The 57,671-nt window shown below is 53.6% G+C and carries 51 protein-coding genes, 4 tRNA genes and 1 rRNA gene (1 of these 56 running past the window's edge); 27 read left to right on the top strand and 29 right to left on the bottom strand.

From position 1 onward, the window contains the following. From rpoC to INT19_RS15800, 14 genes are all read right to left on the bottom strand, one after another. On the bottom strand, positions 1–1,717 hold the beginning of the coding sequence (gene rpoC, locus INT19_RS15865) for a DNA-directed RNA polymerase subunit beta' (RefSeq protein ID WP_095604371.1). 2,498 nt of this gene lie to the left of the window's left edge; the window shows 1,717 of its 4,215 coding nt (coding positions 1–1,717); the start codon lies at positions 1,715–1,717; the stop codon falls past the left edge of the window. A 10-nt stretch (positions 1,718–1,727) separates the two neighbouring features. Beyond that, positions 1,728–5,804 carry a DNA-directed RNA polymerase subunit beta gene (rpoB, locus tag INT19_RS15860; RefSeq protein WP_089040013.1) on the bottom strand — a complete coding sequence of 1,359 codons (4,077 nt, stop codon included), beginning with the start codon at positions 5,802–5,804 and terminating at the stop codon, positions 1,728–1,730. A 351-nt stretch (positions 5,805–6,155) separates the two neighbouring features. Then, on the bottom strand, positions 6,156–6,527 hold the full coding sequence (gene rplL, locus INT19_RS15855; protein ID WP_038480362.1) for a 50S ribosomal protein L7/L12: 372 nt from the start codon (positions 6,525–6,527) through the stop codon (positions 6,156–6,158). A 112-nt stretch (positions 6,528–6,639) separates the two neighbouring features. Further along, positions 6,640–7,143, bottom strand: a complete 504-nt coding sequence (gene rplJ, locus INT19_RS15850) for a 50S ribosomal protein L10 (RefSeq protein WP_009723910.1) — start codon at positions 7,141–7,143, stop codon at positions 6,640–6,642. A gap of 298 nt (positions 7,144–7,441) precedes the next feature. Then, entirely contained in the window at positions 7,442–8,134 is a 693-nt protein-coding gene (gene rplA, locus INT19_RS15845; RefSeq protein ID WP_030074217.1) for a 50S ribosomal protein L1, read from the bottom strand. A gap of 2 nt (positions 8,135–8,136) precedes the next feature. Further along, positions 8,137–8,568, bottom strand: coding sequence for a 50S ribosomal protein L11 (gene rplK / locus INT19_RS15840; RefSeq protein WP_009098963.1), 432 nt, complete (start codon positions 8,566–8,568; stop codon positions 8,137–8,139). A gap of 123 nt (positions 8,569–8,691) precedes the next feature. Continuing rightward, entirely contained in the window at positions 8,692–9,225 is a 534-nt protein-coding gene (gene nusG, locus INT19_RS15835; protein ID WP_089040014.1) for a transcription termination/antitermination protein NusG, read from the bottom strand. An 8-nt stretch (positions 9,226–9,233) separates the two neighbouring features. Further along, on the bottom strand, positions 9,234–9,617 hold the full coding sequence (gene secE, locus INT19_RS15830; RefSeq protein WP_125744928.1) for a preprotein translocase subunit SecE: 384 nt from the start codon (positions 9,615–9,617) through the stop codon (positions 9,234–9,236). Between the two features lie 73 nt (positions 9,618–9,690). Next, positions 9,691–9,766, bottom strand: a tRNA-Trp gene (locus INT19_RS15825). A gap of 141 nt (positions 9,767–9,907) precedes the next feature. Next, positions 9,908–9,982, bottom strand: a tRNA-Thr gene (locus INT19_RS15820). 14 nt (positions 9,983–9,996) lie between these two features. After that, positions 9,997–10,070 (bottom strand) — tRNA-Gly (locus INT19_RS15815). A gap of 105 nt (positions 10,071–10,175) precedes the next feature. Next, positions 10,176–10,259, bottom strand: a tRNA-Tyr gene (locus tag INT19_RS15810). A gap of 138 nt (positions 10,260–10,397) precedes the next feature. Beyond that, positions 10,398–11,237, bottom strand: a complete 840-nt coding sequence (locus INT19_RS15805) for a type III pantothenate kinase (protein ID WP_089040016.1) — start codon at positions 11,235–11,237, stop codon at positions 10,398–10,400. Then, complete coding sequence (locus tag INT19_RS15800; RefSeq protein ID WP_120385937.1) at positions 11,234–12,217, bottom strand: biotin--[acetyl-CoA-carboxylase] ligase; 984 nt, start codon at positions 12,215–12,217, stop codon at positions 11,234–11,236. The genes INT19_RS15805 and INT19_RS15800 overlap by 4 nt, the downstream gene beginning before the upstream one ends. Before the next feature lie 163 nt (positions 12,218–12,380). Here INT19_RS15800 and typA point away from each other — a divergent pair, with 163 nt between their 5' ends. The 6 genes from typA (at position 12,381) to INT19_RS15770 (ending at position 19,930) form a co-directional block, all read left to right on the top strand. Further along, positions 12,381–14,207, top strand: a complete 1,827-nt coding sequence (gene typA, locus INT19_RS15795; RefSeq protein ID WP_193061467.1) for a translational GTPase TypA — start codon at positions 12,381–12,383, stop codon at positions 14,205–14,207. A gap of 306 nt (positions 14,208–14,513) precedes the next feature. Next, positions 14,514–15,947, top strand: a complete 1,434-nt coding sequence (locus INT19_RS15790) for a sodium-dependent transporter (RefSeq protein WP_193061466.1) — start codon at positions 14,514–14,516, stop codon at positions 15,945–15,947. A gap of 52 nt (positions 15,948–15,999) precedes the next feature. After that, positions 16,000–16,770 (top strand): ABC transporter ATP-binding protein, encoded by a 771-nt coding sequence (locus tag INT19_RS15785; RefSeq protein WP_083000439.1) that lies wholly within the window; start codon positions 16,000–16,002, stop codon positions 16,768–16,770. Between the two features lie 85 nt (positions 16,771–16,855). After that, positions 16,856–17,584, top strand: a complete 729-nt coding sequence (locus INT19_RS15780) for an ABC transporter ATP-binding protein (RefSeq protein ID WP_193061465.1) — start codon at positions 16,856–16,858, stop codon at positions 17,582–17,584. Between the two features lie 16 nt (positions 17,585–17,600). Beyond that, complete coding sequence (locus INT19_RS15775) at positions 17,601–18,605, top strand: branched-chain amino acid ABC transporter permease (protein ID WP_120385940.1); 1,005 nt, start codon at positions 17,601–17,603, stop codon at positions 18,603–18,605. Continuing rightward, positions 18,605–19,930 (top strand): ABC transporter permease subunit, encoded by a 1,326-nt coding sequence (locus tag INT19_RS15770; RefSeq protein WP_193061464.1) that lies wholly within the window; start codon positions 18,605–18,607, stop codon positions 19,928–19,930. The genes INT19_RS15775 and INT19_RS15770 overlap by 1 nt, the downstream gene beginning before the upstream one ends. Positions 19,931–20,038: 108 nt before the next feature. Here the strand turns inward: INT19_RS15770 and INT19_RS15765 are convergent, their stop codons facing one another. After that, positions 20,039–21,247: an ABC transporter substrate-binding protein gene (locus tag INT19_RS15765; RefSeq protein ID WP_089040022.1), complete on the bottom strand. Its 1,209-nt coding sequence runs from the start codon at positions 21,245–21,247 to the stop codon at positions 20,039–20,041. 97 nt (positions 21,248–21,344) lie between these two features. Then, complete coding sequence (locus INT19_RS15760) at positions 21,345–21,590, bottom strand: hypothetical protein (protein WP_089040023.1); 246 nt, start codon at positions 21,588–21,590, stop codon at positions 21,345–21,347. Between the two features lie 66 nt (positions 21,591–21,656). Here INT19_RS15760 and INT19_RS15755 point away from each other — a divergent pair, with 66 nt between their 5' ends. Continuing rightward, on the top strand, positions 21,657–22,460 hold the full coding sequence (locus INT19_RS15755; protein WP_193061463.1) for a TlpA family protein disulfide reductase: 804 nt from the start codon (positions 21,657–21,659) through the stop codon (positions 22,458–22,460). 114 nt (positions 22,461–22,574) lie between these two features. Further along, the gene (gene rapA, locus INT19_RS15750; RefSeq protein WP_193061462.1) at positions 22,575–25,520 is read left to right on the top strand and encodes an RNA polymerase-associated protein RapA; all 2,946 of its coding nucleotides are present in this window, start codon (positions 22,575–22,577) and stop codon (positions 25,518–25,520) included. Positions 25,521–25,530: 10 nt separating this feature from the next. Here rapA and INT19_RS15745 read toward each other — a convergent pair whose 3' ends face one another. Further along, a complete protein-coding gene (locus tag INT19_RS15745; protein WP_193061461.1) occupies positions 25,531–26,433 on the bottom strand; it encodes a TIGR01777 family oxidoreductase in 903 nt (300 codons plus the stop codon). Between INT19_RS15745 and INT19_RS15740 the strand changes: the two genes are divergently transcribed. The 10 genes from INT19_RS15740 (at position 26,432) to INT19_RS15695 (ending at position 35,283) form a co-directional block, all read left to right on the top strand. Next, the gene (locus INT19_RS15740) at positions 26,432–26,809 is read left to right on the top strand and encodes a hypothetical protein (RefSeq protein WP_193061460.1); all 378 of its coding nucleotides are present in this window, start codon (positions 26,432–26,434) and stop codon (positions 26,807–26,809) included. The two genes, INT19_RS15745 and INT19_RS15740, sit on opposite strands and share 2 nt — an antisense overlap. 232 nt (positions 26,810–27,041) lie before the next feature. Then, entirely contained in the window at positions 27,042–27,407 is a 366-nt protein-coding gene (locus INT19_RS15735) for a hypothetical protein (RefSeq protein WP_193061459.1), read from the top strand. A 221-nt stretch (positions 27,408–27,628) separates the two neighbouring features. After that, positions 27,629–28,549, top strand: a complete 921-nt coding sequence (locus INT19_RS15730) for a MerR family transcriptional regulator (RefSeq protein ID WP_193061458.1) — start codon at positions 27,629–27,631, stop codon at positions 28,547–28,549. Between the two features lie 43 nt (positions 28,550–28,592). After that, complete coding sequence (phrB, locus tag INT19_RS15725) at positions 28,593–30,005, top strand: deoxyribodipyrimidine photo-lyase (RefSeq protein WP_193061457.1); 1,413 nt, start codon at positions 28,593–28,595, stop codon at positions 30,003–30,005. 105 nt (positions 30,006–30,110) lie between these two features. Further along, positions 30,111–30,542, top strand: coding sequence for a nuclear transport factor 2 family protein (locus INT19_RS15720; RefSeq protein WP_193061456.1), 432 nt, complete (start codon positions 30,111–30,113; stop codon positions 30,540–30,542). Positions 30,543–30,600: 58 nt separating this feature from the next. Then, positions 30,601–31,386 carry an SDR family NAD(P)-dependent oxidoreductase gene (locus tag INT19_RS15715; protein ID WP_193061455.1) on the top strand — a complete coding sequence of 262 codons (786 nt, stop codon included), beginning with the start codon at positions 30,601–30,603 and terminating at the stop codon, positions 31,384–31,386. After that, complete coding sequence (locus tag INT19_RS15710) at positions 31,383–32,738, top strand: NAD(P)/FAD-dependent oxidoreductase (RefSeq protein WP_193061454.1); 1,356 nt, start codon at positions 31,383–31,385, stop codon at positions 32,736–32,738. Before INT19_RS15715 ends, INT19_RS15710 begins: the two co-directional genes overlap by 4 nt. Then, complete coding sequence (locus INT19_RS15705; RefSeq protein ID WP_193061453.1) at positions 32,735–33,499, top strand: DUF1365 domain-containing protein; 765 nt, start codon at positions 32,735–32,737, stop codon at positions 33,497–33,499. The genes INT19_RS15710 and INT19_RS15705 overlap by 4 nt, the downstream gene beginning before the upstream one ends. Further along, positions 33,496–34,764, top strand: a complete 1,269-nt coding sequence (locus tag INT19_RS15700) for a class I SAM-dependent methyltransferase (protein ID WP_193061452.1) — start codon at positions 33,496–33,498, stop codon at positions 34,762–34,764. Before INT19_RS15705 ends, INT19_RS15700 begins: the two co-directional genes overlap by 4 nt. Then, the gene (locus INT19_RS15695; protein WP_193061451.1) at positions 34,765–35,283 is read left to right on the top strand and encodes a DUF2878 family protein; all 519 of its coding nucleotides are present in this window, start codon (positions 34,765–34,767) and stop codon (positions 35,281–35,283) included. It begins immediately after the preceding gene. A 28-nt stretch (positions 35,284–35,311) separates the two neighbouring features. Here INT19_RS15695 and INT19_RS15690 read toward each other — a convergent pair whose 3' ends face one another. Further along, positions 35,312–37,153 (bottom strand): putative bifunctional diguanylate cyclase/phosphodiesterase, encoded by a 1,842-nt coding sequence (locus INT19_RS15690; protein WP_193061450.1) that lies wholly within the window; start codon positions 37,151–37,153, stop codon positions 35,312–35,314. A gap of 276 nt (positions 37,154–37,429) precedes the next feature. Between INT19_RS15690 and fabA the strand changes: the two genes are divergently transcribed. Continuing rightward, positions 37,430–37,945 (top strand): 3-hydroxyacyl-[acyl-carrier-protein] dehydratase FabA, encoded by a 516-nt coding sequence (fabA, locus tag INT19_RS15685; RefSeq protein ID WP_038480285.1) that lies wholly within the window; start codon positions 37,430–37,432, stop codon positions 37,943–37,945. Positions 37,946–37,957: 12 nt separating this feature from the next. Beyond that, positions 37,958–39,175, top strand: coding sequence for a beta-ketoacyl-ACP synthase I (fabB, locus tag INT19_RS15680; RefSeq protein WP_193061449.1), 1,218 nt, complete (start codon positions 37,958–37,960; stop codon positions 39,173–39,175). A gap of 88 nt (positions 39,176–39,263) precedes the next feature. Here fabB and INT19_RS15675 read toward each other — a convergent pair whose 3' ends face one another. The 4 genes from INT19_RS15675 to INT19_RS15660 all read right to left on the bottom strand — a co-directional run bounded on the left by INT19_RS15675 (position 39,264) and on the right by INT19_RS15660 (position 43,151). Next, positions 39,264–39,998 (bottom strand): lysophospholipid acyltransferase family protein, encoded by a 735-nt coding sequence (locus INT19_RS15675; RefSeq protein WP_193061448.1) that lies wholly within the window; start codon positions 39,996–39,998, stop codon positions 39,264–39,266. Beyond that, positions 39,995–40,885 (bottom strand): sugar nucleotide-binding protein, encoded by an 891-nt coding sequence (locus INT19_RS15670; protein WP_125744877.1) that lies wholly within the window; start codon positions 40,883–40,885, stop codon positions 39,995–39,997. The genes INT19_RS15675 and INT19_RS15670 overlap by 4 nt, the downstream gene beginning before the upstream one ends. 57 nt (positions 40,886–40,942) lie before the next feature. Further along, complete coding sequence (gene ssb / locus INT19_RS15665; protein WP_125744875.1) at positions 40,943–41,602, bottom strand: single-stranded DNA-binding protein; 660 nt, start codon at positions 41,600–41,602, stop codon at positions 40,943–40,945. 169 nt (positions 41,603–41,771) lie between these two features. Continuing rightward, positions 41,772–43,151, bottom strand: coding sequence for an MFS transporter (locus tag INT19_RS15660; RefSeq protein ID WP_193061481.1), 1,380 nt, complete (start codon positions 43,149–43,151; stop codon positions 41,772–41,774). Between the two features lie 171 nt (positions 43,152–43,322). Here INT19_RS15660 and uvrA point away from each other — a divergent pair, with 171 nt between their 5' ends. Continuing rightward, positions 43,323–46,172 (top strand): excinuclease ABC subunit UvrA, encoded by a 2,850-nt coding sequence (gene uvrA, locus INT19_RS15655; RefSeq protein ID WP_193061447.1) that lies wholly within the window; start codon positions 43,323–43,325, stop codon positions 46,170–46,172. Positions 46,173–46,345: 173 nt separating this feature from the next. Further along, complete coding sequence (locus INT19_RS15650) at positions 46,346–47,086, top strand: Crp/Fnr family transcriptional regulator (protein ID WP_193061446.1); 741 nt, start codon at positions 46,346–46,348, stop codon at positions 47,084–47,086. A 127-nt stretch (positions 47,087–47,213) separates the two neighbouring features. Here the strand turns inward: INT19_RS15650 and INT19_RS15645 are convergent, their stop codons facing one another. After that, a complete protein-coding gene (locus INT19_RS15645; protein ID WP_193061445.1) occupies positions 47,214–48,011 on the bottom strand; it encodes a ribonucleoside-diphosphate reductase in 798 nt (265 codons plus the stop codon). Positions 48,012–48,070: 59 nt separating this feature from the next. Beyond that, positions 48,071–50,182 carry an adenosylcobalamin-dependent ribonucleoside-diphosphate reductase gene (locus INT19_RS15640; protein ID WP_120385953.1) on the bottom strand — a complete coding sequence of 704 codons (2,112 nt, stop codon included), beginning with the start codon at positions 50,180–50,182 and terminating at the stop codon, positions 48,071–48,073. A gap of 208 nt (positions 50,183–50,390) precedes the next feature. On the opposite strand from INT19_RS15640, the gene INT19_RS15635 reads away from it, so the two are divergent. After that, positions 50,391–50,948, top strand: coding sequence for a hypothetical protein (locus INT19_RS15635; RefSeq protein ID WP_193061444.1), 558 nt, complete (start codon positions 50,391–50,393; stop codon positions 50,946–50,948). A gap of 9 nt (positions 50,949–50,957) precedes the next feature. Here the strand turns inward: INT19_RS15635 and INT19_RS15630 are convergent, their stop codons facing one another. From INT19_RS15630 to flgB, 4 genes are read right to left on the bottom strand one after another with little or no spacing between them, the layout of a single operon-like run. Then, on the bottom strand, positions 50,958–52,997 hold the full coding sequence (locus INT19_RS15630; RefSeq protein WP_193061443.1) for a sensor domain-containing diguanylate cyclase: 2,040 nt from the start codon (positions 52,995–52,997) through the stop codon (positions 50,958–50,960). A gap of 23 nt (positions 52,998–53,020) precedes the next feature. Continuing rightward, positions 53,021–53,815: a flagellar hook capping FlgD N-terminal domain-containing protein gene (locus tag INT19_RS15625; RefSeq protein WP_193061442.1), complete on the bottom strand. Its 795-nt coding sequence runs from the start codon at positions 53,813–53,815 to the stop codon at positions 53,021–53,023. Between the two features lie 2 nt (positions 53,816–53,817). Next, positions 53,818–54,228 carry a flagellar basal body rod protein FlgC gene (gene flgC, locus INT19_RS15620; RefSeq protein WP_038480124.1) on the bottom strand — a complete coding sequence of 137 codons (411 nt, stop codon included), beginning with the start codon at positions 54,226–54,228 and terminating at the stop codon, positions 53,818–53,820. A 24-nt stretch (positions 54,229–54,252) separates the two neighbouring features. Then, positions 54,253–54,684: a flagellar basal body rod protein FlgB gene (gene flgB, locus INT19_RS15615; protein ID WP_193061441.1), complete on the bottom strand. Its 432-nt coding sequence runs from the start codon at positions 54,682–54,684 to the stop codon at positions 54,253–54,255. A gap of 194 nt (positions 54,685–54,878) precedes the next feature. Here flgB and flgA point away from each other — a divergent pair, with 194 nt between their 5' ends. The 4 genes from flgA (at position 54,879) to INT19_RS15595 (ending at position 57,229) form a co-directional block, all read left to right on the top strand. Next, positions 54,879–55,595 carry a flagellar basal body P-ring formation chaperone FlgA gene (flgA, locus tag INT19_RS15610; RefSeq protein WP_193061440.1) on the top strand — a complete coding sequence of 239 codons (717 nt, stop codon included), beginning with the start codon at positions 54,879–54,881 and terminating at the stop codon, positions 55,593–55,595. Positions 55,596–55,680: 85 nt separating this feature from the next. Next, on the top strand, positions 55,681–55,947 hold the full coding sequence (gene flgM, locus INT19_RS15605; protein WP_038480118.1) for a flagellar biosynthesis anti-sigma factor FlgM: 267 nt from the start codon (positions 55,681–55,683) through the stop codon (positions 55,945–55,947). Positions 55,948–55,957: 10 nt separating this feature from the next. Next, positions 55,958–56,407, top strand: coding sequence for a flagella synthesis protein FlgN (locus INT19_RS15600; RefSeq protein WP_193061439.1), 450 nt, complete (start codon positions 55,958–55,960; stop codon positions 56,405–56,407). Positions 56,408–56,485: 78 nt separating this feature from the next. Next, positions 56,486–57,229 carry an SDR family NAD(P)-dependent oxidoreductase gene (locus tag INT19_RS15595; RefSeq protein WP_193061438.1) on the top strand — a complete coding sequence of 248 codons (744 nt, stop codon included), beginning with the start codon at positions 56,486–56,488 and terminating at the stop codon, positions 57,227–57,229. 151 nt (positions 57,230–57,380) lie between these two features. Here INT19_RS15595 and rrf read toward each other — a convergent pair. Further along, positions 57,381–57,496, bottom strand: a 5S ribosomal RNA gene (gene rrf, locus INT19_RS15590). Between the last annotated feature and the right edge of the window lie 175 nt (positions 57,497–57,671).

The following is a 57,671-nucleotide window of genomic DNA, read 5'->3' as shown; positions in this document are numbered from 1 at the left end:
TGTCGTAGATGCGGCGATGGAAACTACGCTCGCCGGTCTCTTCTTCGACATCGACTTCGTCCAGACGCACTTTCACGCGAGCGTGCAGCGATACCGACTGCGTGCCGAACGCGCGCTCCACCTCATTAAGGTCAGAGAACACCATGCCTTCGCCTTTGGCGTTGATCTTTTCGCGGGTCATGTAATACAGACCCAGAACAACGTCTTGCGACGGCACGATAATCGGCTCGCCGTTGGCGGGCGACAGCACGTTATTGGTGGCCATCATCAGCGCACGCGCTTCAAGCTGGGCTTCCAGGGTCAGCGGTACGTGTACCGCCATCTGGTCACCGTCAAAGTCGGCGTTGTAGGCGGCACATACCAGCGGGTGCAGCTGGATCGCTTTACCTTCGATCAACAGCGGCTCAAACGCTTGGATACCAAGACGGTGGAGCGTCGGTGCGCGGTTAAGCAGTACCGGGTGCTCACGGATAACATCGGCAAGGATGTCCCACACCTCGGGCAATTCGCGTTCAACCATCTTCTTGGCAGCTTTGATCGTTGAGGCATAGCCCAGCGACTGCAGCTTGGAGTAGATAAACGGCTTGAACAGCTCAAGCGCCATTTTCTTGGGCAGACCACACTGGTGCAGACGCAGCGTCGGACCAACAGTGATTACCGAACGGCCGGAGTAATCGACGCGCTTACCTAGCAAGTTCTGACGGAAACGACCCTGCTTACCTTTGATCATATCGGCAAGGGATTTCAGCGGACGCTTGTTAGAACCCGTAATGGCACGACCACGACGGCCGTTATCCAACAACGCATCAACCGCTTCTTGCAGCATGCGCTTCTCGTTACGCACGATAATATCCGGCGCATTGAGGTCAAGCAGACGCTTCAGACGGTTGTTACGGTTGATAACGCGACGATAAAGGTCGTTCAGGTCTGAGGTCGCGAAGCGGCCGCCGTCCAGCGGTACCAACGGACGAAGATCCGGCGGCAACACGGGCAGCACTTCCATGACCATCCACGCCGGCGCGTTGCCGGAGTGGTAGAACGCTTCAAGTAGCTTCAAGCGCTTTGAAAGCTTCTTAATCTTAGTTTCAGAGTTAGTCTGCGGAATCTCTTCACGCAGGTGATTAATCTCTTCTTCCAGATCAATATCTTTCAGCAGTTCTTGGACAGCTTCGGCACCCATGCGGGCGTCGAAGTCATCACCGAACTCTTCTAGCGCTTCAAAGTACTGCTCATCGTTGAGTAACTGACCACGCTCCAGCGTGGTCATACCGGGATCGATGACGACAAAGCTTTCGAAGTACAGCACGCGCTCGATATCACGCAGGGTCATATCGAGGAACATGCCGATACGCGACGGCAGTGACTTCAAGAACCAAATGTGAGCCACTGGCGATGCCAGTTCGATGTGGCCCATGCGCTCACGGCGCACGGCAGCCTTGGTGACTTCAACGCCACACTTCTCACAAATGATGCCGCGGTGCTTCATGCGCTTATACTTACCGCACAAACACTCGTAGTCTTTGACTGGGCCGAAAATCTTGGCGCAGAACAGACCATCCCGTTCCGGTTTAAAGGTACGGTAGTTGATGGTCTCGGGCTTCTTCACCTCGCCAAACGACCAGGAGCGAATCATGTCCGGCGACGCCAGGGTAATCTTGATCGCGTCAAACTCTTCGGACTGAGATTGCGATTTGAGTACTTTCACCAAATCTTTCATGGGACGGCTCCTAGCTCTCTAACTCGATATCGATGCCCAGCGAGCGGATTTCCTTCACGAGTACGTTGAAGGATTCCGGCATGCCTGCCTGCATGGTGTGGTCGCCATCCACGATGTTTTTATACATCTTGGTGCGGCCTTCGACGTCGTCCGACTTGACGGTGAGCATCTCTTGCAGCGTATACGCGGCACCGTAAGCTTCCAGCGCCCACACTTCCATCTCACCAAAGCGCTGACCACCGAACTGCGCCTTACCACCCAGCGGCTGCTGAGTCACTAGCGAGTAAGAACCGGTAGAGCGCGCGTGCATCTTGTCGTCTACCAAGTGGTTCAGCTTGAGCATATACATGTAGCCAACGGTCACCGAGCGGTCAAACGCATCGCCAGTACGGCCATCGTACAGCGTCATCTGGCCAGACTCAGGAATGTCAGCAAGCTTCAGCAGGTGTTTGATCTCGTGCTCTTTAGCACCATCGAACACCGGCGTTGCCATAGGCACACCGCCTTTGAGGTTTTTCGCTAGCGCAATGATTTCTTCATCGCTTAACGAATCGATATCCTCAACACGGGTTCCCGGCGTGTTATATATCTGGCCCAGGAAGTCGCGAATTTCAGCAACTTGCTGACCACGGGCATCACGTAACATCGCGTCGATTTTGACACCCAAACCACGGGCAGCCATACCCAAGTGCGTTTCCAGGATCTGACCAACGTTCATCCGCGACGGTACACCCAGCGGGTTCAACACCACATCAACCGGCTCGCCCTTCTCATCGAACGGCATATCTTCGATGGGCATGATCGCCGAGATAACACCTTTGTTACCGTGACGGCCTGCCATCTTGTCGCCAGGCTGAATGCGACGCTTAACCGCCATGTAAACCTTGACGATTTTAAGCACACCCGGTGCGAGGTCATCGCCCTGGGTCAGCTTGCGCTTCTTATCTTCAAAGCGCTCGTCCATCTCTTTACGACGGTTTTCGAGCTGCTCATCGGCCTGGGCCAACAGTTCGTTGTAAGCCTCATCCTGCATGCGCAGCTTGAACCACTGCTGACGCGGTAGCTCGTCGAGGTAAGCCTCATCAAGCACATCGCCTTTCTTCAGGTTCGGGCCGCCATTAACAGCCTGGCCTTCCAACGTACGCTGCAGACGCTCAAAAGTAGCGTCTTCAGCAATACGATAGGTTTCCTGAAGATCTTTACGCACTTCGTCCAGCTGCATCTGTTCGATAGCAAGTGCACGAGAGTCTTTTTCAACGCCGTCACGGGTAAATACCTGGACGTCGATGACAGTACCCTTCATGCCGGTCGGCGCACGCAGCGAGGTATCTTTAACGTCAGATGCTTTCTCACCGAAGATAGCGCGTAGCAGCTTCTCTTCCGGCGTCAGCTGGGTTTCACCTTTCGGTGTTACCTTACCGACCAGAATATCGCCGGGGCCAACTTCAGCACCGATGTAAACAACACCTGCTTCGTCCAATTTACCCAGCGCGGACTCACCAACGTTGGGAATATCGGCGGTGATCTCTTCCGGCCCTAACTTGGTATCGCGAGATACACAGGTCAGTTCCTGAATATGAATCGTGGTAAAGCGGTCTTCTTGAACCACCCGCTCAGACAGCAGGATAGAGTCCTCGAAGTTGTAACCATTCCAGGGCATGAACGCGATGCGCATGTTCTGGCCTAGCGCCAAATCACCCATATCAACAGACGGGCCGTCGGCAAGGATATCGCCACGGGCCACACTGTCGCCAGGCCGCACAATGGGGCGCTGGTTCATACAGGTGTTCTGGTTTGAACGGGTGTACTTGGTCAGGTTGTAGATATCAACACCGGCTTCACCGCCGATAATCTCATCTTCATGCACCCGTACCACGACACGACGTGCGTCAACGGAGTCGATCACACCACCACGACGTGCCACGGCACAAACACCGGAGTCGCGCGCAACGAAACGCTCCATGCCAGTACCTACTAGCGGCTTGTCAGCGCGCAAGGTGGGTACCGCCTGACGCTGCATGTTCGCACCCATCAAGGCACGGTTAGCATCATCGTGCTCCAGGAACGGAATCAGTGCGGCCGCGACCGAAACAACCTGGCGCGGAGACACGTCCATCAAGGTGACCTGCTCAGGACGCATAAACGTGGTTTCACCACGATGACGCACCTGAACCAAGTCGTCACTCAGCCTGTTGGACTCATCCACAGCGGCAGACGCCTGGGCAATAACGAAATCACCCTCTTCGATCGCCGACAGGTGAACGATATCGTCCGTCACTTGACAGGAGTTGACCTTGCGGTACGGCGTTTCGAGGAAGCCGTAGCTGTTGGTGTGACTGTACGTCGCCAACGAGTTGATCAGACCGATGTTCGGGCCTTCCGGCGTTTCGATCGGACACAAGCGACCGTAGTGCGTAGCGTGTACGTCGCGCACTTCGAAACCGGCGCGCTCACGGGTCAAACCACCTGGGCCGAGTGCAGACACACGACGCTTGTGAGTAACCTCAGAAAGCGGGTTGTTCTGATCCATAAACTGGGACAGCTGGCTAGAACCGAAGAACTCTTTCACCGCTGCCGCTACCGGCTTAGCGTTGATCAGATCTTGCGGCATCAGGCCTTCGCTTTCCGCCATGGAAAGACGCTCTTTCACTGCACGCTCTACGCGAACCAAGCCAACGCGGAACTGGTTTTCAGCCATTTCGCCAACACAGCGAATACGGCGGTTACCCAGGTGATCGATATCGTCAACGTCGCCAAAGCCGTTACGGATATTGATCAGCTCGCGCAGAACATCAAGGATGTCTTTGCGATCCAGTACACCAGAGCCCGTGTCGGTATCACGACGCAGGCGGCGGTTGAACTTCATACGACCGACGCCTGACAGGTCGTAGCGATCTTCGCTGAAGAACAAGTTATTAAACAGCGTCTCAGCAGCTTCTTTGGTGGGCGGCTCACCAGGGCGCATCATGCGATAAATTTCGACCAACGCTTCAAGCGCGGAGCCGGTGGCATCCAGCTTAAGCGTATCGGAAATAAACGAACCACAGTCCAGGTCGTTGGTGTAGAGCGTTTCGATGTGGGTGATGCCACCCTGCGCCATACGCTCAAGCACTTCTGGCGTAATTTCGGTATTACACGGACAGATCAGCTCGCCAGTTTTAGTATCGATCTGATCTTTGGCCAACGTTTTACCAAACAGGTACTCCATCGGTATTTCCAGACGCTCCAGGCCGGCTTTTTCAAGCTGACGGATGTGCTTCTGGGTAATACGGCGCCCTTCTTCAACAATGACATTACCTTCGCCATCTTTAATGTCGAAAGTCGCGGTTTCACCGCGCAGGCGTGACGGTACCAGCTCTACGAAGAAGCCAGTTTTTTCAATGCTAAACTTGCTGGTCTCGAAAAACTCTTCAAGGATCTCTTCAGTGCTCATTCCCAGGGCACGCATCAACACCGACGCTGGTAGTTTCCGGCGACGGTCAATACGTACAAAGACGTTGTCTTTAGGATCGAACTCGAAGTCCAGCCAGGAACCACGATAAGGAATCACTCGGGCAGAATAGAGCAGTTTACCAGAGGAGTGACTCTTGCCTTTATCGTGATCGAAGAACACACCGGGCGAACGGTGGAGCTGAGAAACGATAACCCGCTCAGTACCATTGATGACAAAGGTACCATTCTCGGTCATCAGGGGGATTTCCCCCATGTAGACTTCCTGCTCTTTAATATCCTTGATTGCCTTGTTCGAGGAGTCGCGATCATAGATGATCAAGCGAACCTTGACACGCAGCGGGGCGGAATAGGTCACGCCACGCAGCTGACACTCCTTTACATCGAACGCCGGCGTGCCGAAACGGTAGCTGACATACTCCAGCGCCGCATTCCCAGAGAAGCTTTCAATCGGAAACACGGACTTAAACGCCGCGTGCAGACCAATCTCGTGGCGCTCGTCGGGCGAACGATCCTGCTGGAGAAAGTCGTAGTAGGAATCAAGCTGGATGGCCAGCAAGTAAGGCACATCCATCACTTGGGGCAGTTTGCCGAAATCCTTGCGGATGCGTTTTTTCTCAGTATATGAGTAAGCCATCTGTATTCCCCAGCTTGTTCACCATGGGTGACCGATGCGTGGTCATCTGCCCCGCGGGCGTTTCAGACGCAGACAGCAAGCTCCTAAATCGGTAGCTCGCCGTCAAAAATCTTGATAGATAACAGTGTTACAGTAGTGCTGCTAGCGCTTCGTTATCACTCGCGCTTCACAACTTACGCTTCACAACTTACGCTTCACAACAACGGTCTTACTGTTTTGCTGCTTCTTACCGCAGCCTTCCTGCTGTAATGCTGCCGAGCAACATGATACAACAGAAAAAGGCCGGCAGCGGGATAAGCCCGCCGCCAGCCGTGGAAGCTTACGCAGCGCGTAAAGCCGTCAGCACAAGAATTACTTGAGCTCGACGCTTGCGCCCGCTTCTTCCAGCTTGGTTTTAGCTGCTTCAGCGTCTTCTTTAGACATTGCTTCTTTGATGGTAGCCGGCGCGCCATCAACTGCACCTTTGGCTTCTTTCAGGCCAAGACCAGTGATTTCACGAACTGCTTTGATGACGTTAACTTTCTTGTCACCAGCAGAGGTCAGTACCAGATCAAATTCAGTCTGTTCTTCAGCAGCTGCTTCGCCGCCGCCAGCCGGACCAGCCATTACGGCTGCTGCAGCAGAAACGCCGAATTTCTCTTCCATTGCTTCGATCAGCTCGACAACTTCCATTACGGACATGTCGGCTACAGCATTGATGATATCGTCTTTGGTCAGTGCCATTGTCTCATTCCTAACTTTGCGGGAGCCTCGGTCTACCGAGTGCTCAGGATTCATTGCATGGTTCAAGCAGCGCCCTGCTTATGCAGCGCAGACTGCTTGCAAAAAGGCCTGCTTATGCAGCTTCTTCTTGCTTCTGGTCGCGCAGAGCGGCCAGAGTACGAACCAGCTTGCCAGCGGAGGCTTCTTTCATTACCGACATCAACTTGGCAATTGCTTCGTCGTAAGTCGGTAGGGTTGCCAGACGATCGATGTCAGCAGCCGGAATCAGCTCACCTTCGTAGGCCAGCGCCTTCACTTCGAAGTTCTGATCTTGCTTCGCGAACTCTTTGAACAAACGAGCGGCAGCGCCCGGGTGCTCAGTAGAGAAAGCCAGCAGAGTAGGACCAACAAAGCTCTCGTTCAGGCACTCCCACTGAGTACCTTCGAGGGCGCGGCGTGCCAGAGTGTTGCGAACAACACGCAGCTGGACGCCATTCTCACGCGCTTGCTTACGCAGGTCGGTCATTTTACCGACTGTAACGCCGCGAGAATCGGCAACTACGACGGAGAGTGCGCCCTTGGCCGCTTCACTGACCTCGGCAACAATCGCTTTCTTGCCTTCAAGTGCTAGTGGCACAGTGATCACTCCTTCGTGCCGGAACCCACAACAGGCTCCGGTGGTTACCATCTCTTCCAGACGATAAATAAATAACGCTGGAAGCCTTGGGGGATGGTGCTCACCAGAAAGCGGTTTGGCTAAAAACCTCAACCAACTGGCGGCCACACCATCTGCGCAGGCGCTTTAAGGGCGATTAAGCCGCACCTCTAAAAGATGCGGCACCTGCGGTCTTTGACGATGCCCTGCCTGGCTTACGCATTAACAGGGGACCGCAAAGTTCTTGCTCGGTTCTTACAAAAATCTTACGACTACCTGCTTATACCAACGCAGAGTGGTCGATAGTCAAGCCTGGGCCCATGGTAGTGGACAGGGTGACTTTCTTAAAGTAGATACCTTTAGAAGAGCTCGGCTTGAGCCTCTTAAGGTCAGCAACCAGCGCTTCCAGGTTACCCAGAACAGCGGATGCTTCAAAATCAGCTTTACCCAACGTTGTGTGGATAATGCCATTTTTGTCGGTACGGAAACGCACCTGGCCTGCCTTAGCATTTTTAACCGCAGTGGCAACGTCAGGTGTAACGGTACCAACTTTCGGGTTAGGCATCAGGCCGCGCGGACCAAGAATCTGACCCAGCTGACCGACAACACGCATAGCATCGGGAGAGGCAATCACGACGTCAAAATCCATCACGCCTTTTTTGACTTGCTCAGCCAAATCTTCCATACCTACGATGTCAGCGCCTGCTTCTTTAGCAGCATCGGCGTTAGCACCCTGGGTGAAGACCGCTACGCGTACGTCTTTGCCAGTACCGTTAGGCATGACAGTAGCGCCACGTACAACTTGGTCAGATTTACGCGGATCAACACCAAGATTGATCGCCACATCCAAGGACTCTTTGAATTTAACGGTGGACAGCTCAGCGAGCAGCGCAACCGCTTCTTCAAGAGAGTAAGCTTTGTTCGGGTCTACTTTCTCGCGAATAACTTTCGCGCGCTTAGTTAGTTTAGCCATGATCAGAGACCCTCCACGTTTAGGCCCATGCTACGAGCGCTGCCAGCGATGGTGCGCACCGCGGCATCGAGATCAGAAGCCGTCATATCGGGCTCTTTGGTCTTAGCGATCTCTTCGAGCTGTTCACGCGTAACGGTACCAACTTTCTTCTTGTTCGGCTCACCAGAACCAGACTTGATGCCCGCTGCTTTTTTCAGCAGTACGGCAGCAGGCGGCGTCTTGGTGACGAACGTGAAGCTACGGTCAGAGTAAACGGTGATCACGACAGGCGTCGGCAGACCTGGCTCAATTTCTTGAGTAGCCGCGTTGAACGCCTTACAGAATTCCATGATGTTCACGCCGTGCTGACCCAGCGCGGGGCCGACGGGCGGACTAGGATTGGCTTTACCTGCAGCAACCTGCAGCTTGATATAAGCCTGTACTTTCTTGGCCATGCTAAATACTCCAGTTGGGTGATAGCGCCTTACGGCTCCCCGGTACACATAAAGCAGCGCTTAGCTGCTTCACATAATGCAAGGATGGCGTGCAATGCACACCATCCCGCTACTTAATTAAACTCACTCTTTCTCTACCTGAGAGAACTCAAGTTCCACAGGCGTTGCCCGCCCGAAGATCAGCACGCTGACCTGCAAACGGCTCTTGTCATAGTTCACTTCTTCAACGACGCCGTTAAAGTCAGCAAACGGACCATCAATAACGCGAACCGACTGACCCGGCTCAAACATGGTTTTGGGCCGCGGCTTATCAGTACCGTCTTTCACGCGACGCAAAATAGCATCGGCTTCACGCGAAGTAATAGGTGCAGGCTTCTCTTTCGTGCCACCAATAAACCCCATTACACGCGGAGTTTCATTGACGAGATGCCAGGTTTCATCGGCCATTTCCATCTCGACCAGCACGTAGCCTGGATAGAATTTGCGCTCACTCTTACGGCGCTTTCCGTCACGCACTTCAACGACTTCTTCCGTCGGCACGAGAATTTCGCCAAAGCGATCTTCCATGCCATACATTTTCACGCGCTCGATAAGCGAACGCATGACATGCTTTTCAAAGCCGGAATAAGCGTGGACGACATACCAACGTTTGGACATGAAAGCTCCTAACCAATGACGCCGGACATCGCCCAGCCAAGAAGAGTATCAATCAACCACAGCATCAAACCCACCACCACAACAGCCGCCAGCACAATGGCTGTGGTCTGAATGGTTTCGGGGCGAGTCGGCCATACAACGCGCTGTATCTCTTTCTTGGCGCTGACGGCAAGCTCTACTAAATCGCGACCTTTAGCAGTGGTCAGCGCGATCAAACCCGCAATCACACACAACACCACCACACCTAATACGCGGTAGAGCAGGCCAATATCAGCGAAATAGGTATTACCAACAACTGCAACAACAAGCAGCGCCACAACCGCCGCCCACTTGAGCCCGTCATGGCGCGACTGTTGCACCTCTTCGCCATGTTTTACGGAACTAGGCTTCATAAAAACGAGACTCCCAAGGGTGCAGCGAGCGACAAAGGAATTCTAGAAAAAGACATACCAACCTGGGGAAGGCTGGCAGGCCAGGAGGGAATCGAACCCCCAACCTGCGGTTTTGGAGACCGCTGCTCTGCCAATTGAGCTACTGGCCTGTATCGTCATGTGCGCAAACAAATGCCTACGCAACAGCGGGCGCCATAATAGCGGATAACTTTCCGCCTGACAACCCTCAACACTTATCAAACTGACAAGTGAAAACAAAAAAAGCGAGCTTGGCTCGCTTTTATGCAATATGGAGCTCATGGACGGAATTGAACCGTCGACCTCACCCTTACCAAGGGTGTGCTCTACCCCTGAGCTACATGAGCTAAATACATCAAACTGGAGCGGGCGGCGGGAATCGAACCCGCACCATCAGCTTGGAAGGCTGAGGTTCTACCATTGAACTACGCCCGCCGAACTTGCCTATGGAATGACAACCCGTTGCACGAGATACAGTAGCTAAGCCCGCTTACCGGCCTTTCATTCCCAAGCAACGACTCAGTCACTGCTCGATAAAACTGGTGGAGAGGGAAGGATTCGAACCTTCGAAGCTTTCGCGGCAGATTTACAGTCTGCTCCCTTTGGCCACTCGGGAACCTCTCCAGCTGTGGCGGCACATTATGCCAGCCTCCAAAGCCATGTCAAGCTTACAAACTCTTTATTTATCAAAGCTTGTGAACTTACCAACACTTGCGCACTAATATTTAAAGTGGCTTATGCCTTGGAACGCGCTGCATTCTGTCAAAGCAGCATTGAGAATGCAAGACCTGCGCGAATTTTTTCTAACGAAACAGGCTCAGGCACCCCTGGTGCGCCTGACATTTTTCCAGCACGCTCCGCAAAGGTCAGCGGAAAGCAGGCTTCCAGCCCACCGTAGACCATATCCGGCCATACCGCATGGGGCACTTGAACACCACGGGAAACCACTCTGGCATCACCACCCGTCAACAGCACTGGCAATGCAATCCCCTGCTGATCGCAGACTTCACTGTAAATTCTATTAATCGCACTGACCGCCGCCATATAGATACCGTGATTGACAGCATCTACCGTGCGCCTCCCCGGCTCCAATAACGCATCAGCTTCACTTTCTGGATCAATGGCTACGTTGCGGGTGCCTAATTTAAGGCTCTCTTTCATTAATCGTAACCCGGGGACGATAAATCCGCCGAGATGGACACCACCCGGCAATACAAAATCAATGGTGATCGCACTACCACAATCGACTGCACAGCAACCGCCCGCCAATTGGTAGCCTGCCAGCGCCCCCATCCAACGATCGACGCCCAGTCGCCCAGGCTCTTCATACCCGTTGACAACACCCAGTGCTTCAGGAGTTGAGCGTGCAACATACACTTGGCGCACTTGGCGACGCAGCAAGGCAACGGTCTCCTCCAGCACGGCAGCTCTAGCGACACTGGAAATGCGCACCGCCTCGACGACATCAAGATTCGGAATATCTGACCCAGGCCGCCACTCCTCCCGTGTCCACACAGCACCTCGTGAACGTATTTCACTACTTTCGGCATCTTTTAAACGCCATTTCGATAGCGTATTGCCGATATCCAAATCCAAAATCATAGGCGCCTGCGTACACTGATCTCACCGCCGGACAGGCGTCGCGAGTGATCATTTTCGGTAACCCAAAGATTACCACTCTCATCTACCTCTCTAGCCACTGCATCACTTGAGCGCTCACCCTGAATAATACGGATCGGCAACCCTGCATAGGCATGGCGACTATTCCATTCATCTCGCCAAGGGGCAAACCCTTCGCTTTCGAAACCTGCCAGCATATCCAATAGCTCAGACACCATATCCGCGGCTAACTGATTGCGCGAAATACCCGCTTTTGCATCAAACAGCGCTGCCACAGGCTGATCAATAGCGGCACGCAAGCTATCGGGTAGCGATAGATTCATACCAATGCCAATGACCACTTCACATGGGCCCGCTGCATCCCCAGTGACTTCAATCAAAATACCGGCCAGCTTGCCAAGCTCACTACCTTTCTCTGCCAGCAGTATATCGTTAGGCCATTTTAATTTTGGTGAAACCCCATACTGCTCCAGCACTTGCGCAACCACCACGCCAACCGCAAGACTCAACCCCTCCAGCGCATTAACTCCTGATTCAAAACGCCAGCCAAGCGAGAGCATCAAGCTTTGCCCCCAAGGCGTAGACCATACGCGCCCGCGACGGCCACGACCTGCGGTTTGTAGCTCAGCGAAGCATACCTCACCGTGCCCGGCCCCCTGCGCAAAGCGTTCGCGCACATATTCATTGCTCGATGGCAACTGGTCTTCAATGAATAGTCTGGTTAAGAGGTGGCGAGCACTAGCGGGCAAACGCTCTACAATTTTTGCCCCATCAAGCGGCTCTAGCGGATAGGCAAGTCGATACCCTCGACCTTTCACAGCCACCAATTCAACGCCCAGTGCGTCTAACTTTTTTAGTTGTTTCCATACGGCGGCTCGAGAAACGCCCAGCGCTTCACCTAATTGTTCACCGGAATGAACCTCGCCATCGCTCAACAAACGCATCAGGTTACCGATGGTCATGTGCTTGCCCCAACTGGGAAAACGCCTATCTTAACGGAAGCACCGCTGGAGCGAAAACTGCCATGTTTAGGTTATTGACTTGCACCTTTATTTAAGACAGCACTGGTAGTGGACCGCGCCCAGACCCTATAATGCCGCCCTATTTTTCTAGCAGGATCGCGTCGTGATCGAGAATCTTCGCAACATTGCCATCATCGCCCACGTTGACCACGGTAAAACTACCTTGGTAGACAAGCTGTTAAGCCAGTCCGGAACGCTCGACCGCAAGGCCGAAGGCCAAGAGCGCATCATGGACTCCAATGACCAGGAAAAAGAGCGCGGTATTACCATCCTGGCCAAAAACACTGCTATTCAGTGGCAAGATGGCAATGGTAAGGATTACCACATCAACATCGTGGACACCCCTGGACACGCCGACTTTGGTGGCGAAGTTGAGCGGGTTATGTCCATGGTGGACTCGGTACTGCTTCTGGTAGACGCGGTTGACGGCCCTATGCCGCAGACTCGCTTCGTTACCCAGAAAGCATTTGCCCAGGGTCTGAAGCCGATCGTCGTCGTCAATAAAATTGACCGCCCTGGCGCACGCCCGGACTGGGTTATCGACCAGATCTTTGATCTGTTTGACAACCTAGGGGCTTCTGATGACCAGCTCGACTTCCCGATTATCTACTGCTCGGCGCTAAACGGCATTGCTGGCATGGACCCTGAAGAGCTGGCCGACAACATGGATCCCATGTTCCAGGCGATTGTCGATATCGTTGAGCCGCCCGCGGTTGAAATCGATGGTCCATTCCAGATGCAAATCTCCGCACTGGATTACAACAGCTACGTTGGCGTTATCGGCCTTGGCCGCATCAAGCGTGGCTCGGTGAAGCCTAACCAGCAAATCTCGGTCATCAGCGTTGATGGCTCTACCCGTAAGGGTAAGATCGGCCAGGTCATGACTCATATGGGTCTTGAGCGCGTCCAGACAACGGAAGCGACAGCAGGTGATATCGTCTGCGTTACTGGCATTGAAGATCTATCAATTTCTGACACGCTGTGCGATCCGAGCGCCGTTGAAGCGCTGCCGCCGCTGTCTGTTGACGAGCCGACCGTTTCGATGACGTTCCAGGTCAATGACTCACCGTTCGCCGGAAAAGAAGGTAAGTTCGTCACCAGCCGTAATATTAAAGATCGCCTGGAACAAGAGCTTATCCACAACGTGGCGCTACGCGTTGAGCAGGGCGAAACCCCTGAGAAGTTCAAGGTTTCTGGCCGTGGTGAGCTTCACTTATCAGTGTTGATTGAAACCATGCGTCGCGAAGGCTTCGAGCTGGCGGTTGGCCGCCCAGAAGTCATCATTAAAGAGATCGACGGCGTTAAGCAAGAGCCCTACGAAGAAGTCATCATCGACTGTGAAGAGCAGCATCAAGGCTCGATCATGGAAGAGCTTGGCTACCGCAAGGGTGAAATGACCAATATGAACCCCGATGGTAAGGGCCGTGTGCGTCTCGACTTCATCATCCCGGCGCGCGGTTTGATTGGTTTCCGTGGTCAATTCTTAACCTTGACCTCCGGCACCGGCATCCTGACCAGCCGCTTTGATCACTACGGCCCGCTAAAGCCCGATGCTTCCATCGAGCGTCGCAATGGCGTACTGGTCTCAATGGTTGGCGGCAAAGCCCTTGCTTATGCACTCTACGCCCTGCAAGAGCGCGGCAAGCTGATTATCGATCACGCCACTGAAGTATACGAAGGTATGCTGATTGGTATTAATAATCGTGCCAATGACATGGTCGTTAACCCGACCAAAGGTAAGAAACTCGATAACATGCGCTCAACGGGTAACGATGAAAACATCGTGTTGACGCCGCCGATCAAGTTTACTCTTGAGCAGGCTATCGAATTCTTGGATTCCGATGAACTGGTTGAAGTTACTCCCAGCCATATTCGTCTACGCAAGAAGCACCTGACCGAAAACGAGCGCAAGCGTGCTAGCAAGAAGTAAGCTCTCACCAGTCCATGCTCGATAGTAAGTACCCCAAAGCCCGCCATGTGCGGGCTTCTTTTTTAGCTTCGGCTAACGATCACCCCTCGCTCATTTCCCGTCTCCGTATTACCCCACACGCCCCGCCCCCTGCGCCAAGTGGCTTCGTAAACGCAGCCTTAACGCTAGTAGGCTGGTAAGCGTAAGCGTTCTATCGCACAGTAACGCTACTATCAGTGCGTCCCTAGGCCGCTGGCAATCTACAATTCATACAAGTGTTTGGATAGTTACCCTCATCCTTCCACTACCACACGGACACTCCTCCACATGAGCGGTCATAACGTCTGGACTCACAAAGGCACGTTTTTGCTGGCGGCGGTAGGTTCAGCCGTCGGCTTGGGCAATCTCTGGCGCTTCCCCTATCTCACCGGTGAAAATGGTGGCGGCGCGTTTATTTTAATTTATGCACTGACCATCTTTGCTGTCGGCATCCCCATTTTAATTGCCGAAACAATGCTTGGCCGTACCAGTCGTCAAAGCCCTATTATGGGGATGCGCCATTTAACTAAAACACACAAGACCTCCCGTGCCTGGGAATCGATTGGCTGGCTGGGCGCTGCTTCCGCTTTTTTAATTTTAAGCTTTTATTCCGTCATCGCTGGCTGGGCACTGCACTACACGTGGCTGATGCTAACCGGCTCACTCGTGGGTGCCGATGCAGCAACGATTAGCGCTGGCTTTGATGCGTTGCTGGCGTCTCCGGGTCTGATGACGCTTTATCACACGCTGTTTATCGCCTTCTCGGCATTAATTGTCGGCATGGGGATTCATAAAGGGATAGAGTCAGGGCTGCGCATCATGATGCCAGCGCTGTTTGTTATTCTCATCGTGGTGCTTATCTACGGCGTCATCAATGGTGACGTGAGAGCGGCAGCCAGCTTTCTGTTTACGTTCAATATTGCCGATCTCAGCTTAGAAGGCTGGTTACAAGCGATGGGGCAATCCTTCTTCACCCTGAGCCTTGGAATGGGGGCCATCATGGCCTACGGCGCTTATATGTCCAGCGAAGCCTCTCTAACCCGTACCGCTATCGCCGTGGCATTTGTAGATACTGCAGTTGCCATGGTGGCAGGGCTAGCAATTTTCTCGCTGGTATTTGGTGCGGAACTCGAAACCGGCCAAGGCCCGGGACTGATGTTTGTCACTCTGCCGCTAGCATTTGCTGACATGCCGTTTGGTGCTCTGGTGGGCGGGGTCTTTTTTATTCTGGTGCTAGGAGCCGCGATTAGCTCGTCTATTTCATTGATAGAGCCGGTCGCTGCCTTCCTGGTTGAGCGTTTTGATATGACGCGCCCTCAGGCAGTCACCATCATGGTCGTCGCGGCTTGGGCGATGGGCTTACTGACAGTGGTGAGCTTCAATATATGGGCCGAAGGGACGCTTTTCCACGCTCTATTTGGACGCAGCGCTTTTGAATTCATTGAGCTGTTGACCAATATCTTTATGCCGCTGGGCGGGCTAATGATCGCTCTATTCGCGGGCTGGGCACTGACTCAAAACGAAGTCATGAAAGAGCTTGGCACCAACATCACTTGGTTTAAAACCTGGCGCTTCCTGGTGCGCTTTGTTGGCCCTGCTGCGGTGTCGTTTGTATTTTTACGCACTATTCCACAGGTGGAAGGCTACGTTGTCCCAACCCTCGGCGCACTGCTCATTGTGGGTATATTTGCCTTGAGTCAGCGACTGCGTAAGTCTGCTTAATATAATTCTAATAACGCGGGTGGACAAAGGTCGCCTGCGGCGCGAGGACACGATGACTCCCCTTATTGAGGTACAACACGTCAACAAAGCCTTCGGCGGGCTGCACGTTATCAATGACTGCTCAATCCGGGTTGAAAAGGGTTCGATTACCGGCATGATCGGCCCCAATGGGGCAGGTAAGTCGACGCTTTTCAATTTAATTGCGGGCGCACTTACGCCAGATAGTGGCCGCATTCTGCTGGACGGTGAAGACATTACGTCGCTAAGCGCTGATCAACGTTTCCACAAAGGGTTACTGCGCACCTTCCAAATCGCCCATGAGTTCAGCCAAATGAGCGCGCTGGAAAACTTGATGATGGTGCCACCCAACCAAGCAGGGGAACGTCTATTCAACACCTGGTTCAAGCCTGCTCTGGTCCGCAGCCAGGAGGCAGAGGTACGCCGCCGCGCACTGGAAGTCATTGAGTTTGTTGGCTTGCATCATGTACGTAACGAGCTTGCGGGCAACTTATCGGGTGGTCAGAAAAAACTGCTAGAGCTTGGCCGCACGATGATGACCGATGCCAAAGTCGTGCTGTTAGACGAAATTGCCGCCGGTGTAAACCGCACGCTACTCGGCGACTTAATGGGCAACATCGAACGTTTAAATCGCGAAATGGGCTATACCTTTCTGGTGATTGAGCACGATATGGATATGATTTCGCGGCTCTGCGATCCAGTGATTGTACTGGCACAAGGCAGCGTTATGGTTGAGGGTTCAATTGAAGAAATACAAAACAATCCGGCCGTTATAGAAGCCTATTTCGGTACTGATGCCGCTTGATAGCGCTGAGTTTGTCACCTAAACAATAGCCACAACAACATGGTCGCCATTGTTCACCGCAGTGCGGCCCAGCTGAGACGCGTTTATGTCATCCACACCGTCATCCCCACAGCCACTGCTCGAGGCACGCGATGTGCACGGCGGCTATGGCAGTATGAATATCCTTAACGGGGTCAATATGACCCTGTATGCCGATGAAGTCGGTGTCATTGTTGGCCCTAACGGGGCTGGCAAATCCACTATGCTAAAAGCAGTATTTGGGCTGCTGAACGTTAATCAAGGCGAGATTTTGCTTAACGGGCAGCCGATCCATAACCTGCCGCCGAATCAGTTGGTTGAGCGTGGCATGGGGTTTGTCCCCCAGGAGAAAAACGTTTTCCCCAGCCTGACGGTGAAAGAAAACCTGGAAATGGGCGCCTATCTAAAACCGCAAAACGTAAGGCGCATGCTGGAGCAGGTTTACGACTTCTTCCCCCCTCTCGTTGAGAAGCGCCACCAGCCTGCAGGAGAGCTTTCCGGTGGCCAGCGCCAAATGGTCGCCATGGGTCGTGCGCTAATGGCTGAACCTAGTCTGCTGCTGCTGGATGAGCCAACCGCTGGCTTGTCGCCCCTTTACATGAATGAAATTTTTGACCGGGTTAAAAAAATTAACGCTGCCGGCGTGGGCATTTTGATGGTGGAACAGAACGCTAAACAGGCCTTAGCCATTGCCGATAAAGGCTTTGTGCTGGCGGCGGGACAAAACCGCTTTACAGACACGGGGGCTGCGTTACTGGCTGACCCTGACGTCGCCAAAAGCTTTTTGGGCGGCTAGCCCGGGGGAGAAACGCGTGAACGAACTGGTCTTTTTTATCAATAACGTGGTGATTGCAGGTAGCGTCACTGGCTCTATTTATGCCATTGGCGCCATTGGCGTCACGCTCATTTTTAGCATTATGCGCTTTGCCCACTTTGCCCATGCCGACATCATGACGTTTGGTGCCTTCATGGTGCTGCTCCTGACGACCGCCTTCCCAGCGGTGGGCGCCAGTATTGGGGTGCCGACGGCGCTCATCATGCTGCCGCTAGCGATGCTGCTTACTGCAGCGCTGGCAGTAGGCATTGATAAAGCGTTTTATAAGCCGCTACGCGCCCATGGCGTCAAGCCTATCGTGATGGTGATTGGCTCGCTGGGCGTGACACTTATGCTCCAAGGGCTTATCCGGCTATTCTCAGGCACCGGCGGTCAGAGCTTATACGTCGACGACCGCAAAGAAATCTTCCGTCTCGCGCTGCCTTTCGAGGGAGTTAGAGCTCCCATCGTGATTACCGAACCACAGATTTATCTGTTTGTGATTACGCTAGTGGCCGTGGTCGCCCTACACCTATTCCTCAATCGCTCGCGACTTGGCAAAGCCATGCGCGCCATGTCAGACAACCCCGAGCTTGCCCAGGCATCTGGCATTAATACCAACACCATCGTAGCCGTCACTTGGGTGATTGCTGGCGCACTGGCGGCAATTGCGGGCACCCTGTTGTCATTAGACGTCACGTTTAAACCTGACCTAAGTTTCTTCCTGCTACTGCCTATTTTCGCGGCGGCCATTGTCGGCGGCGTAGGCCACCCCTACGGGGCCATTGCAGGAGGATTTGTCGTCGGCTTTGCAGAAACCCTGGCAGTATTTAATTGGAATGTTCTCCTGCGTCCTTTCCGCGACAGTCTACCTACCTGGCTAGAGCTCCCCTCCAACCTCGCCTTTGTAGGCACTGAGTACAAAATTGTGGTGCCGTTCTTTATTTTGGTGGCCATCTTAGTGTGGCGTCCTACCGGCCTGTTTAAAGGCAAGGTGATCTAATGAGCCATTCCACAAAAAACCGTAATCCTGCTTACACGCCCAAAGATGCCACTCCTGAACGGCGCTTTCCGTTGCGCGAACTGGTGCTGTTTGGCGCTCTATTAGCTGCCGTGCTAGCGGTCTACGCGATAATGGGAGCGGCCTACAGCACGCGTATGCTGGTAGAGGCTGCTTGTTACGCCATTCTTGCCCTGGGCCTAACGATTCAATGGGGCTATGCCGGGCAGTTTAATGCTGGCGTCATGGGCTTCGTCGCGCTCGGCGGCTTCTGCGCCATGCTATTTAGCGTCCCGGTGAATGACGCATTCTGGGGTACCGAACTGCCGGGAGAACTCGGCCAAGTTCTGCTGTATGGCATTGCGGCAACCTTGATCGTCGTCGGAGTGACAAAGCTTGACCGATTCGGCGTGCCGAAAAAGCTACGCACCGTGCTCGCCATCGTGATCGGGATCGTACTCTATTTGATTGTCATCAGCCTGCTGCGCGAAGTGACCAGCCAAATACAGTCTCAAGCGGGCTTTATTGGCGGATTTGGCTTGCCGGCCTGGGTGGGCTGGATTGTAGGTGGCGCGCTGGCTGGCGGCGTTGGCTACTTTATTGGCCACGTTTGCCTTGGCCTACGCAGTGACTACCTCGCCATTGCCACCCTGGGTATCGCGGAAATCATCAAAGCTTTTTTGAAAAATTCCGACTGGCTGACGCGTGGCACGGCCACGGTATCACCTCTTCCTTGGCCGACCCCCGGCCCGGCGGAACTCGGCTTTACGCTTTCCCGAGCGATTTATCTCTCAGTGACAGCTGTCGTGATCGCAGTGATTTTCTTTTTACTCCATAGGGCTTACCACGCCCCCTGGGGAAGAATGATTCGTGCGATTCGCGATAACGAAGTCTCGTCAGCGGCCATGGGTAAAAATATCAATAAGCGGCGCTTGGAGATTTTCGTATTAGGCTGCATTTTGATGGGCCTTGGCGGCGGCATGCTGGGCACCTTTAACAGCCTGTTTGATCCTCAAGGCTACTTGCCTCTCAACCACACCTTCCTGGTGCTGGTCATGGTTATTTTAGGTGGCCCAGGTAATAACCTTGGCACCATTTTTGGGGCGGTCGCGGTTTATATCATTTGGATTATGTCAGAGCCGTTGGCGCTATTTTTAATGCAACTAGCGGTCACGCTGGGGGAAAACGCCTTCGGCTGGGAAGCGCCTAGCAATATGGATAGCCGGGCACTGCAAGCGCGGGTTCTAGTAATCGGTATGCTGATTACCCTGGTACTACGCTTTGCTCCGAAAGGTCTGTTGCCAGAGAAAATTAAAACCCTCGGTTAACGTCCTCACAGTGCTAAAAACTCACAGTGTTAAAAACTTACAGTGCTAAAAAAACGCCCCAGGCTCGCCTGGGGCGTTTCGGTTATTGCTTAAAGAACGTCATTTTGACTAGAGGTCAACCAAGCCCTTGCCGGTGAACGAGCCGTCTTCTACCACCATTTCCACAACAACCCCAGGCACGTCGCCGTTTTCATCAAATTCATGAGAGCCAGAGGCGCCTTCGTAGTTGATCTCGGTACCCGCTGCGATCAGCTCAAGCGCTTTTTCCCACTCACCCGGCAGTATCACTTCGCCTGGCGCACTGGAAACACTGCGTAGCGCTTCAGAAAGCCCTTCACGCTCGGCACTGCCATTTTGCTCAATAGCCAACGCTACTAGGAAAGCCGCGTCATAAGCCTGGGCAGCAAACACGGCACTAGGATCAATATCTGCCGCAGTTGCCGCTTCATTAAAGATGTCCGTGCCGGGGAGATCAGGGCTACCAGGCCGTGTGGCGATCATGCCGTCTAGCACGTCTGCGCCAATCGCTTCTATTAAGCTATCCCCCACCATGCCATCGGCGCCCACATACTGGGTGAACATGCCGCTTTCGTAGGCTTGGCGCAGTACCGTCTGGCCGGAGGTATCGGCATAGGCCAGCACGACCAGCGTGTCTGCGCCACTCGAAGACAGCGAGCCAAGCTCAGAGCGATAGTCGGCACGGTTATCTTCATGTGCGAGGTTTTCGGCTATTTCGCCACCGCCCGCTTCAAAGGCGCCACTGAAGGCATCCGATAAGCCACGGCCATAGTCGTTGTTAACGTAGGTCACCGCGACAAAGTCGATACCTTTATCAAGCAGTAGCTTAGCAAGCATTTCGCCCTGGAAGGCATCCGATGGCACGGTACGGAAAACTAAGTCGTTGTCGTCTAACTCAGAGACAGCGGGGGCCGTTGACGCAGGTGAGACCATCAACACACCACCGGGAACCGCGGCGTTATTAGCAGCGGCAACCGTCGCCCCAGTACATAAAGCGCCGACAATCGCGGTGACTTGCTCAGAGTTCACCATACGATCTGCGGCGTTAGACGCAGCCGATGCATCCGAGCAGGTGGTATCCCCGGAAGGCATTTCCAATGTTTGCCCACCCAAGATACCGCCCTGCTCATTTATCTGCGCAACGGCAAGCTGAGCACCTGCAAAAATGGGTGGCGTCAGGCTTTCAATTCCCCCGGTAAAGCCGCCCAAGAAGCCAACTTTGACCTCCGCCTGGGCCATGCCCGCTAAAGCGAGTGATGAGGCCGCAACGGCGGTGGCTAATGTGCGCTTATTAATCATATTATTGGTCGCTCCCAGTATATTAAGTGCCCCGACTGTCCAGCGCGGGACTTCTCTTAATCTGGAACCGTAACGCCAAAAACACAAGCAACGCTTTCTAACGCTCCTCCTCTTCATCCGCATTTTGGCGACGCTCAGCCATCTGTTTTTGGTAACGCTTATTTTGGTACAGTCGCACCAGCGCAATCGTAAGCGCCGACGCGACCATGACAGCCAGCACACCCCCTTGCCAGGGGCGCGCAGCATCGCCCATTACGGTTTCCAGCGTAATAATCAGCATTAAACCCAGCGCCTGCGACCCAATGGCCAGCGCCCGCAGTATGTCGAAAGCGGGTTGCGGCATAGACATCTCCGTAATGTTTAACGTGCGTGGTATGGTTCACCAGTGTACCTGCTTAACGGAAAAATCATGAATGCGATTGCCATTGGACCACTGCTGATCTCCACCCCTAGGCTATATGCCCTCGGCTGCGCCCTACTGCTGTTATTGGCTAGCCGCTATCTGTTGGGATTAACGTCTTCTCAGCATGGGCGCTGGTTCAACGGGCTACTGGTGGTATGGCTACTGGCGGCTCGAATTGTTTTTGTCGTGCTCAACTGGGAAAGCTACAGCGCAGAACCGCTCGAGGCGCTCAAGCTATGGCAACCCGGTTACAACGCGCTGGGTGGCCTAATCGCGGGGTTAATTTGGACAGCCTGGACACTGCGCAAGCGGCTGCTGTCGCTTATCGGCGGCCTTGCCCTGTTGGTTGGCACGACAAGCCTGTGGCTGGTCTTGGTAACGCTTGCCCCCTTAGGCAATGAATTTGCTATTGATGCGTTGCCGGAGGTGACGTTGGACGATGTGGACGGCAACGCAGTGCATCTCCCTTCGCTGGCTGAGAGCGGTGACCTTATTATCGTTAATCTATGGGCGACCTGGTGCCCACCCTGCCTGCGGGAGATGCCGCTGCTTGAAGAGGCAGCCAAGCGTGACGATGTCAGTGTGGTAATCGCGAACCAAGGCGAGGACTTACTGCCCGTCGTGCGCTATTTAGACGAGCAAGGACTGGATTTTCGCTACGCGCTGCGTGACCCAAGCCAAACGCTAATGGCGCAATTTCAAGCGCCAGGCCTACCCACCACGGTACTTTTTGATCGCCAGGGCAACACGCAGGATGTCCACGTTGGCGAGTTAACCCGAGCCCAGCTGGAACGCTGGTTAAAAGATTGACCACGATAGACCTTAATCCCCCCGCCGCTTTGCGTTAGAATCCCCCGCCCTGTTGCCACCGGAAACCTGCCCCGGTGGCGTACAACCTGTTTCTGTAGACTTCCTCGAGGCATCATGAGCGATTTTTCTCCCGGCCAGCGTTGGATTAGCGACGGCGAGGCTGAGCTTGGACTCGGCACCGTGCTTAACTGCGACGCCCGTAGCGTTACCATTTTGTTCAGTGCCAGCCAGGAAACCCGTACGTACAACACTCGCCAAGCCCCCTTAACTCGCGTCATGTTCGGCGGTGGCGACCGCGTGATTTCTGCTGATGGCTGGCAGATGATCGTAGACGATAGCAAAGAGACCCACGGCTTAATCACCTATATTGGCGAAGATAGCGATGGCAACCCTCGAGAACTATCTGAGGCAAAGCTCGCCGACACTATGCAGTTTGATCAGGCACGCGACCGACTGCTAACTGGCCAGGTTGATCGCAATGATTGGTTCGATCTGCGCTTTCGCACGCTGCACCATTATCAGCGCATCGAGCAGCACAGCGCCCTGGGCTTTGCTGGGCCGCGTATCGACCTGATTCCCCACCAGCTTTATATCGCTGACGAAGTGGCAGGCCGCCATGCGCCACGTGTCCTGCTTGCGGATGAGGTTGGGCTGGGTAAAACGATTGAGGCTGGGCTGGTTCTACACCGCCTACTGCTGGCTGGCCGAGTAGAACGCGCATTAATTTTGGTGCCTGACAGCCTTACTCACCAATGGCTTGTAGAGCTTTTACGCCGTTTCTCACTCAAGGTAAGTTTGCTAGATGAGCAGCAAAGTCTCGCCCACGGTAGCGCCAACCCATTTGAAAGCGCCCAAATAGTACTGGCCAGTCAAGGTTGGCTATTCGCCAACACGCATCGTCAAGAACAGGCCCTGGCGAGCCACTTTGACCTGCTGATCGTCGATGAAGCCCATCACCTCGACTGGAGCCCTGATGGCAGTGGCCCAGGCTATCAGTGCGTTGAGCAGCTCGCTGCTGATATCCCTGGCTTATTACTGCTGACGGCTACGCCAGAACAGATGGGGGTTGAGAGCCATTTCGCTCGCCTGCGCTTGTTAGATGCCGAGCGTTACCACGACATCGAACGCTTTAAAGACGAAGAGCATCATTACATCGCTGTCGCTCAAGCCATTGATGCCTTGGATGAGCTTCCCAATACCGTCGAGGCACGTGAACGGGTCAATAATGTAGCAGACGACCGCGACAGCCAGGCGCTGCTAGCAACGTTATGCAACCTTGAAGCAAGTACCGAACAGCAGAATGCTGCTCGCGCTCAGTTACGCGATGCTCTGCTTGATCGTCACGGTACCGGGCGCGTCATGTTCCGCAACAGCCGCCGTCATGTGGGAGGATTCCCAGAACGTCGCCTGCACCTAGCTCAGTTGGAACTCCCATCGGCCTATCGGCGCGTGCTGCGTCGCTTGGAGCGCGATGATGACTACCTGGACGAGTTGCTGATTGAAACGGGCATGGATCATCCGGACGTGTTGATCTATCCAGACACTATGTATCGCGAGCTTAGCAACGACCCGCTTAACACTGAATCCTGGTGGCATATCGACCCACGGGTAAACTGGCTGCTGGAAAAGCTTAGCGACGATAGCGACAGCGGCTTTGCCAACGACAAAGTACTGATTATTGCTCACCACAGAGAAACCGCTGAAGGACTTGCCGAGGGACTGCGCGTGCTAGGTGGCTATCACGCACCGGTGTTCCACGAAGGGCTATCGCTGGTCGAACGTGACCGGGCCGCAGCGGCATTTGCCGATGAAGAAGACGGTTGCCAAGTGCTGGTGTGTTCTGAAATCGGTTCGGAAGGCCGCAACTTTCAGTTCTGCCGCCACTTAGTGATGTTTGATATGCCCCAGCATCCCGACCAGCTGGAGCAGCGTATCGGCCGCCTCGACCGGATAGGGCAGCGCCACACCATTGAGCTCCATGCTCCCACCTTCACTGGCAGCCCAGGTGAGCGTCTGCTGCGCTGGTATCACGAAGGCATGGATGCTTTTAGCGCGCCTCACGGCATTGGCAGCGACCTCTTTGATGCGTTTGGCGATGCCCTGGCCGATGCGTTACTCGATGATGAAATGCTCAATGAGATCATCGAAGAAACCCGTGAAATGTTCACCGCCAAGTTGGCTGAACGGGACGCAGGTCGTAACCGACTGCTAGAGCTAAATGCCTGCCGCCCTGCCCGTGCTCAGCAGGTAATTGATGCGGTGCGTGAGTTGGATGAAGACCCAGCGTTGCCGCGTTTTGTAGAGCGCGCCCTGGATATTTTTGGTGTAGACAGTCAAGAGATTGGCAATGGCTTGCTTTATTTGCAGCCTAGCCAACACATGCTGGATGGGCTCCCCGGGCTAGTGAAAGGTGAAGAGGGCTTCTCGGCTACTTACAGCCGTTCGTTAGCGCTTGCACGAGACGATATTCAGCGACTCTCTTGGGAACACCCGCTGCTACGCGAAATGATGGAGCGCATCTTAGATGGCACGATGGGAAACACCGCGTTGGCGCTATTACGCCATCCCGCCATTCCCAGCGGCCGTTTAATGGCTGAACTGGTGTTCCGCACCCATTGCCCTGCACCTAAGTCGCTACATCTCAACCGCTTCCTACCGCCTACGGCAGTGCGCGTCCTACTTGATGAGTCAGGCGCAAACTTAACCCGCAAGATCTCCTTCACTGGCCTTGGCAAGAATCTACAGAAAGTGAACAAATCACTGGCACGAGATTTGATCAAAAGCCGCCATGACCAGCTGCGTGCGCTCCTCATTCAGGGGGAAGGTGAAGCCGAACGTGAACTGCCCAGCATCGTAGAAAGCGCTGAAACACGTATGCGAGCTCAGTTAGATGCCGAACTAGCCCGCTTGACTGCCCTGGCAGAGCATAATCCAGCTGTTCGTAGTGAAGAACTTGAGGCGCTGAAGCAAGAGCGCCAAGCGCTCAGCGACGCAATAGAAAACACCCGCTTACGGCTTGATTCCGTACGAGTGATAATCACCGTCGATCCCAACGCCTAACGCGGAAAGACTAAAGAATCGCCGCTAACGCCTTATCGAGTGTCGGGTACTGAAAGGTAAACCCAGCCTCGGTCAGGCGTGCAGGGCGCATATCGGCCCCGGTCAGCAACAGCTGCGACATTTCTCCGAAGCCCGCTTTTAGTACAAAAGCGGGCACGGGGAAAATCGCCGGCCGGTGAAGCTGCTTAGCTAACGTTTTTGTGAACTCAGCATTTGTCACCGGGTGCGGTGCACTGCCATTAAATGCGCCTGAAAGCGTTGATTCGTTCATCAAAAACATAATCGCTGCCACAAGATCATCACGATGAATCCAGGGCATAAACTGTGCGCCACTGCCAAAACGCCCCCCAAGTCCGAGCTTAAAGGGTGGCAGCATCTTCTGCAGCGTACCGCCTCCCGCTTCAAGCACTAAACCAATCCGCAGTATCGCTAAGCGAACGCCCATCGCCTCAATCGGTTTTGCCGCCGCTTCCCATTGCGCACAAAGCTGATGAGCAAACTCATCGCTTGGCGACGTTGTTTCATCCACCACTTTGTCGCCTTGATCGCCGTAATAGCCCATCGCAGAGCCGCTAATCATCGCGCTGGGTAACGCTTGCCCGTTGGCTTTGAGCTGTTCACAAAGCGTCATCAGTTGCTGCGTACTGTCGATACGAGAGCGAATTAGTGTCTCTTTTTGGCTGTTACTCCAGCGCTTTGCAGCAATCGACTCACCGGCAAGGTTCACCAACACCGCCGGAGGGGTGTCCATAAATGCCTGAGCGCTATCACGAATATCGCAGGCTTTTGGCAACCTACCACGCACCTGATACGGGGCCCGGGAAACCACCTGCACATCATGCCCCTGGGTGAGGAGTTGCTGGCAGAGCCGCTGACCAACAAAGCCGCTACCTCCGGTGATTAATACCCGCATGGTGTCACTCCTATGGTTTGTTGAGGTGGCGTTGTTTGATAAAGCGCGTAACCCCGGCAGTCGTATGTCAAGTAAACGACGTCCCTCAACGGCACTGAAGCTAGGTGTTCAAGCGTTCACTGTACGCAATCAACGATTCGCCAATAAAGTAGCCGAGTGGCAGGCCGCTGGTTGTGTCGCTAGTTGGCCCACATCTCGTTATCAGGCTAGTGCATCCGGCTGGCAAACACACAATGACGCTCAGCTACGCTATACCGGCACGCCCTGTATGAGCGTAATCACCCGCCATCTAGCCGATACGCTTAACGCCTTACCGAATGCCTCCATGACGCTTGAAACCCACATTACAACGCTTGATAAGATGGCTGCGGGCTGACAGCTCCAGGATACTCGCGGATCAATTCACGGGCCTTTTGACGTGGTGGTTATCAGTGCCCCGCCGCTTCAGGCCAAGGCATTATTAGCAGAGTGGGAACCGAACACTGGCAACTGCCTGTGAGGCCAAACCCCAGTAGGGATGCTGAACAGGTTGAGTTATTTTCGAGGAGCCATTACCCCCCATAGCGAAGGTAGCATCAGCGTGGCACACCGTTCACACACAGCATCCGGTGCTTCGTCTAGCGTCACGCAATCACACCAAGCCTGGCCGTGAACATCAGCCGGAAAGCATTAGCTTGCTTGCTCAGCTGGATTGGAGCGATGCACATATTGAGAGTGACAGCGACAGTGTCGCCCAACAGTTGCTAGCAGCATTTGTATCGCTACTGCCCGATGATATAGAGCTACCGAATGTCATTGAACTCGGGGCACACCGCTGGCGCTATGCTCAGCCAGCACAGGCAGGTCATCAGCCATACTTATACAGTACAAGTGGCCTAGCACTCTGTGGTGATAGCTTTAAAGGTAGTCGTGTCGAGGATGCTTGGTTATCAGGTGATGAACTGGGCCAGGCCCTATTAGGCCGGCCTGTCTGAAATTAGAAACTAAACTTAACTTTTCCGCACCTACAGGAAAGGTTGTACCCAGAAGCCACAAGTTGTACAAAGGTGGCTATAATAGCGTTTAGCTATCTATACGATTAATAACGACCCGATTATGTGGCCAAACCGCCAGTCAGGCGCTGAAGCATCGCCACGACAATTATTGACAGATCCCTGCACGCTTATTTGCAGGCAACCAAGAGGCAATGGCGCCCATGAGCATCAAGGCGACCCACCCACCCGATACCCCGCTTTATCCGATTAGGGAAGTTTCCCGCCTGACGGGTGTGAACTCGGTCACTCTTCGTGCCTGGGAGCGTCGCTACGGTTTAATTCGTCCACAACGCACCCCCAAGGGCCATCGTCTATACGCGCAAGACGATATCACTCGCATTGAGCGTATTTTACAATGGCTAAACCGCGGCGTTCCGGTTAGCCAAGTGGTTGATTTACTTGATCAACCTGAAACGGTAGAAACACCATCGCCGAATACTGGCGACTGGGCCAGCCAACGACAGTTGTTGCAGTCCACCATAGAAGCGGTTGACCTTCCCAAGCTGGAAGCGCTGTACCACCAGAGTCTGGCGCTATATCCCTTAAGCGTCGCGATTAATGAGCTCTGGCAGCCCGTTATTCTTACCCTTGAAGCCAAATGGGCCAGCCAGCCCGATGACCTTGTGCGCCGCACCTTTGAAGCCTTTCTGCGTAGCCAGGTAGGCATTCGCCTGCACTATGCCAATCAGGCAACGCGCGGCCCGTTAATCCTGCTAAGTGCGATGCCTGATGACCCCGGCCCGCTATGGGTTTTAATGTGTGCGCTCATGGCCAGCGAACAGGGCTACCGCGTACAACTGTTTGACCGCTCATTAGCGCTGGAGGACCTTCCTCAAGCCGTATCCCGATTGCACTCATCGATGGTACTGCTTTCCAGTGGCCAGCGAGAAAGCGACGACTACATTGGTCGCGCACTTCCCCAGGCCACAGAAGCGTTAAATGTTCCTATTGGGGTGTGTGGGGAAGTGGCGCGATTAAGAGAAAATGAGCTGCGTGACGGTCCGGTGCAGATGTTAGGCGACGACCTGCCGCAAGCCATTTCACGACTTCGCCCCTTGTTGCGCGAATCGGGAATTCTCTGAGGTATCGGATGCTAGTTAACGTTACCGATGATAAGGATATCGCATGAATCTGCAGCTCGTTTGGCTGCGTAGCGACTTACGCATTCACGATAACTCCGCGCTTGCCGCTGCGGCTGCCAACGGCCCCGTGGTGGCCGTTTTCTTACGCAGCGTGGCTCAATGGCAAACACATGGCCACGGGGCGACTAAGCTCGACTTCTGGGCACGCAGTGTTGCGGCGATCAAAGCGTCGCTTAACGGGCTTAATATTCCACTTTTGCATCGTGATATTGATCACTATGACGAAGCGGCTCAGGTGTTGCTTGATATCGCCCACGAGCACCAGATTACTCAACTCCACTTTAACTATGAGTATGCGCTGAACGAGCAACATCGCGATCAATCGGTGCTTGATGCTTTTAAACAAGCAGGGATCACCGCTCAGGGTCACCATGACGCCGTCGCCTTCGCCCCTGGCAGTTTATTGACCGGAAAAGGCGATTATTACGGCGTATTTACACCGTTTTCGAAAGCTTGGCACAAGCAGGTGACTGCACAGCAGCTTGCCTTACGTGATACCCCAGGCGTGCAATCTCCGCTAGAGATCAATAGCGACCCACTGCCCGCGCTTCCATCGCTGGATAATGACCCCGTTGATAAACGCCTCTGGCCTGCTGGAGAAGAGGCGGCTAGTGACAATCTCGAACGTTTTTTACGCTTTCGTGGACGGCACTATAAGCAGCAGCGAGACTTTCCAAACGTTCGCGGCACCAGCGAACTTTCGCCCTATCTAGCGCTGGGTATGATCTCCTATCGCCAATGCCTTCAAGCCGTGATGAGCGAAAATGGTGGCCACTTGGCCGATGGAGATGAGGGGCTGACCAGCTGGGTGAATGAGCTTATTTGGCGTGAATTTTATCAGCACGTCGCGGTAGGCTTTCCCCAGGTTTGCCGTCACCAACCTTTTCAAGAGCACACCAAGCAGCTCCGCTGGCGTGACGACGATAAAGGCTTTCAAGCGTGGTGTGAGGGCCGTACCGGCTATCCGATTGTCGATGCGGCCATGCGCCAGCTAGTGACTACGGGCTGGATGCACAACCGCCTGCGCATGATCACCGCGATGTTTTTAAGTAAGCACTTACTGATTGACTGGCGGCGCGGTGAGGCATTTTTTATGCGCCATTTAATCGACGGTGAGTTTTGCGCCAATAACGGCGGCTGGCAGTGGGCGGCATCAACAGGCACGGATGCAGCGCCCTATTTTCGTATTTTTAACCCCACTACCCAGTCAACGCGCTTTGATCCAGAGGGTGAATTTATTACCCATTGGCTGCCCGAGTTAAAACCACTGCCTAAAAAAGCTCGCCATGCGCCGCCCCAGGACATGCTGAACCCAACGGATTACCCAGCCCCCATCGTTGACCATAAAGCAGCGCGCCAGCGTGCCCTGGATGCCTTTAAAGCGCTCTCGAAATAACTCCTCTCTTTTGCATCGCCTGCGCTGCGGTGATGCAAATCGATCGACTGCTTTCTCCTCGCTTCATCGTTTGCTGATTTTTCTTAACCACCACAGGACTGCGTGATGCCTAACGACCAAGCTTTGGCGAATTTCTGCGCCTTTTTTAATAAACTAGACAATACCTGTACAGAAAAACTATACGAGGTATATACTGAGGAAGTTATCTTCAATGATCCGCTACATCACATTGAAGGGCGATCGGCGCTAAAGCGCTATTTCGCCACCATGTACGAAAACGTTGAACGTTGCCAATTTACTTATCACACGCAACAACAGGTGGCTAATCAAGCATTTGTAACCTGGACAATGGAGTTCATTCACCCCCGATTAGCCCAGGGCAAACCGATCCGTGTCGCGGGATGCAGTGCCCTAACATTTGCAGAGGATGGTCGGGTTTCAAAGCACCGCGACTATTTCGATGCAGGCGCCATGTTGTATGAACACTTACCAGTCATGGGACGTGTCATACGTTGGTTAAAACGGCGCATTAGCTGATATATGCCGTTTATTTGCATACAGGTTGCATGCTAACAGGCCATTACAGGAGAGCATGATGAGCACATGGAAAACGCCCCAACGCATTTGGCTCACTGGTGCCACGTCAGGCATTGGTGAAGCGCTTGCCACAAAGCTCATCGCCCAAGGTCACCATGTTGTGCTGAGTGCTCGAAACCAAGAGGCGCTCGATGATTTATGTGCTGGTCATCCCAATGCTTATTCGCTCCCCGTTGATATCAGCGACCACCAAGCGGTGATTGCGGCGGGTGAACAGATCAGCACATGGCTGGGCGCACTGGATATTGCCTTATTCAATGCAGGCACCTGCGAATATCTAGACGCGCAGCATTTTGATATGGCGCTGATTGAGCGGGTTTTCACCCCAAACCTGTTTGGCACCCTGTATGGCGTGGAGGCAGCCCTGCCGTTATTAAGAGCTGCCCGCAAAGAGGGTAAACCTGCTCGCCTAGCCGCCACCTCTAGTGCATCTGCCTATTTACCGCTGCCCAGAGCCGAAGCCTATGGCGCCTCAAAAGCGGCTGTCAGTTACTTTTTGGAGTCATTACGTCTCGACCTCGATCAAGAAGGCATTGATGTCAGCGTCATTCACCCAGGTTTTGTTAAAACCCCGTTGACCGATCGCAATGATTTTCCAATGCCCATGCAAGTCACCGCGGAACAAGCGGCCGATGCCATCATTGCCGGTCTTGTCAAAGGAAGGCTGGATATTCACTTTCCGCGTCGCTTCACCTATCTGGTGAAATGTTTAGGAATTTTACCGCCTGCGCTGCGTCGTCATATCGGCCTACGTATGACAAGGCGCCAAGAGGTACAGCAATGAGCAACATGGCTTCACAGCGTATCGCCATTATCGGCAGCGGTATTAGCGGCATGGCAGCGGGTTGGTACTTATCCTCCCAACATGAAGTCACTCTGTTTGAAGCAGACGGGCGTCTTGGTGGGCACACGGCCACGATGGACGTGGAGGTCGGGGGGCAGTCCTACGCTATCGACACGGGCTTTATTGTTTTCAATGATTGGACCTACCCGCATTTCCAACGCTTACTAGAAACACTCGAAGTGCCTAGCCAAGCCACCGAAATGAGTTTTTCGGTGCATGAAACTGATGTTGATTTTGAATATAACGGCCATACGCTAGGCTCGCTGTTTGCCCAGCGGCGCAACTTACTTAGCCCCGCTTTTTATCGTCTATTACGCGACATCTTGCGCTTTAACAAACAAGCAACGGCTGACTTAGAGGCCAAGCGCCTTCCTAGCAACACAACGCTAGGCGAATACCTTGACCAACATGGCTACGGTGACGCTTTTCAGCGACGTTATCTGCTGCCCATGGGGGCCGCTATTTGGTCTGCGAGTATTGGCGATCTACGCGCCTTTCCGCTGACGTTCTTCGTGCGTTTTTTTCGCAATCACGGCTTGCTGTCGGTTAACCACCGCCCTCAATGGCACACCTTAGTTGGCGGCTCGAAACGCTATATTCCCAGCATGACAGCGCCATACGCAGCGCGCATTCATCTGAATACGCCTGTCACGCGCATTGAGCGAAATGCCACCGGCGTAATGATCACCACGGCACAAGGCACACAACGCTTTGATCATGTGGTGCTGGCTTGCCACGCCGATCAGGCACTAGCGATGCTCGGCGACCCGACACCCGCTGAACAAGACATTCTTGCCGCCATGCCTTATCAAGATAACGAGGTCGTGCTGCATACCGACACATCGCTGCTGCCCCGGCGGCAGCGCGCCTGGGCTAGCTGGAACTACCGTTTAGATGGTCGAGGAGCAGACGAGCGGGTGTCTGTTACCTACAACATGAATATTCTGCAGCGATTGAAAGAGGCCGAGACTACTTTTTGCGTCACGCTTAACGATTCCAATAGCATTGACCCTGCGAAAGTGCTCGGACGTTATACCTATGCCCACCCACAGTTCACACTGGCAGGACAGGCAGCGCAAATGCGCCATGACGAGATATCCTCGGTTGCTCGGCGCACTCACTTCTGCGGCGCTTACTGGCGCAATGGCTTTCACGAAGATGGGGTATGGAGCGCGCTGCGGGTTGCCCAAGCACTAGGTTGTGATGAAGCCGCTGCGCCGCCAACAACGCCCACAGCACTCCCGGCTCATGACCTGATGCCCACTAACAGCGTTGGGGAGGGGCTCGGATGATTACCGTGCCTCGCTCGCGTATTTACCGCGGCACCTTGCGCCATCGTCGCTTCACTCCTAAGGAGCACGCTTTCAGTTACCGCGTTTGGATGGCGTGGCTCGACTTGGATGAGTTGCCGAGCCTATTTGACAATGTGCCTTGCTTTAGCGCCCGAAGGCCGGCACTAGCACGCTTTCGTCGCGAAGATTATCTCGGCCCTACTGATAAGCCATTGCGTACAGCGGTACGCGAAGAGCTAATTCGTCAGCTGGGTAGTGCCCCCAATGGCAAGATTTACGTACTGACCCAATTGCGCACCTTTGGCACGGTCTTCAATCCTGTTTCGATGTACTACGCCTATGACCATCTTGGCAGGCTGGCGGCTGTCGTTGGTGAAGTCACTAATATGCCCTGGAAAGAGCGTACCTGCTATGCCTGTCGGATCGATCCAACTCGTCATAGCCATCATGCAAGCTTTGATAAAGCCATGCATGTGTCGCCGTTTAACCCCATGGAAATGACCTACCGCTGGAAGCTCAACGCACCCGGCGATCAGCTCTATCTACACATGGAAAACTGGCAAAGCGGGCAGCGCCATTTCGACGCCACGCTTACCTTAGAGGCTGCGCCAGCGACACGCGGCGTTCTATTAGCAACCCTTGCACGCCAGCCTTGGATGAGCCTGAAAACCGTGGCGGGAATTCATTTTGAAGCGTTTCGCCTCTGGCTGAAGCGCATCCCCGTTTATAACCACCCTAAGCGCAAGGAAACTTCAAAATGACGACCCTGCGTTCTACGCCCCCTGACATACAACCGGTTAACCAGGATCGTTTGACTCGCTGGTTGAAGCCTCGCCTGATGGCTCAATTAGATGCCTTCCAGGGTGGCCGTATCACCTTAATTGAAGGCAATCAGTGTCACCACCTGGGTCAAGAAGGGCCGCTTCAAGTGACCGTTGTGATTCGTCACTCCCGCGCCTGGAAAAGGCTCGCGTTTGGCGGCACAGTGGGCGCAGCTGAATCCTATATGGATGGCGACTGGGATGCTGATGACTTAGTGGCCTTGGTGCGTTTGTTTGCGGCCAATCTGGATCACGTAAACGGTAAAATGGAAAACGGAAGCGCCCGTTTCACCCGCTGGCTGCTTGGCGCTGCCTATCGCTTCCAACGTAATAGCCTTTCCGGTTCAAAGCGTAATATCTCGGCACACTACGATATTGGCAATGACCTGTTTGCCACGTTTCTTGATCAACGCCACTGGATGTACTCGAGCGCTGTATTCCCTTATCCAGAAGCCAGCCTGGAAGAAGCGTCTACCTACAAACTCGACATCATGCTCGAAAAGCTAGATGTACGCCCAGAACACCACTTGCTAGAAATTGGTACTGGCTGGGGTGGTCTTGCAATACACGCCGCCAAAACCCGTGGCTGCCATGTCACTACCACCACCATTTCTGAAGAGCAGTACGCCCATACCGCCCGGCGCATTCAAGAAGAGGGGCTTGACGATAAAATCACCCTGCTAAAGCAGGATTATCGTGAGCTGACAGGTCGCTACGATCGACTGATCTCTGTTGAGATGATTGAAGCCGTCGGCCACCAGTATTTGAACACCTACCTTGAAAAGGTCGACAGCCTGCTGAGCGACGATGGCCAGGCTATGCTGCAAGCCATCACTATCCGAGACCAACGGTTTGAAGAAGCCAAGCGGGAGATGGACTTTATTAAGCGCTATATTTTCCCCGGTGGTTTTTTGCCGTCTCATCACGCCATGCTAACCAGCGTGATGCGCAAAACCTCACTGAACGTGGTAGCGCTTGATGAAATTGGCCAGCACTATGCCCGCACTCTACGCGAGTGGCGCCATCGCTTTGAAACCAGCCTAGAGCAGATAAGGCAGCAAGGCTACGACGAACGGTTTATTCGTATGTGGCGTTACTATTTGTGCTACTGCGAGGGGGGCTTTATTGAGCGCTCTATTGGTACGTGCCACTTATTGCTAGCCAAACCAGCCGCCAAACCCGCACCGTTAACGGGCGCGCTATAAATGGCTAGCCCACGCTGGCACGGCTTGCTGTTCAATGCACTACGCTTCGAAGCGGGCTGGTTGCTGTGCGTTTTGGGGGGATCATGGGTAGCTGCCATTATAGGGAGTGCGCTGCTAGGCTGGCATTTCTGGCACTGCGCCAAACCCGGCGAATGGCGTTTTATTGGTGTGTTTGCGCTATTGGGGTTAGCGTTGGACGGAGGCCTTCATTTGGCAGGAGGTTTCGACTTCGGTGAACACACCTTGGTGGCTGGTTTACTGCCACTGTGGCTTTGGATGCTGTGGCCGCTGTTTGCAACGCTGGTATTTCACTCGCTTGCTTGGCTGTGGCAGTACCCAATGATTGCGGCGGTTTGCGGTGCGGTCAGCGGGCCACTGTCCTATGTTGGCGGCGCAGCGCTCACTGGCGTTAGCTTAGCCCCCTGGTTACTGCCAGCACAGGCCATTATTTGGGCAGTGCTATGTGTGTGTATCAGTCGTTACGCTAACCACAAGGTCGCTGCTTCTGGCGTTCATTAACACTTGCTTCTAGCATGGCGTTTAGCATTCACGAGGGCACTGATTCAGCCAGTATGCGCGGCGCCCAACGCTGTTCAAGCTCCGCAGCAGGTAAGGGCCTCGCAAAATAGAATCCTTGCACTAACGTACAGCCGGCGTTAACCAGAAACTGACACTGCTCCTGAGTTTCTACGCCTTCGGCGACCACTTCCAGTCCCATCCCCTCTGCCATCGCCAACACGGCCGTTACAATAGCGGCATCCGCTTGGTCATGAGGCAGTTCACGAATAAACGCACGATCTAGCTTAATTTTATCTACCGGCAGTCGTTTCAAATAACCAAGCGATGAATAGCCAGTACCAAAATCATCGATGGCAATCGCATAGCCCTGGTTACGCAGCGCCTGCAGGCGAGGCCCCATATCCCCGGCACGCTCGTCCAGCAAAACAGATTCTGTCAATTCCAAGCCAATTTGCGACGTTTTTAGCTGGTAGCGTTCTAAACAACTAGACAGCTGAGTTTCCAGGTCTCCCTGAAAAAGCTGCAGCGCAGAAATATTGACCCATACCGTCACTTTTGGCATACCGCTGTATTGCCAATGCGCCTGCTGGGCACAGGCTTTTTCGATCACCCAACTACCGAGTTCGGCCATCAGTCCATGACGTTCAGCAAGCGGTATAAAGTCGCCTGGCGAGATCATGCCATCCTCAGGGTGACGCCAGCGCAGCAGCGCTTCCATACCCACTAAATCGCCAGTTCCTGGGTGATGCTGCGTTTGGTAATGCAGCTCCAACTGGTCACCGGATATCAACGCGGCCCGCAAATCGCTGACCAGAGCAAGCTGGGGGTTATCTTGTTTATCCAGCGCGGGGCGAAACCGCTGGCTGAGATTACGCCCTAAGCGCTTGGCACTATATAAGGCAGACTCTAGCCGCTGAAAAAGCACGCCGGAATCATTGCCATCTTCAGGGGCGCGACAGCTACCTATCGTTAACCCCAGACGTAGCGATTGATCTTTTATTTCGAATGGTCGGCTCATGTGCTCACGCAAGGTCGCTACCCACTGATCATGGTCGTCGAAGGTGGTCGTGCGAATCACCATAAATTCATCACCACCCAACCTACCCACTACGCTGCCAGCCATATAACCCGTTAATCGTTGGGCAAAGCGCGCTAACAAGCGGTCACCCTGCTCGACCTCTAAGCTGTCATTCACCGACTTGAGCCCGTCAATATCAATCAACGCCATATCCAAGCTTTCACCTGCACGCAGATGGCGCAGCCGAGAGGACATCAGATCGTGTAAGCGGCGCCGGTTTGGCAACCCCGTTAGCGGGTCTTCATAACCAATTCGGCGCAAATCACGCTCGCGGGCTTTTTGGGAGGAAATATCGGTAAAGAGACTGATGAAGTGAGTAATTTTGCCGCGTTTGTCGGTAACCGCACGGACCTTTAGCCACTCGGGATACTCATCACCGTGCTTGCGGCGATTCCACATCTCGCCCTCCCAACGGCCAGTCGCCTTTAGCGTGCTCCAAAACGTCCGATAAAACGCTTTATCGTGACGCTGAGCCGCTAACGTCTCTAGCTTACGGCCAATCATTTCCTGACTTTCGAAGCCGGTAATTTGAGTAAAGGCCGGATTGACCGTCAAGACGCGATTATGCACATCGCTGATGACAATGGCGTCACTCGCCAACCCTATGGCATCTTGCGAAAGGCGTAGCCGTAAATATTGTTGGCGTATTTGGTTCCAAGCATCCCACATACCAAATGCAACCAAGCTGGCCGCCACCATACGTAACGCCGAGTCAGGCACCCACACACAAGCGGGCAGCGCTATTAACGCCATCCATACCAGCGGACGATTAAGAGAAACAGGCAGCCACATGGCGGTTTAGTGTGTCCTATAAATGAGCCAAACAGGGCATGGGTTACAGATCTGGCATCATGCCGCTTAACAAAAAAACATGGATACACCATATTACGTCAATAGGGCGTTTATTGTGCAGAATCGCGTATTTGAAATAACGAAATACTAACAACCTCTATCGGCAGGCAGGTAAAAAGCTGTAGAGAAAACACGATAAGTGCCCAACAACGTGCATTCAGAGGTTTCGGGAAGTAGACTAGACCCAACTACCATCTTGATACTCGGAACGATTCAGTGACCAAGCAACATTCCTTTGATCGCGAAGAACTGCTGGCCTGCTCGCGCGGCGAGCTATTCGGCCCAGGCAACGCACAGCTTCCGGCTCCCAATATGCTGATGCTTGACCGCATCATGCACATTCACGAAGAAGGTGGTGTGCATGGTAAAGGCGAGCTAATTGCCGAACTGGACATCACCCCGGACCTGTGGTTTTTTGATTGCCACTTCCCCGGCGACCCAGTCATGCCAGGCTGTTTGGGGCTAGATGCCATGTGGCAGCTTGTGGGTTTCTACCTGGGTTGGCTTGGCCACCCAGGCCGTGGACGTGCACTGGGCTGTGGCGACGTAAAATTCAGCGGCCAAATTCTACCCGACGCGAAAAAAGTGACATATCACATTAATGTGAAGCGCATTATTACCCGTCGGCTTATTCTAGGCATCGCCGACGGCACTGTATCCGTCGACGGACGCGATATATACCAGGCTAATGATTTGCGCGTTGGCCTATTCACCTCCACTGCGAATTTCTGACAGGAGGCTCCCATGCGACGAGTGGTAGTCACCGGCCTTGGCATCGTATCGTGCTTAGGCAACGACCAGCAACAGGTCTTAGACGCGCTCAAAAACGGGCGCAGCGGTATTCGTTTTAAGGAAAAGTACGCCGAACGCGGCTTCCGTAGCCATGTAGCGGGTAGCGTCGACATCGACCTTGATTCCCTCATTGACCGCAAACTTCGCCGATTTATGGGCGACGCGGCAGCGTATGCCTATGTGTCTATGGCACAAGCCATTGACGATTCGGGGCTCTCTGAAGAGCAGGTGTCCAACGAACGGACTGGGCTTATAGCCGGGTCTGGCGGGGCATCCAGCGCGAATCAGGTAGAAGCCGCCGATGTCATGCGCGAAAAAGGCCTACGTCGTGTGGGGCCATACCGTGTTACCCGCACGATGGGCAGCACCGTGTCGGCATGCTTGGCAACGCCATTTAAGATTAAAGGCGTTAATTTCTCTATCTCATCCGCCTGCGCGACGTCTGCTCACTGCATTGGTAGTGCGATGGAACAAATCCAGCTTGGTAAGCAGGATATCGTGTTTGCCGGTGGTGGCGAAGAAGAGCACTGGACCCTTTCTTGCTTATTTGATGCGATGGGTGCCCTTTCAACTCATTACAACGATACGCCTGAGAAAGCCTCTCGCCCTTATGATCAAGCGCGCGATGGGTTTGTCATTGCTGGTGGCGGTGGCATGTTAGTGCTTGAAGAGCTGGAGCATGCTAAAGCCCGCGGCGCCAAGATATACGGCGAATTGGTGGGCTACGGCGCCACCTCCGACGGCCACGATATGGTTGCCCCTTCCGGGGAAGGTGCGACGCGTTGCATGCGTCAGGCCATGGCGACGGTTGAGGGTGATATTGATTATATTAACACCCACGGCACGTCTACGCCGGTCGGCGATGTGGCTGAACTGAAGGCGATCCGTGAGGTGTTTGGCAATACCACACCTGCTATGAGCTCAACCAAGTCGCTTACCGGCCACTCGTTAGGCGCAACCGGCGTTCAAGAAGCGATTTATTCGCTGCTAATGATGCAAAATGACTTCGTCGCTGCCTCAGCTAATATCGAGCATCTTGATGAGCAGGCGGATGGGTTCGACATCGTTAGAGAGCGACGTGATGGCGTTACCATCGACCGTGTGCTTTCCAACAGCTTTGGGTTTGGCGGCACTAACGCTTGCTTGGTATTTCAGCGCTTTGATGGCTAATTCCTAGTCATGCAGTGCATGTGCAGTACGCTATAAAAAACGGCGCCTTAAGGCGCCGTTTTTTATAGTCATCGAAAGATTGCTGATCTTAACGAGACGTAGGCCGCGGCACCTCTGAAATCTCTTGCAGCTGCCCCTCTATCCAGGCTTCAACATCCATCAGCACCTCATCGGGTGTCCGGCCTGCCGTCTCGATAGGCGCACCAATACGCACCCGAAGAACACCGGGACGCTTTACCCAATGGCGTCCAGGCCAGCGTTCACCAGCATTATGCGCCACTGGCAGCACTGGCACGCCTGCTCGGCAGGCCACCACGCTACCGCTCTTGTTGTAGCGCTTTCGAACCCCTGGGTCGACACGCGTTCCCTCTGGAAAAATAAGCACTGACAGCCCAGTTCCCAGTCGCGCGACGCCCTGGGTCAACACCTGCTTCATAGCGCGGGCAGGCTTAGAGCGGTCCAGACTAATCGGTCGCAACAAGCGTAACCCCCAACCAAATATAGGCAGTCGCAACAACTCCTGCTTTAATACCGTGCAAACGGGTGGCTTCATCACCTGCAGAAACACCGTTTCCCACTCGCATTGATGGTTGGCCTGGATCACACAAGGGCCCGCTGGAATATTTTCTCGCCCCTGAATGTCGTAGCGCACGCCACACGCAATTTTGAACCACGCTATCAAAAAATGGTTATAGAGGTTTAGCAAACGATAACGGGCAGCCAAAGGCAAAAACGGCGCAATTGGCAAAAAAAGAATGCCAATCAACAGCATGGCAGAAAAATATCCCACATAAAAAACCAAGCTGCGAACCAGATTGATCAAGCCAACTCTCCTGTCCCTTCACCCTGCTGTTGTTCCCGCATCAAACACCACGCATCCAGCATTCGCCCTACCTCCAGCCGCCATGGCTTTTGATGGACACCAAACACATCAAGCACACGGCGGCAATTAAGGACTCGCCGCAGCTTGGCATCATGGTGATGGTTAAGTGCTTGTACTTCACCAAGGGCTACGCTTTCACCGCGGCCTTCCAGATGGGTTGCCAGTTGGGTGCGAACCATTGAGGTAAACGTAAACGCACTAACCGGCTCGGTGCCCGCTAAGTGGTAAGCCCCCCAAGCATCGGCACCACAGACTTGCTGCTGTAGCATGCCAATCAACGCCATGGCGACAGCGTCGGCAGACGTCGGGCAAAAAATAACATCTTCAGCGGCGCGAGCAGGCTGGCCAATCATCAAGCTATCGATTATCTCGTTTAGCCACGCATGGCTGCCTTCCAGCGCAAACAAGGGACCTAAGCGAACAATGAGATGCCGGTGATACCCAGCACGAATACGGTCACCCGCTTGCACTAAGCGGCGCAGGCTTTCATCCCGAGGGGCAGGCACCACATGTTCATCGATGGGAATTTCAAAACCATCTTCGTAAAGTTGGTCTGAAACACACCACACCAGCGCAATGCCTTGTGCTTGGCAGGCATCGACGCAGGCATCAACGGCATCGGCATGTGCCATTACATCGGCAGGCGCCATACTGAGCGGGTGCGCTAATGGGGGGATAATCACCGCATCAGGTGTAATCGCTTGGAGTTGAGCAGAGGTAATCGTGGTCCCCTGCTCAATAACAAGCTCTGTATCCGTTCGACGACTGGCTTCCCGGGCTAATGCCAAACTTAAGCAGTGCCCCGCATCTAGTATCAGCAGCTTCAAAACAGAACCTCCCCCTCACCTAACCCCTGGAATGTAGCGAACTATTCAGTTCAGGCGCTAGAACGGAATTTCGTCGTCAAAATCATCGAAGTTGCCTGGATCCGGAGCCCCATAATTGCTGTTTTGATTGGCGGGAGCTGGCTGACTGTGTTGTGGCCCACGAGCAGGCTGGGGCGCGCCGCCATAGTTACCTTGAGGAGCACCGCCCTGGGGAGGGTAACCACCCTGCTGAGGCATACCGCCACCCTGATGCCCCTGAGAGGCCGAATGCTGAGGAGCGGGGTGCTGCGGCGCGTGTTGCTGCTGGGCTGGTGCGCCTTGTGCAGGGTTATTTTGTGCGTAACCACCTTGAGGTGCTCCGCCACCCTGGAAATCGCCGCCACGACTATCTAGCATCTGCATGTCGTTGGCCACAATTTCCGTGCTGTAGCGATCTTGACCGTTTTGGTCTTGCCACTTACGGGTTTGTAGACGACCTTCAATGTAGACCTTAGAGCCCTTTTTCAGGTACTGCTGGGCAATCTCAGCGGTCTTATTGAACAACACAATGCGGTGCCACTCGGTACGCTCTTGGCGCTGTCCACTTTGGCGGTCCATCCAGGTGTCAGACGTCGCCAAATTCAGGTTTGCTACCGCCGTTCCGGAGGGCGTAAAGCGTACTTCAGGGTCTTGGCCCAGATTACCAATCAAAATGACTTTGTTAATACCGCGCGCCATAGGTCGCTCCTTTCAATAATCGGTCATATATCAATACCAGTGCCCTCAAGGGTATCACTGATACGGCTGACAGGCCTGAATGCCATGCAGCAAATGTGTGTAAAAGCTTCGGTATGTGTTTAAACCTGGAGGTGTAAACGCTTGCTGTACCAATAATCAGAAATGGTCGTTACGTCTTAGGTGGTGATAGCAACCTGCTCAGCGCTGCTTGATCGAGTTCTTTGCGGTTCACTTTTAGGTACATCAAGCGCTCTTCCGGCACCACCATCACATCTTCCACACCCACGACATCGGCTAGATGCTCCATCAACAGATTTAATGCATCAGGCTGTGTATCGTGTAGTGCTACGACCTCACTGGAGAGAGGCGGTGGTGACGGCATGCGCCACATTGCCAGCCACCATAGCAGCGCCAGCCCTGCACAGCCGAAGAACACCGCATCAAGCCCCCATAGGTTCGACAACAAGCCACCCAGCGTGCCTCCTAAAAAAGCGCCCAAAAACTGACTGGTCGAGTACACCCCCATCGCCGTGCCTTTAGCACCCGCGGGAGCCAGCTTACTGAGCATTGACGGCAGCGTGGCTTCGAGCAAGTTAAATCCTGTAAAAAAAACAAATAGCCATGCGAATAGCCAGCTCTCTTGGGAGAATGGCAGCCCCAGGCTGCCCAAGCTAATGACGATGGCGCCGATTGCCAGCAGGCATATTAATTTCATGCGCTGGTATTTCTCTGCCACGATCACCAGCGGCACCATGGCAATAAATGACAGCGCCATAATCGCTAGGTAAGCCAGCCCGTGATACTCAATCGCAACGCCTGCATTTAACAGGCGGAAAGGAACAGCAACAAAAATCGCCATTAACACCAGATGCAGCGAAAAAATCGACAGATCTAGCCGCCATAAATCGGGGCGCGTAATAACACTTTTAAACTGCTGGCGATCCATCCCCACATCGCGGTGGCGCAAACGGCGGGGGGCGGGTGGCACCCATCGCCAAAGCACCACTAAACCGACCAGCGTTAACAGCGCCGTAAACCAAAAAACGCCCGCCAGACCCGCCCAGGCCGCCAGCCAGGGGCCAAGAACCATGGCGATAGCAAACGATACGCCAATGGAGAGCCCAATCGTGGCCATCGCCGCCGTTCGCACCTGCTCACGGGTTTGGTCTGCTAATAGCGCCATAATCGCTGCAGCAACGGCTCCACAGCCCTGCAACGCACGGCCCAAAATAATCCCGCCAATGGAGTCGGCCACCGCAGCGACCACGCTTCCTACGGCGAAGATCAGTAGGCCCATGGCAATAACGCGTTTACGACCAATGCGGTCTGACAGCAGGCCAAAGGGAATCTGTAGCGTTGCCTGAGTTAGCCCATAGACACCTAATGCGACACCAATTAGCAGGGGGGTAGCGCCACTTAAGGTGTCGGCATATAGCGCCAACACCGGCAGCACCATAAACAGCCCCAGCATACGAGACGCATAAAGCCCGGCTAAGCCGCTGATTGCACGGCGTTCAGTGGCCAGCAGCAGTGCGGAAACCTTGCGCATAATACCCTTGTGGTCAATAAAGAGGCTGAACAGCCCGAGATAACCGTCCATTCTAGCGCTTTGTATCCACGCTGGAAACGCCAAGCGCTGACAGCATATCGATATGGAGCTTTGCCGGAAGGGGGACAGCAAACGTATAATTACGCTTTTGCCACGCGATTCGAGGTGTTGATGGACAGCATTCTGGTCAGGGGTGCACGCACCCACAACCTCAAGCAGATCGATGTGGAGCTGCCCCGCGACAAACTTATCGTCATTACCGGCCTTTCTGGCTCAGGTAAGTCGTCGCTGGCGTTCGATACGCTCTACGCTGAGGGACAACGCCGCTATGTGGAGTCACTTTCCACCTATGCGCGTCAGTTCCTTTCGATGATGGAAAAACCCGATGTAGATCACATCGAAGGGCTTTCACCTGCGATCTCTATTGAGCAGAAATCCACTTCCCACAACCCACGCTCTACCGTCGGCACAATTACCGAGATTTACGACTACCTGCGTCTACTGTTCGCCCGGGCAGGCACACCACGCTGTCCAGAGCACGGCGAAGAACTGGAAGCACAAACCATTTCCCAAATGGTCGACCAAGTCATGAATCTGGCCGAAGGCACCAGGCTAATGCTGCTGGCGCCGGTGGTGAAAGGCCGTAAAGGGGAGCACCTGCAACTGCTGGCAGAATTGCGGGCTCAAGGCTTCGTTCGGGTACAGATTGATGGCCAAGTGCTAGAGCTTGACGATATTGCCCCGCTCGACAAGCGCAAGAAACACGATATCAGCGTAGTGGTTGACCGTTTTAAAGTACGCGATGATATTGCCCAGCGTCTGGCAGAATCGTTTGAAACCGCCATTAATCTCGCCGACGGCACGGCGATGATCCACTTTATGGATGGCGACCAGCAAGATCTTGCCTTTTCGGCACGCTTTGCCTGCCCGGTATGTGGCTATTCGCTTTCTGAACTTGAGCCGCGGATGTTTTCGTTCAACAACCCAGCGGGGGCTTGCCCCACCTGTGATGGCTTAGGCGTTCAGCAATATTTTGACCCCGACAAGTTGATTAGCCATCCGGAACTTTCGCTAGCAGAAGGCGTGATTAAGGGCTGGGATCGGCGCAATATTTATTACTTTACCCAGCTCCAGGCGCTGGCTAAACATTACCAGTTTGAGCTTGAAACGCCATGGATTGAGCTGGCCAGCCATGAGCGTGAGATTATTTTAAATGGCAGTGGCAGCGAACAAATTCCCTTTGTCTATGTGGGGGACCGTGGCCGCAAGGTGACGCGCGAGCACGCCTTTGAAGGCGTATTACCCAATATGCAGCGCCGCTATCGGGAAACCGAATCCAACATGGTGCGTGACGATCTGGCCAAGTATATCGCCGTGCAGCCCTGCGCTACCTGTGGCGGCTCGCGGCTGCGCAAGGAGTCACGCCATGTGTTTGTCGATGACCATAACATTGCCGATATTGTGCATTTACCTATCGGCGAAGCGTGGCGCTACTTTGCCGAGCTTTCCCTACCGGGCCGCAAAGGCGAAATTGCCGACAAAATCGTTAACGAAATTCATGCCCGCCTAGAGTTTTTGGTCAATGTCGGGCTGGATTATCTGAACCTTGAGCGCAGTGCTGACACGCTCTCAGGCGGTGAAGCCCAACGGATTCGTCTTGCCAGCCAAATTGGCGCGGGGCTAGTAGGGGTCATGTATATTCTTGACGAGCCTTCTATCGGCCTTCACCAGCGGGATAACGACCGCTTATTGAAAACCTTGGAGCGCCTGCGGGATTTGGGTAATACGGTGATTGTCGTCGAGCATGACGAAGACGCGATCCGTGCGGCTGACCATGTCCTGGATATCGGCCCAGGTGCAGGTGTCCATGGCGGTGAAATCGTCGCCCAGGGCACCCCTCAAGACGTGATGGACAACCCCAATTCGCTGACGGGCCAGTACTTATCGGGAACACGGGAAATTGCCGTTCCCCCCTATCGCATTCCTGGCAACCCTGAAAAACAGTTGGTGGTGCGCGGCGCGACTGGCAACAACTTGCAGGACGTCACCATCAGCCTCCCGTTGGGGCTGTTTATTGCCGTCACGGGGGTTTCCGGCTCGGGCAAGTCGACGCTGATCAACGGCACCCTGATGCCGATTGCGGCCCGCGAGCTTAACCGCGCGACTACCTTGACCCCGGCTCCCTATGAGAAAGTAGAGGGGCTTGATCAGCTTGATAAAGTGATCGATATTGACCAGAGTCCTATCGGTCGTACGCCGCGCTCAAACCCAGCCACCTATACCGGTATTTTCACCCCGATTCGTGAGCTGTTTGCGGGCACTCAGGAAGCGCGTTCGCGGGGCTACAAGCCAGGCCGCTTCAGCTTTAACGTTAAAGGCGGCCGCTGCGAAGCATGCCAGGGCGAAGGTATGATTAAGGTAGAGATGCACTTCCTGCCGGATATTTATGTGCCTTGCGATGTGTGTAAAGGCAAGCGCTATAACCGCGAAACGTTGGATATCCACTACAAAGGCAAAACAATCCACGAAGTGCTGGCCATGACGGTAGAAGATGCTCTGGAGTTCTTCAGCCCAGTGCCTGCTATCGCTCGTCGTTTACAAACCCTGTTGGATGTAGGCCTTTCCTATATTCGCCTAGGACAAAGTGCCACCACCTTGTCTGGCGGTGAAGCGCAGCGTGTCAAACTGGCCCGTGAGCTAGCCAAACGTGACACCGGAAAAACACTTTATATCTTAGATGAGCCAACCACCGGCCTACATTTTGAGGACATCCGTCAGCTACTCACGGTACTCCATCGCCTGCGCGACCACGGCAATACTATTGTGGTGATCGAGCACAACCTGGATGTGATCAAAACGGCCGACTGGATTATTGATCTTGGCCCAGAAGGTGGCTCTGGCGGTGGGCAAATTATTGCCGAAGGAACCCCAGAGCAGATTGCCAAGCAGAGCGTTTCCCATACCGGGCATTTCCTGGCACCATTGTTAAAACGCGGTAATCGTGTCAAAAAAACCGCCTAGAGCCACTTCCAGGGTGGGTTGATACTCACCCTGGAAAATGACAGCGATACGCTTGCCCCTCCCCCTAGGACGACAAGAGAGCAGAAAAGACCAAGCAACATAGGACGGCTCTGTTTATATTAAACAACAACGCGGCTTGTTAATCGTTGCTAATCTTTCAGGAGAAGGAAGCTGTGGATCAGGATAACAGCTGCATTATTAGTCACTTCAGTCACTACTGCTCACTCACTGAAGCAGAAAAAGCACTATTAATCGAATTGGAAGAGAGCCCTACTGATATCAAAGCAGGTTCACTGCTGTGGGAAGTTGACGCCCCCGCGAATGAGTTTTGCACCTTGCGCAGTGGCTGGGCTTACTCCTATCGACATTTAGAAAACGGCGATCGGCAAATTCTGGAAGTATTTTTACCTGGCGATATTATCGGTTTGCGAGAGTTTGCGTTTTCCAGGCGGCTGGAAAACGTGCGCATGATTACTGACGGCGTGGTCTGTCATTTCCCCCATAAGCGCATGTTAGAGCTGTTTCGTCAGTCACTAACGCTGACCTCGGTGATGTTTGCTATTGGCAGTCGCCACCAGGCTCTACTCACGGAACGGCTGATCAACTTAGCGCGGCGTAGCGCTAGACAAAAAATGGCCCACTTTCTCCATGAAATGTATCTACGCTTACGCCAAACCAACCATGACATCAGCGGACAGTTCCGCTTGCCACTTTCTCAAGAGCAGTTAGCCGACATTCTGGGCTTAAGCCCTGTTCATGTGAGCCGCACGTTTAGTGCATTGAGTGAAGATAGCTTGGTATTCCGTGACCGTCATAACGTCACTATTCCCGATTTAAAGGCCTTGGCTACCGAGGGGGAATTCGACGACTGTTATTTAACCGATAACGTCAGGCCGCTACTTATTAGCGCCTGAGCCTTAGCGCCTAAATCAGCGGCAGGTTTTCTGTTCTTAAAACTTTTTGTTCTCAAAACAAGCAACGCCGCGTGGTTCTCTAGACCACGCGGCGTTGTTCGTTAGCGTTCTAGTGGGCTTATCTGGCTTAGCCGCACTTAGACCAACCGCAGCCTGCGTAGCAGGTTGGACAGCCATCCATCATAATAAGCTCACCGCGACACTCAGGACAGTTACCCACGGTTGCAGGGCCACTGCCTTCAGGCTTTTTTACGGCGTTTTCTTGCTGCTCAGCGGCACCGCCCAGCGACTCCACGGCTCCAATCGCCGGGCTTGTGTCTGGCTCGTCGGCCGGTGGCTGCCAAGCATGGCCATGCTGCATACGGTGCGCATAACGCTCTACCAGCAACTCTACCGGTACTTGGTTACCATCCTGATCCAAGAAACCGCGCCGATAAAGAATCTGCTGGATCGACCAAGCAATCGCCGCCACTTCGGAATCGTGGAACATAGGCTTGTTCCAACGGTTCATACCACAGCGCACTAAGCCTTTATCCCACGCCACTTTGCGTAAGTCAGCCACCGCTTGGGTGACATAGCCCCCACGCGCAGCAAGGGAAAGACTACGCATCGTCGCCGTAATCCACTGATGTTCGCTGGAAAGCTGTCCTGATGGGAAAAAGAACTCGACCGGGCGCTCAATCACCACACGTCGGCCACCTACCACGCCTTCTACCGGCATAAAAGAGACCAGCAGGTAAACTTTTTTGCGGCCTTCCGCACCCACGTAAGAGATCTTTTCGGATACCGCTTCTAACGTTCCCTCTGGACGCGAGGGGATCCTGACCGTTAGCGGGTCTTCTTCCGGTAGCTCAGGGGCTGGCGTTGTTTGCTCCTGCTGCTTGATACGGTAACCAACGATTTTTGAGGTAATTTCTACAGCCATGGTGTTCTCCACTTAGCAAAGGGTGTCGGGCGATGTTCGTAGCAAGGCGTAGCCCGCCCTTACCATTTGCCGTAGGTGCCCTCTTTTAAGGCATCAAACAGGTTGGCGGCGTTATGCTCTTCACCGTCATAAACCACCGTTTCATCGCCGGCCAGCTCTAAGGTTTCGCCATTTTCCAGTTCAAACACGTAGGTGGTATTTTTTAAATCATCTTCGCGTACCAGAACGCCCTGAAATGCCTCTGGGTTGAAGCGGAACGTGGTGCAGCCTTTTAAGCGACTCTCATACGCCTGGAGGTAGAGATCCTGGAATTTCTCAAACGGGAACTCTGTCGGCACGTTAACTGTTTTAGAGATTGCCGAGTCAATCCACTGCTGAGCGGCCGCCTGCACGGCCACATGCTGCTCAGGCGACACTGAGTCTGCGGTAATAAAGTAGTCGGGTAAATCGCTTTCCACCGCATCGGCGGCAATAAAGTGACGATAAGCGGCTAACTCAAACGAGACAACCTCAACCTGCTCTTTGGTTTTCTTACCCGATTGAATGATATTGCGGAAATAACGGTGCGAGAACGAGGGTTCAATGCCGTTAGAGGCATTATTACCCATCGATAGCGAAATCGTACCAGTGGGCGCAATAGAGCTGTGGTGGGTGAACCGTGCACCATGTTCCGCCAACTGTGTGACCAACTCAGGATCGAGCTCAGCCACTTTCGCCATATACTGGCTATAGCGGGCATGCAGAATACGTCCTGGTACTTTATCACCCACTTCATAACCATCGGCAGCGAGTTGGGGGCGCTCACGCATCATCTTCGGTGTAATCGTATGCTCTTGCTCAAGCACAGGCGCCATGCCTTTCTCTTTAGACAGCTCTAGCGCTTGCTTCCAGCCTTCCAGCGCGAGGTGGCGGCTAACTTCTTCGGTAAAGGCCAGCGACGCTTGAGAGCCATAGGGTATTTTAAGCATGGTCATCGTTGAACCAAGCCCCAAAAAGCCCATGCCGTGGCGGCGCTTGGCTTCAATCTCACGCTGTTGCTGCGGCAGTGGCAAGCCAGCAATTTCCACGACGTTATCGAGCATGCGAGTGAAGATCGCTACCACCTTGCGATAGCGTTCCCAATCAAAGCGTGGCTTGTCACTAAACGGCTCAATCACAAACTTGGTCAGGTTGACCGATCCCAGCAGACAAGCGCCTTCTGGCGGCAGCGGCTGCTCGCCACATGGGTTGGTCGCGCGGATATCTTCGCAGAACCAGTTATTGTTCATGCGATTGACTTGATCAATCAGAATAAACCCAGGTTCAGCGTAGTCATAGGTCGAGGACATAATGGTGTCCCACAACTCGCGCGCTTTAATGACTTCAACGACACGGCAAGCCACGCGGCCTTCATCGTCGACCGTATAGCCCTCTTCAATGACGGGCCAGTCGCGATAAATCAAATCACCCGCTTTGACATCGTCTTTTTCACCAGGGTGCAATGGAAACGCCAGCGGCCAGTCGGCGTTGTGCTTCACTGCTTCCATAAATTCGTCGGTAATCAACAGGCTAAGGTTGAACTGGCGCAGACGACCAGCTTCTCGCTTAGCTTGGATAAACTCACGAACATCAGGATGACCAACGTCGAAGGTGCCCATCTGAGCGCCTCGACGTCCACCTGCGGATGCCACGGTGAAACACATCTTGTCGTAGATATCCATAAACGCCAGCGGCCCGTTAGTGCCAGCACCAGCGCCAAACACAAACGCTCCCTTATGGCGCAGCGTCGAAAAGTCGTAGCCAATACCGGCGCCAGACTTCAACGTCATGCCAGCATCAACGACGGAGTCGAGAATATCGCGCATAGAGTCGCGAATAGTGCGCGAAACCGTGCAGTTAATCAGGCTGACCGCAGGTTTGTAGGCTTCAGCGCCCGCATTGGAAAGGATTCGTCCGGCAGGAATAGCGCCGTTTTCTAACGCCCAGCGGAATTTTGGCAGCCACTCGTTAGCATTGTCACCTTCAACCGCCGCTAACGCTCGCGCGACACGCTCAAAGGTAGCACCCACATCCTGATCAACAGGTTGGCTATGGCGATCTTTTAACCGATATTTAGCATCCCAGATATCTTTTGAGGGAACCTGTAGTGGGACGTCATTCGAAGTCTTCATAGCCTTTGCTGCGGTGCTCATGTCGCGAAACTCCTTCACAACGGGGTGAAATTAGCGCTCAAAACGGTGCGATTATACGTTCTGCGACTATGAAGTATAGACTTGACTTTACACTATATGCGGCATTTTTCTTGTTAAAGACTACTACATATAGAAAAATCAGCGCGTTACCTTTTGCTTATCTTCAACAAACGATAGGCTAATGTTTTTCTTGTGCGATGCCACCCCTATGCCTACTTTAAAGCCTTTTGCGTTAGCGGCCTTCAGCGCCCTACTTTCCAGCACTGCGCTGCCTAGCATGGCAGCAACGTTCAATATTGATGCCGAACAGCCCCACGATCATTGGCAGTCAATGGCGTTAACGTTAGGCAGTGAGCGGCACTTTCGCGCCGTGGAAACTCATAGCTATTCGGATGCCACCTTGAGTTTGAACGCAACCCAAGGTGTTTGCGACTTACCATGGCTGGAAATGCGGGTCACGCTGGCTGAACAGCAAGGCGAAAGTCGCGCGGTTAACTTAGTGCCTACCAGGATCCGGGTGGATGATACGCCTATCATTGATACCATGGCCGAGTTTATTACCGAGCGTGGCGATGATGGGTTTTATGCGCACTTCTACCTAAGCGACCTGCAAACATTAATGGCGCAAATGAGCCAGGGAGAGCAGCTGTTTATTGGTTTCGATCAACAGGATAGCGACCCTTGGTATATGACCTTTAGTCTTGACGGTGCTGATGATGCCATAGCGAGAATACAGCGCTTATGCGACCGCGCCGACGACCAATGATAGCGCGTGTCACTGCACGCTTTTGTCAGCGATTTCAACGCGGTTACGCCCATTATGTTTAGCTCGGTACATCGCAGCATCGGCCCGGGCGATGATAGTCTTGCAGCTATCATCGGGCTGCCATACTGCGACACCGATGCTGACCGTTATCGGTTGGCCCAAGCCCTTCACCTGCAGTGTTGCCACTAGCCCACGTAATCGTTCAGCAAGCCCTTCGGCGGCTTCAATACTGGAGTGGGTCGCCAATACCACAAACTCTTCCCCTCCCCAGCGCCCCAAATGATCACAGCCCCGCAGTGAACTTTCCACCATGCGTGCTAGCGAAATCAGCACATCATCGCCCACGCTATGGCCGAGGGTGTCATTGATCTGTTTAAAATGGTCGACGTCAAATAACAACAGCGCGAAAGCCGCCCCATAGCGTTTTGCTGCTACCAGCTCTGCATCAATAGCCTGCTCGATGCGGTAGCGGTTCCACACCTGAGTGAGCGGGTCAAAATGTGCCAACTGCTCTAACCGCTGATTCGCTTCTGCCAGCGCTTTACGCTCGCGCTCCAGATGCATATTGAGCGTGCTGATCTCATAAGCAGAAATGGCCAGCGTTAAATCTTCTCCTAAATCTATCGCGGCTAGCCGCTCAACCCGTTGCCAGGCTTCGCTTTTTCCTGTGACCTCCTCGCACCACGCGTCAGAAGGCGACATCATCATAGGTGGCAGGGATGCTGAAGAGGGCTGCATCGCCCAGTAGAGCGTTTCCACTTGCTCAGGACGAAAAAACATCAGCCAGCCGCGCTGAGCAGGATCGGTAGGCAGCGGCACGGCGAGTACTCCACTCTGCTCTAGCATGTCTAAAGAGCATGTTAGCGGCTCTTTGGCTGTCTCTTGGGTACACCATGGGCCACTATGGATATGGGATTTTTCAATCCGCGTGACCAGTTGGCCGATCGTTTCCGGCTTGGGCGTATTGCCTGATTGATAGATACTGCCTTTCACCCATAACGCAACGCCATTGGCACGAAAGAGCGACTTCCATGTCTCGGCATGCTCCGCAAACAGCTGATAAGGCCCCTGAGGCTTTAAGCGATTATTACTTGAAAGCACCAGGCTATCTTGTACGCGCTGCAAATAGCGCGCCTCTTGGCGAGCTCTCAGCAGTAACAGCCGCTGCGTAGCCATTTGCACCAAGGTGCGTACCGCATCTCGTACGGGCGGCGCTACGGGGTAAGGCGCTGCCGAGTGGCAGAATAGCAGCCCCCAAAGGCCGGTATCTCCCTGCATGGCCACGCTTAATGCGCCGCGCACGCCAAGTCGCTGTAAGTACTGTTGACGCTCAGGGGCAGGGGCACGCAAGAAGCTGTCACTTACATCTACCACCACACTCGCTGGCAGTAAGTGCTCGTAGGGTGCTGCGACATCTTGGATCAGCCGCACCGGATGGCGCTCATAGGCACGCCGTAATGCAATGGGGAAGTCTTTGGCGGGAAAGCGTTGCCCTAACAAGGCAGGCAAACGAACCGCCGCTAATTCGACACTCGACTGAGCGCGCCCTTTAGCTAACGACTCGGCTACGATCAAACCATGCCAGTCACTATCGAAATGGCATACAGACACCCGGTCATGCCCGGTTAATTCTTGTACCGACATCACTAGGTAATCAAGTAGCTCTTCTTGATGGGTCGCTTCCGCTAAGCGCATCAGGCGTTCGTTCACCGTGCCAAGCAGACGCTGCTTACCGAGGGAATGAAGGGGTTCTATCTCAACTAACACATGCGCACCGGCACGGTAAGCATGTAACTGGAAACGGTTTGATCGAGCGGGACACTTAAAGGTGAGAGGCCCCGGCAAACGCTGCTGACCTTGGAGCTCATAGCGTACGCGCTGGCTTAAGCGCTTGCCTAGAACGCTGGAGAGCGTTGCGAGACGCCCTTCAGGAAGGCTTACTCTCAGCAATTCAACAAAGTTGCTACTAAATGCCTGTATGCGCCGACAGTCAGCATCGAGCACCAGTAATGCACCGAACGACTGTAGTAGCGAGTGATGCTTCGACACAGAGATGGCCTCAAGAAATCTCTTTACCCCTCAGTCTGCTGCCTTAGCAACAGTTCAACGCGCCGGTTGGCGGATCTACCTTCCGGCGTTGCGTTACTTTCCATGGGTTGGGTATCGGCGTAACCGACTGCCCGCATACGTGAAATAGCAACTCCCTGGCGCTCAAGATACTGGACCACCGCAATGGCGCGCCCTACCGAGAGATTAGGGGTCACACTATTAACAACCGCATAGTTCAATGCGGTTGAGTCTAGTGTTTCACCCTCAGCATCTTGAGCCTCTAGCTGAACCGTGTAACGACCACTGGCAGCGGCTTCGCCCTGTTCGTTTTTACCGTCCCACTGGAAAGACTGCACACCAGCCTCTACCGCACCCAAGTTATAGCGTCTGATCACCTCGCCACCTTGGCCAACAATCACTGCGGTAAGCTGGTCGGCGGGTTTAGCAAGCTCGACACCAAACGGTGTCGTATAAGACTTTCCTTCACTATCCTGCTCTAGCATGACCTTGTTGCCAGGCACCATCACACCTTGGCCAATCAAGCCACTTGCTTGCAGTGCTTGGTTGGCATCCATTTGGCTAGTAATGCTCTGCAAAGTGGTGTTCAGCTCTTCAATCCCACTTACCGTATTAATTTGTGCGATCTGGGAGGTCATTTCCGCATTCTCCATCGGATTCAGCGGATCTTGATTCTGTAGCTGAGTAATCAGCAGCGTTAGAAAACTGCTACGCAACTCATCTGATGCGCTCTGCTTTAACTGGGAACCACTGCCGCCGCCATTAATTGCCGAAAGTGTTGTCGGGTCGATTGTGCTCATAATTAACCCTCACCCAGTGATAGCGTCTGCACCATCATCTGCTTCGTTGTGTTGAACACTTCTACGTTGGCTTGATAGGAGCGCGACGCCGAGATCATGTTGACCATTTCATGCACAGGTTCAACATTGGGCTTGGCGACATAGCCTTCTTCATCCGCAGCAGGATGGTTTGGCATGTATTGCAGACGTAGCGGAGCGTCGTCTTCCACTACCTCAGTGACACGTACGCCACCGACGCCATATCGATTATTGTGCGCTTGGGTTTCAAACATCACTTGTTTGGCCCGATAAGTCTCTCCATCAGGGCCTGCAATGCTGTCGGCATTGGCCATATTGCTAGCGGTAACATTCATACGCTGCGCCTGGGCGCTCATGGCCGAACTAGCAATATCAAAGGCTGAAAACATCGACATAGATTACTTTCTCCTACCGCTCGGTTATTCCGGCTGCATCGCGTTTTTCAGGCCCTGAATTCGGCGATTCATGATGGTGAGTGCGGCTTGGTAACGAACAGCATTGTCTGCAAACTGTGTCCGCTCACGATCCATATCGACCGTATTGCCATCCAAGCTGGGCTGATCGGGGATGCGATAAAGCAGCTCTGCACTGCCTACACCACGCCATGCTGGGCCTTCACCTTGCAGATGATGTTCTGACGTTCGTGCAAGCGTCAGTGCGCCATTTTGCTGTTGCTGTGGCTGGCTGCCCGCAACGGCCTTCTTTAACTCACTGGCAAAGTCGAGATCGCGCGCTTTATAGTTAGGCGTATCGGCATTGGCAATATTGGCTGCCAGCACGTCATGACGCGCTTGACGCAAGCCCAGTGCCTGCTGGTGATAGTTAAAGGCAGATTCAAGCTGATCAATCATGCCAATCCTCGTTCGCTGAGAGGCAAATTAAAACGGATATTATTGATGATGAATAATAGGCTTCGCTTCGTCAGCCTAAAGCATGGAACAGCTGCCGTTTACACCAGCATTTCATATGATGCACAGGGTACTTTTGCACTACACTGCACGGTTGATGATTATCATCTGCTTCCCTTCGATTGAGCGACTCTCCCATGCCACACCCGCTGCGCCCAACGCGATCCTATCTGGCGACTCTTAAGCAAATACTTTGCCTATCACTGCTCAGCCTTGGCTTTTCATTTCACGCGCATGCGAATAACCAACTGTTGATGGATACCGTTCAGCAGTTTCTTTATCAAGAATCTCAATCGCTTGGGCAGGAAGTGTTGATTGATATCTCACCTCCCTCTGCACATTTGCCTGAGTGCATTGCACCCGACCCCTTTTTCCCGAATGCTAATCAATCCCCTCTCGGGCGTGTTTCGGTCGGTGTGCGCTGTGGCGAAAATCGTCGTCAAGTGCGGTATATTCAGGCGCAGATTGATATCATTGGCAGCTACGCTGTGGCTGGCCAGGATATTGATAGGGGCACGCTCATCACGAGTGATATGCTGACATCACGAGAAGGCAATCTTGGGGATCTAGCCGCCCAAGCACTTACCAACCAAGACGATATTATCGGTATGGTCGCACAGCGTCCTATTCGTAGTGGCAGCACTTTCCAGCCCCATTACCTTCAAGCGCCTCAAGTGGTGAAACGAGGGCAGCGCGTCACTGTCATAGCAGAAGGCGCTGGTTTCCGAGTGTCACGCGAAGGAGAGGCCTTGTCTGATGGTGCACAAGGCGAACGTATCCGTGTGCGCTTTGATACGCGGGAATTAGTCACCGCACGCGTCATTGGTCAAGGAACATTGGTGATAGATTTTTAATCTAATGCCTAAAGTCCTTACTACCCAGGCCGATAGTAGGTAATACAGCGCATGCCGCACCAACGTTGACGATGAGGCAAACAACGTGAAAATCGATAACATTAATCCGTTGCTACGTTCTAATCAGGCGCAGCAGCGTGATGAAGCACAGAAAATAGGCGGCAATAAGCCAGCCGAAGCAGACAGCGCGACACGATCAGCAACGCAACTTAGCCAAACGCATACGGATAGCTCACACGATATCGATACGGCAAAAGTTGAGGAAATTCGCGAAGCTATTCGTGAAGGGAAGCTAGAGATTCGTGCGGATCGCATTGCTGATGGCTTAATTGCTAATTTAAAAGATTTATAAGCGAACTATTATGGGTCTTTCACGACTGCTCTCAGATCAATTGCAACGCCTTGATGAATTAGTGCTGCTGCTCTCAGATGAACAAGCACAGCTCACTAAGGGCAGCATTGACGGCGACGCTCTCGCTGCTATAGCCCTAAAAAAGCAGGCGCTGCTAATTGAGCTAGAACGCATTGAGCAATTGCGCCGAAGCGTGCAAACAAAGCTTGGCTATGCAGACGGCGCCCTTGGCGCCAAGCAAGCCGCTAACGATGCTGGCTGCTTGGCTACCTGGGAAAGCTTGCTCGAAAAAAGCGAACGCGTATCACGCATGAACGAATTAACTGGGCAAATGCTATCGCTTAGAATGAAGCATAACCAGGAAATGCTGGATTACATTCGCCAAATTGCTGAAAAAACCCTCTATAAGCCAAATGGGCGCAACAATGCCCAACCAGGTCGCTTTAACGCATCTGCCTAGTATTTCCGCACATTCATAGACAAAACCTATACAAGAAGCTTCAATGTGAACAATGATATTCACAATTGGAGCCGAAGAATGCTTTCCCACCTTCCAGAAAACTTTACCGCTGTTGTCATCGGTGCCAATGGCGGCATAGGTAACGCTATTATTAAGAGGCTGCTTGCCGATACCCATGTGGGTAATGTCGTTGCCGTAAGCCGTTCACCTATTGCTTCTCAAGACCCATCTTTTCAAGGCGCACCCGTTGAGGTGGTGAACGTCGATATCATCACACAATCAGGCCGTGAGACTCTTTGCCAACAGTTAAACGGTCGCCCGGTACACCTGCTATTCAATGCTATTGGTACGCTGCATGATGAGGCGCGTAATGTGCAGCCTGAGAAACGCTTAGAGCAGTTAGATGAAGCATCATTCGCTCATGTTATGCATGTTAATGCAGCCACACCTGCCCTATTGATTAGCGCATTGCAGGGCAAGCACCCGGTTACCATCGCCAGCTTATCGGCACGCGTTGGATCTATTGGCGATAATGGGCATGGCGGCTGGTACAGCTACCGTGCCAGTAAAGCAGCGCACAACATGTTAATGAAGACCATCTCCATCGAACTCAAACGACTGAACAAGCAGTCCATTGTATTGTGCCTGCACCCAGGCACCACAGATACATCGCTGTCGAAACCTTTCCAGGCTCGTGTACCCAGCGAAAAGCTATTTACACCTGATTTCGTCGCTGAACAATTATTGAAAGTAATGTCTCAACGCACCCCCAAAGATACCGGCAGCTTCTGGGATTGGGCTGGCAAGCCTATCGAATGGTAAATGTTAGGCAAAAAAAATCCCCCAGGGCGCAAGCCCTGGGGGATTTTTAGTAAAAGTGCCTGACGATGATCCGGGCGGCGCTCCGCTACTCTCCAGGGGAGACCCCTAAAAAGCAAAACCCCGACCAAATGGCCGGGGTTTCTCAATAAGTGCCTGACGATGACCTACTCTCGCATGGGGAGACCCCACACTACCATCGGCGCTAAGCGGTTTCACTTCTGAGTTCGGCATGGGATCAGGTGGTTCACGCGTGCTATGGTCGTCAGGCGTAACTTTTAATGTATATCATGCTGAACATGTTACTGATGTTTTGTGGCGTCTCTTTCGTCTCAAGCCCTTCGTGTGTCACGTTGGGCTTGATTCGCGTATCCGGTTCTCTGAGTGTCTTCACACTCGTCTCGTTATCACTGCGACCAGACCCCTTGGGTGTTATAGGGTCAAG

This window comes from Halomonas sp. 3A7M, from assembly GCF_014897875.1.
In the GTDB taxonomy this organism is placed as follows: Bacteria; Pseudomonadota; Gammaproteobacteria; order Pseudomonadales; family Halomonadaceae; genus Vreelandella.
This window is presented reverse-complemented; position numbering and strand designations above follow the sequence as displayed.

What these genes read in the sequence shown, in the direction of transcription:
- rpoB (WP_089040013.1), bottom strand. Translation starts at nt 5,804, where the DNA reads ATGGCTTACTCATATACTGAGAAAAAACGCATCCGCAAGGATTTCGGC.
- rplL (WP_038480362.1), bottom strand. Translation starts at nt 6,527, where the DNA reads ATGGCACTGACCAAAGACGATATCATCAATGCTGTAGCCGACATGTCC.
- rplA (WP_030074217.1), bottom strand. Translation starts at nt 8,134, where the DNA reads ATGGCTAAACTAACTAAGCGCGCGAAAGTTATTCGCGAGAAAGTAGAC.
- rplK (WP_009098963.1), bottom strand. Translation starts at nt 8,568, where the DNA reads ATGGCCAAGAAAGTACAGGCTTATATCAAGCTGCAGGTTGCTGCAGGT.
- nusG (WP_089040014.1), bottom strand. Translation starts at nt 9,225, where the DNA reads ATGTCCAAACGTTGGTATGTCGTCCACGCTTATTCCGGCTTTGAAAAG.
- secE (WP_125744928.1), bottom strand. Translation starts at nt 9,617, where the DNA reads ATGAAGCCTAGTTCCGTAAAACATGGCGAAGAGGTGCAACAGTCGCGC.
- INT19_RS15805 (WP_089040016.1), bottom strand. Translation starts at nt 11,237, where the DNA reads ATGATTTTGGATTTGGATATCGGCAATACGCTATCGAAATGGCGTTTA.
- INT19_RS15800 (WP_120385937.1), bottom strand. Translation starts at nt 12,217, where the DNA reads ATGACCATCGGTAACCTGATGCGTTTGTTGAGCGATGGCGAGGTTCAT.
- INT19_RS15790 (WP_193061466.1), top strand. Translation starts at nt 14,514, where the DNA reads ATGAGCGGTCATAACGTCTGGACTCACAAAGGCACGTTTTTGCTGGCG.
- INT19_RS15785 (WP_083000439.1), top strand. Translation starts at nt 16,000, where the DNA reads ATGACTCCCCTTATTGAGGTACAACACGTCAACAAAGCCTTCGGCGGG.
- INT19_RS15780 (WP_193061465.1), top strand. Translation starts at nt 16,856, where the DNA reads ATGTCATCCACACCGTCATCCCCACAGCCACTGCTCGAGGCACGCGAT.
- INT19_RS15770 (WP_193061464.1), top strand. Translation starts at nt 18,605, where the DNA reads ATGAGCCATTCCACAAAAAACCGTAATCCTGCTTACACGCCCAAAGAT.
- INT19_RS15765 (WP_089040022.1), bottom strand. Translation starts at nt 21,247, where the DNA reads ATGATTAATAAGCGCACATTAGCCACCGCCGTTGCGGCCTCATCACTC.
- INT19_RS15760 (WP_089040023.1), bottom strand. Translation starts at nt 21,590, where the DNA reads ATGCCGCAACCCGCTTTCGACATACTGCGGGCGCTGGCCATTGGGTCG.
- INT19_RS15755 (WP_193061463.1), top strand. Translation starts at nt 21,657, where the DNA reads ATGAATGCGATTGCCATTGGACCACTGCTGATCTCCACCCCTAGGCTA.
- rapA (WP_193061462.1), top strand. Translation starts at nt 22,575, where the DNA reads ATGAGCGATTTTTCTCCCGGCCAGCGTTGGATTAGCGACGGCGAGGCT.
- INT19_RS15740 (WP_193061460.1), top strand. Translation starts at nt 26,432, where the DNA reads ATGGTGTCACTCCTATGGTTTGTTGAGGTGGCGTTGTTTGATAAAGCG.
- INT19_RS15745 (WP_193061461.1), bottom strand. Translation starts at nt 26,433, where the DNA reads ATGCGGGTATTAATCACCGGAGGTAGCGGCTTTGTTGGTCAGCGGCTC.
- INT19_RS15730 (WP_193061458.1), top strand. Translation starts at nt 27,629, where the DNA reads ATGAGCATCAAGGCGACCCACCCACCCGATACCCCGCTTTATCCGATT.
- phrB (WP_193061457.1), top strand. Translation starts at nt 28,593, where the DNA reads ATGAATCTGCAGCTCGTTTGGCTGCGTAGCGACTTACGCATTCACGAT.
- INT19_RS15720 (WP_193061456.1), top strand. Translation starts at nt 30,111, where the DNA reads ATGCCTAACGACCAAGCTTTGGCGAATTTCTGCGCCTTTTTTAATAAA.
- INT19_RS15715 (WP_193061455.1), top strand. Translation starts at nt 30,601, where the DNA reads ATGAGCACATGGAAAACGCCCCAACGCATTTGGCTCACTGGTGCCACG.
- INT19_RS15710 (WP_193061454.1), top strand. Translation starts at nt 31,383, where the DNA reads ATGAGCAACATGGCTTCACAGCGTATCGCCATTATCGGCAGCGGTATT.
- INT19_RS15705 (WP_193061453.1), top strand. Translation starts at nt 32,735, where the DNA reads ATGATTACCGTGCCTCGCTCGCGTATTTACCGCGGCACCTTGCGCCAT.
- INT19_RS15700 (WP_193061452.1), top strand. Translation starts at nt 33,496, where the DNA reads ATGACGACCCTGCGTTCTACGCCCCCTGACATACAACCGGTTAACCAG.
- INT19_RS15695 (WP_193061451.1), top strand. Translation starts at nt 34,765, where the DNA reads ATGGCTAGCCCACGCTGGCACGGCTTGCTGTTCAATGCACTACGCTTC.
- INT19_RS15690 (WP_193061450.1), bottom strand. Translation starts at nt 37,153, where the DNA reads ATGTGGCTGCCTGTTTCTCTTAATCGTCCGCTGGTATGGATGGCGTTA.
- fabB (WP_193061449.1), top strand. Translation starts at nt 37,958, where the DNA reads ATGCGACGAGTGGTAGTCACCGGCCTTGGCATCGTATCGTGCTTAGGC.
- ssb (WP_125744875.1), bottom strand. Translation starts at nt 41,602, where the DNA reads ATGGCGCGCGGTATTAACAAAGTCATTTTGATTGGTAATCTGGGCCAA.
- INT19_RS15660 (WP_193061481.1), bottom strand. Translation starts at nt 43,151, where the DNA reads ATGCGCAAGGTTTCCGCACTGCTGCTGGCCACTGAACGCCGTGCAATC.
- uvrA (WP_193061447.1), top strand. Translation starts at nt 43,323, where the DNA reads ATGGACAGCATTCTGGTCAGGGGTGCACGCACCCACAACCTCAAGCAG.
- INT19_RS15645 (WP_193061445.1), bottom strand. Translation starts at nt 48,011, where the DNA reads ATGGCTGTAGAAATTACCTCAAAAATCGTTGGTTACCGTATCAAGCAG.
- INT19_RS15640 (WP_120385953.1), bottom strand. Translation starts at nt 50,182, where the DNA reads ATGAGCACCGCAGCAAAGGCTATGAAGACTTCGAATGACGTCCCACTA.
- INT19_RS15635 (WP_193061444.1), top strand. Translation starts at nt 50,391, where the DNA reads ATGCCTACTTTAAAGCCTTTTGCGTTAGCGGCCTTCAGCGCCCTACTT.
- INT19_RS15625 (WP_193061442.1), bottom strand. Translation starts at nt 53,815, where the DNA reads ATGAGCACAATCGACCCGACAACACTTTCGGCAATTAATGGCGGCGGC.
- flgC (WP_038480124.1), bottom strand. Translation starts at nt 54,228, where the DNA reads ATGTCGATGTTTTCAGCCTTTGATATTGCTAGTTCGGCCATGAGCGCC.
- flgB (WP_193061441.1), bottom strand. Translation starts at nt 54,684, where the DNA reads ATGATTGATCAGCTTGAATCTGCCTTTAACTATCACCAGCAGGCACTG.
- flgA (WP_193061440.1), top strand. Translation starts at nt 54,879, where the DNA reads ATGCCACACCCGCTGCGCCCAACGCGATCCTATCTGGCGACTCTTAAG.
- INT19_RS15600 (WP_193061439.1), top strand. Translation starts at nt 55,958, where the DNA reads ATGGGTCTTTCACGACTGCTCTCAGATCAATTGCAACGCCTTGATGAA.
- INT19_RS15595 (WP_193061438.1), top strand. Translation starts at nt 56,486, where the DNA reads ATGCTTTCCCACCTTCCAGAAAACTTTACCGCTGTTGTCATCGGTGCC.